This window comes from Streptomyces sp. NPDC089799, assembly GCF_040684755.1.
Lineage (GTDB): Bacteria > Actinomycetota > Actinomycetes > Streptomycetales > Streptomycetaceae > Streptomyces.
This window is the reverse complement of the sequence record NZ_JBFBGR010000043.1, coordinates 1-54,601: the sequence shown is the minus strand read 5'-3', so window position 1 is coordinate 54,601 and position 54,601 is coordinate 1. Positions and strand designations below refer to the sequence as shown.

55 protein-coding genes and 11 pseudogenes (1 of these 66 cut by a window edge) are annotated in these 54,601 nt (G+C 70.3%); 35 read left to right on the top strand and 31 right to left on the bottom strand.

Translation table 11 applies throughout. The annotated features are described in order from the left end of the window. From AB0O36_RS32590 to AB0O36_RS32575, 4 genes and pseudogenes are all read right to left on the bottom strand, one after another. Positions 1–31, bottom strand: partial view of a hypothetical protein gene (locus tag AB0O36_RS32590; RefSeq protein WP_365116479.1) — the 5' end (the start) only. Its footprint begins 377 nt before the window's first position; only the first 31 of its 408 coding nucleotides appear in the window; the start codon lies at positions 29–31; its stop codon lies off the left edge, out of view. Then, a pseudogene (locus AB0O36_RS32585) lies at positions 21–433 on the bottom strand (transposase); the annotation flags it as partial. The gene AB0O36_RS32590 and the pseudogene AB0O36_RS32585, both read right to left, overlap by 11 nt. Positions 434–916: 483 nt before the next feature. After that, positions 917–1,240: an antibiotic biosynthesis monooxygenase family protein gene (locus AB0O36_RS32580; protein WP_365116477.1), complete on the bottom strand. Its 324-nt coding sequence runs from the start codon at positions 1,238–1,240 to the stop codon at positions 917–919. A gap of 2 nt (positions 1,241–1,242) precedes the next feature. Further along, positions 1,243–1,629, bottom strand: coding sequence for a VOC family protein (locus tag AB0O36_RS32575; RefSeq protein WP_365116474.1), 387 nt, complete (start codon positions 1,627–1,629; stop codon positions 1,243–1,245). Between the two features lie 62 nt (positions 1,630–1,691). Between AB0O36_RS32575 and AB0O36_RS32570 the strand changes: the two genes are divergently transcribed. After that, positions 1,692–2,675, top strand: a complete 984-nt coding sequence (locus tag AB0O36_RS32570) for a YafY family protein (protein ID WP_365116472.1) — start codon at positions 1,692–1,694, stop codon at positions 2,673–2,675. Positions 2,676–3,012: 337 nt separating this feature from the next. On the opposite strand, the gene AB0O36_RS32565 is transcribed toward AB0O36_RS32570, so the two are convergent. Further along, entirely contained in the window at positions 3,013–3,438 is a 426-nt protein-coding gene (locus tag AB0O36_RS32565; RefSeq protein ID WP_365116469.1) for a hypothetical protein, read from the bottom strand. An 82-nt stretch (positions 3,439–3,520) separates the two neighbouring features. Between AB0O36_RS32565 and AB0O36_RS32560 the strand changes: the two genes are divergently transcribed. Further along, positions 3,521–3,799, top strand: a complete 279-nt coding sequence (locus tag AB0O36_RS32560; protein WP_365116468.1) for a hypothetical protein — start codon at positions 3,521–3,523, stop codon at positions 3,797–3,799. Positions 3,800–4,109: 310 nt separating this feature from the next. Here AB0O36_RS32560 and AB0O36_RS32555 read toward each other — a convergent pair whose 3' ends face one another. Beyond that, the gene (locus AB0O36_RS32555; protein WP_365116466.1) at positions 4,110–5,048 is read right to left on the bottom strand and encodes an acetylhydrolase; all 939 of its coding nucleotides are present in this window, start codon (positions 5,046–5,048) and stop codon (positions 4,110–4,112) included. 219 nt (positions 5,049–5,267) lie between these two features. Between AB0O36_RS32555 and AB0O36_RS32550 the strand changes: the two genes are divergently transcribed. After that, entirely contained in the window at positions 5,268–6,302 is a 1,035-nt protein-coding gene (locus tag AB0O36_RS32550; protein WP_365116463.1) for a winged helix-turn-helix domain-containing protein, read from the top strand. Here the strand turns inward: AB0O36_RS32550 and AB0O36_RS32545 are convergent. Beyond that, the gene (locus AB0O36_RS32545; protein WP_365116461.1) at positions 6,236–6,862 is read right to left on the bottom strand and encodes a hypothetical protein; all 627 of its coding nucleotides are present in this window, start codon (positions 6,860–6,862) and stop codon (positions 6,236–6,238) included. The genes AB0O36_RS32550 and AB0O36_RS32545 overlap by 67 nt on opposite strands. Here AB0O36_RS32545 and AB0O36_RS32540 point away from each other — a divergent pair. Both AB0O36_RS32540 and AB0O36_RS32535 read left to right on the top strand, forming a co-directional pair. Next, the gene (locus AB0O36_RS32540; RefSeq protein WP_365116458.1) at positions 6,861–7,607 is read left to right on the top strand and encodes a hypothetical protein; all 747 of its coding nucleotides are present in this window, start codon (positions 6,861–6,863) and stop codon (positions 7,605–7,607) included. The two genes, AB0O36_RS32545 and AB0O36_RS32540, sit on opposite strands and share 2 nt — an antisense overlap. A gap of 735 nt (positions 7,608–8,342) precedes the next feature. Then, on the top strand, positions 8,343–8,720 hold the full coding sequence (locus tag AB0O36_RS32535) for a hypothetical protein (RefSeq protein ID WP_365116456.1): 378 nt from the start codon (positions 8,343–8,345) through the stop codon (positions 8,718–8,720). A gap of 105 nt (positions 8,721–8,825) precedes the next feature. Here the strand turns inward: AB0O36_RS32535 and AB0O36_RS32530 are convergent, their stop codons facing one another. After that, positions 8,826–9,155, bottom strand: coding sequence for a hypothetical protein (locus tag AB0O36_RS32530; protein WP_365116454.1), 330 nt, complete (start codon positions 9,153–9,155; stop codon positions 8,826–8,828). Between the two features lie 306 nt (positions 9,156–9,461). On the opposite strand from AB0O36_RS32530, the pseudogene AB0O36_RS32525 reads away from it, so the two are divergent. Beyond that, positions 9,462–9,593 (top strand): annotated as a pseudogene (locus AB0O36_RS32525) (IS5/IS1182 family transposase); the annotation flags it as partial. On the opposite strand, the gene AB0O36_RS32520 reads toward AB0O36_RS32525, so the two are convergent. Then, complete coding sequence (locus AB0O36_RS32520) at positions 9,542–9,901, bottom strand: hypothetical protein (RefSeq protein WP_365116452.1); 360 nt, start codon at positions 9,899–9,901, stop codon at positions 9,542–9,544. The pseudogene AB0O36_RS32525 and the gene AB0O36_RS32520 overlap by 52 nt on opposite strands. Positions 9,902–10,033: 132 nt before the next feature. Then, positions 10,034–10,711 (bottom strand): tyrosine-type recombinase/integrase, encoded by a 678-nt coding sequence (locus AB0O36_RS32515; protein WP_365116449.1) that lies wholly within the window; start codon positions 10,709–10,711, stop codon positions 10,034–10,036. Between the two features lie 97 nt (positions 10,712–10,808). On the opposite strand from AB0O36_RS32515, the gene AB0O36_RS32510 reads away from it, so the two are divergent. After that, positions 10,809–11,123: a hypothetical protein gene (locus AB0O36_RS32510; protein ID WP_365116447.1), complete on the top strand. Its 315-nt coding sequence runs from the start codon at positions 10,809–10,811 to the stop codon at positions 11,121–11,123. Continuing rightward, complete coding sequence (locus AB0O36_RS32505; protein WP_365116445.1) at positions 11,120–11,257, top strand: hypothetical protein; 138 nt, start codon at positions 11,120–11,122, stop codon at positions 11,255–11,257. Before AB0O36_RS32510 ends, AB0O36_RS32505 begins: the two co-directional genes overlap by 4 nt. Here the strand turns inward: AB0O36_RS32505 and AB0O36_RS32500 are convergent. Next, entirely contained in the window at positions 11,252–11,914 is a 663-nt protein-coding gene (locus AB0O36_RS32500; protein WP_365116443.1) for a hypothetical protein, read from the bottom strand. The genes AB0O36_RS32505 and AB0O36_RS32500 overlap by 6 nt on opposite strands. Positions 11,915–12,104: 190 nt before the next feature. On the opposite strand from AB0O36_RS32500, the gene AB0O36_RS32495 reads away from it, so the two are divergent. Then, the gene (locus AB0O36_RS32495; protein WP_365116440.1) at positions 12,105–12,866 is read left to right on the top strand and encodes a hypothetical protein; all 762 of its coding nucleotides are present in this window, start codon (positions 12,105–12,107) and stop codon (positions 12,864–12,866) included. 405 nt (positions 12,867–13,271) lie between these two features. Here the strand turns inward: AB0O36_RS32495 and AB0O36_RS32490 are convergent, their stop codons facing one another. Then, on the bottom strand, positions 13,272–13,403 hold the full coding sequence (locus AB0O36_RS32490; protein ID WP_365116511.1) for an AraC family transcriptional regulator: 132 nt from the start codon (positions 13,401–13,403) through the stop codon (positions 13,272–13,274). On the opposite strand from AB0O36_RS32490, the gene AB0O36_RS32485 reads away from it, so the two are divergent. After that, positions 13,368–13,775, top strand: coding sequence for a phosphodiester glycosidase family protein (locus AB0O36_RS32485; RefSeq protein ID WP_365116509.1), 408 nt, complete (start codon positions 13,368–13,370; stop codon positions 13,773–13,775). The genes AB0O36_RS32490 and AB0O36_RS32485 overlap by 36 nt on opposite strands. Here the strand turns inward: AB0O36_RS32485 and AB0O36_RS32480 are convergent. Then, positions 13,720–14,538 (bottom strand): hypothetical protein, encoded by an 819-nt coding sequence (locus AB0O36_RS32480; protein ID WP_365116438.1) that lies wholly within the window; start codon positions 14,536–14,538, stop codon positions 13,720–13,722. The genes AB0O36_RS32485 and AB0O36_RS32480 overlap by 56 nt on opposite strands. 539 nt (positions 14,539–15,077) lie before the next feature. Between AB0O36_RS32480 and AB0O36_RS32475 the strand changes: the two are divergent. Beyond that, positions 15,078–15,236, top strand: a pseudogene (locus AB0O36_RS32475) (ISL3 family transposase); the annotation flags it as partial. A 16-nt stretch (positions 15,237–15,252) separates the two neighbouring features. Here the strand turns inward: AB0O36_RS32475 and AB0O36_RS32470 are convergent. Then, entirely contained in the window at positions 15,253–15,528 is a 276-nt protein-coding gene (locus AB0O36_RS32470; RefSeq protein WP_365116436.1) for a hypothetical protein, read from the bottom strand. A 299-nt stretch (positions 15,529–15,827) separates the two neighbouring features. Between AB0O36_RS32470 and AB0O36_RS32465 the strand changes: the two are divergent. Further along, positions 15,828–17,057: pseudogene (locus AB0O36_RS32465) on the top strand (IS256 family transposase). A 35-nt stretch (positions 17,058–17,092) separates the two neighbouring features. Here AB0O36_RS32465 and AB0O36_RS32460 read toward each other — a convergent pair. The 4 genes and pseudogenes from AB0O36_RS32460 to AB0O36_RS32445 form a co-directional block, all read right to left on the bottom strand. Beyond that, positions 17,093–17,659 (bottom strand): annotated as a pseudogene (locus tag AB0O36_RS32460) (GNAT family N-acetyltransferase). 74 nt (positions 17,660–17,733) lie between these two features. Then, positions 17,734–18,672: a MerR family transcriptional regulator gene (locus tag AB0O36_RS32455; RefSeq protein WP_365116433.1), complete on the bottom strand. Its 939-nt coding sequence runs from the start codon at positions 18,670–18,672 to the stop codon at positions 17,734–17,736. A 95-nt stretch (positions 18,673–18,767) separates the two neighbouring features. Continuing rightward, a pseudogene (locus AB0O36_RS32450) lies at positions 18,768–19,306 on the bottom strand (IS110 family transposase); the annotation flags it as partial. Between the two features lie 66 nt (positions 19,307–19,372). Continuing rightward, positions 19,373–20,207 (bottom strand): annotated as a pseudogene (locus AB0O36_RS32445) (IS5 family transposase); the annotation flags it as partial. 103 nt (positions 20,208–20,310) lie between these two features. Here AB0O36_RS32445 and AB0O36_RS32440 point away from each other — a divergent pair. From AB0O36_RS32440 to AB0O36_RS32430, 3 genes and pseudogenes are all read left to right on the top strand, one after another. Beyond that, positions 20,311–20,496: pseudogene (locus tag AB0O36_RS32440) on the top strand (RidA family protein); the annotation flags it as partial. A 71-nt stretch (positions 20,497–20,567) separates the two neighbouring features. After that, complete coding sequence (locus AB0O36_RS32435; protein ID WP_365116430.1) at positions 20,568–21,491, top strand: 2-dehydropantoate 2-reductase; 924 nt, start codon at positions 20,568–20,570, stop codon at positions 21,489–21,491. A 272-nt stretch (positions 21,492–21,763) separates the two neighbouring features. Then, on the top strand, positions 21,764–22,249 hold the full coding sequence (locus tag AB0O36_RS32430) for a hypothetical protein (protein ID WP_365116428.1): 486 nt from the start codon (positions 21,764–21,766) through the stop codon (positions 22,247–22,249). A gap of 107 nt (positions 22,250–22,356) precedes the next feature. Here AB0O36_RS32430 and AB0O36_RS32425 read toward each other — a convergent pair whose 3' ends face one another. Both AB0O36_RS32425 and AB0O36_RS32420 read right to left on the bottom strand, forming a co-directional pair. Then, the gene (locus AB0O36_RS32425) at positions 22,357–22,791 is read right to left on the bottom strand and encodes a nuclear transport factor 2 family protein (RefSeq protein WP_365116427.1); all 435 of its coding nucleotides are present in this window, start codon (positions 22,789–22,791) and stop codon (positions 22,357–22,359) included. Between the two features lie 74 nt (positions 22,792–22,865). Further along, positions 22,866–23,603: an SDR family oxidoreductase gene (locus AB0O36_RS32420; protein ID WP_365116425.1), complete on the bottom strand. Its 738-nt coding sequence runs from the start codon at positions 23,601–23,603 to the stop codon at positions 22,866–22,868. A gap of 124 nt (positions 23,604–23,727) precedes the next feature. On the opposite strand from AB0O36_RS32420, the gene AB0O36_RS32415 reads away from it, so the two are divergent. After that, positions 23,728–24,594, top strand: coding sequence for a helix-turn-helix transcriptional regulator (locus AB0O36_RS32415; RefSeq protein ID WP_365116423.1), 867 nt, complete (start codon positions 23,728–23,730; stop codon positions 24,592–24,594). A 232-nt stretch (positions 24,595–24,826) separates the two neighbouring features. Here the strand turns inward: AB0O36_RS32415 and AB0O36_RS32410 are convergent, their stop codons facing one another. Then, entirely contained in the window at positions 24,827–25,690 is an 864-nt protein-coding gene (locus AB0O36_RS32410; RefSeq protein ID WP_365116421.1) for a LysR family transcriptional regulator, read from the bottom strand. A gap of 92 nt (positions 25,691–25,782) precedes the next feature. Here AB0O36_RS32410 and AB0O36_RS32405 point away from each other — a divergent pair, with 92 nt between their 5' ends. Continuing rightward, positions 25,783–26,520, top strand: a complete 738-nt coding sequence (locus AB0O36_RS32405) for an SDR family oxidoreductase (RefSeq protein ID WP_365116419.1) — start codon at positions 25,783–25,785, stop codon at positions 26,518–26,520. A gap of 714 nt (positions 26,521–27,234) precedes the next feature. After that, positions 27,235–27,417 (top strand): annotated as a pseudogene (locus AB0O36_RS32400) (DUF6207 family protein); the annotation flags it as partial. A 192-nt stretch (positions 27,418–27,609) separates the two neighbouring features. Here AB0O36_RS32400 and AB0O36_RS32395 read toward each other — a convergent pair. Then, entirely contained in the window at positions 27,610–27,999 is a 390-nt protein-coding gene (locus AB0O36_RS32395; RefSeq protein ID WP_365116514.1) for a hypothetical protein, read from the bottom strand. A 218-nt stretch (positions 28,000–28,217) separates the two neighbouring features. Between AB0O36_RS32395 and AB0O36_RS32390 the strand changes: the two genes are divergently transcribed. From AB0O36_RS32390 to AB0O36_RS32375, 4 genes are all read left to right on the top strand, one after another. After that, complete coding sequence (locus AB0O36_RS32390; protein ID WP_365116417.1) at positions 28,218–28,616, top strand: hypothetical protein; 399 nt, start codon at positions 28,218–28,220, stop codon at positions 28,614–28,616. A gap of 42 nt (positions 28,617–28,658) precedes the next feature. Then, positions 28,659–29,591, top strand: coding sequence for a helix-turn-helix domain-containing protein (locus tag AB0O36_RS32385; RefSeq protein ID WP_365116416.1), 933 nt, complete (start codon positions 28,659–28,661; stop codon positions 29,589–29,591). Positions 29,592–29,705: 114 nt separating this feature from the next. After that, complete coding sequence (locus AB0O36_RS32380) at positions 29,706–30,560, top strand: carbohydrate-binding protein (RefSeq protein ID WP_365116414.1); 855 nt, start codon at positions 29,706–29,708, stop codon at positions 30,558–30,560. A gap of 27 nt (positions 30,561–30,587) precedes the next feature. Further along, positions 30,588–31,244, top strand: a complete 657-nt coding sequence (locus AB0O36_RS32375; RefSeq protein WP_365116506.1) for an AraC family transcriptional regulator — start codon at positions 30,588–30,590, stop codon at positions 31,242–31,244. A 346-nt stretch (positions 31,245–31,590) separates the two neighbouring features. Here the strand turns inward: AB0O36_RS32375 and AB0O36_RS32370 are convergent. Further along, positions 31,591–31,683: pseudogene (locus AB0O36_RS32370) on the bottom strand (IS5/IS1182 family transposase); the annotation flags it as partial. 398 nt (positions 31,684–32,081) lie between these two features. Then, on the bottom strand, positions 32,082–32,288 hold the full coding sequence (locus AB0O36_RS32365) for a hypothetical protein (RefSeq protein ID WP_365116413.1): 207 nt from the start codon (positions 32,286–32,288) through the stop codon (positions 32,082–32,084). Between the two features lie 978 nt (positions 32,289–33,266). Between AB0O36_RS32365 and AB0O36_RS32360 the strand changes: the two genes are divergently transcribed. The 4 genes and pseudogenes from AB0O36_RS32360 to AB0O36_RS32345 all read left to right on the top strand — a co-directional run bounded on the left by AB0O36_RS32360 (position 33,267) and on the right by AB0O36_RS32345 (position 36,915). Next, entirely contained in the window at positions 33,267–33,641 is a 375-nt protein-coding gene (locus AB0O36_RS32360) for a hypothetical protein (RefSeq protein ID WP_365116411.1), read from the top strand. A 261-nt stretch (positions 33,642–33,902) separates the two neighbouring features. Further along, entirely contained in the window at positions 33,903–34,232 is a 330-nt protein-coding gene (locus tag AB0O36_RS32355) for a hypothetical protein (RefSeq protein ID WP_365116409.1), read from the top strand. A gap of 1,315 nt (positions 34,233–35,547) precedes the next feature. Continuing rightward, a pseudogene (locus AB0O36_RS32350) lies at positions 35,548–35,730 on the top strand (DUF1330 domain-containing protein); the annotation flags it as partial. Positions 35,731–36,072: 342 nt separating this feature from the next. Continuing rightward, a complete protein-coding gene (locus tag AB0O36_RS32345) occupies positions 36,073–36,915 on the top strand; it encodes a MerR family transcriptional regulator (protein WP_365116408.1) in 843 nt (280 codons plus the stop codon). A gap of 258 nt (positions 36,916–37,173) precedes the next feature. Here the strand turns inward: AB0O36_RS32345 and AB0O36_RS32340 are convergent, their stop codons facing one another. Together AB0O36_RS32340 and AB0O36_RS32335 are read right to left on the bottom strand one after the other, a co-directional pair. Then, positions 37,174–37,989, bottom strand: a complete 816-nt coding sequence (locus AB0O36_RS32340; RefSeq protein WP_365116405.1) for an ABC transporter permease — start codon at positions 37,987–37,989, stop codon at positions 37,174–37,176. Next, positions 37,989–38,906, bottom strand: a complete 918-nt coding sequence (locus AB0O36_RS32335) for an ATP-binding cassette domain-containing protein (protein ID WP_365116403.1) — start codon at positions 38,904–38,906, stop codon at positions 37,989–37,991. The genes AB0O36_RS32340 and AB0O36_RS32335 overlap by 1 nt, the downstream gene beginning before the upstream one ends. 263 nt (positions 38,907–39,169) lie before the next feature. On the opposite strand from AB0O36_RS32335, the gene AB0O36_RS32330 reads away from it, so the two are divergent. The 5 genes from AB0O36_RS32330 (at position 39,170) to AB0O36_RS32310 (ending at position 43,147) form a co-directional block, all read left to right on the top strand. Then, positions 39,170–40,294, top strand: a complete 1,125-nt coding sequence (locus tag AB0O36_RS32330; RefSeq protein WP_365116400.1) for a sensor histidine kinase — start codon at positions 39,170–39,172, stop codon at positions 40,292–40,294. Beyond that, positions 40,291–40,953 carry a response regulator transcription factor gene (locus tag AB0O36_RS32325; protein ID WP_365116397.1) on the top strand — a complete coding sequence of 221 codons (663 nt, stop codon included), beginning with the start codon at positions 40,291–40,293 and terminating at the stop codon, positions 40,951–40,953. The genes AB0O36_RS32330 and AB0O36_RS32325 overlap by 4 nt, the downstream gene beginning before the upstream one ends. A 348-nt stretch (positions 40,954–41,301) precedes the next feature. Beyond that, on the top strand, positions 41,302–41,721 hold the full coding sequence (locus AB0O36_RS32320) for a nuclear transport factor 2 family protein (protein WP_365116394.1): 420 nt from the start codon (positions 41,302–41,304) through the stop codon (positions 41,719–41,721). 239 nt (positions 41,722–41,960) lie between these two features. Next, the gene (locus AB0O36_RS32315) at positions 41,961–42,176 is read left to right on the top strand and encodes a hypothetical protein (RefSeq protein ID WP_365116392.1); all 216 of its coding nucleotides are present in this window, start codon (positions 41,961–41,963) and stop codon (positions 42,174–42,176) included. Between the two features lie 152 nt (positions 42,177–42,328). Further along, positions 42,329–43,147: an endonuclease/exonuclease/phosphatase family protein gene (locus tag AB0O36_RS32310; protein ID WP_365116504.1), complete on the top strand. Its 819-nt coding sequence runs from the start codon at positions 42,329–42,331 to the stop codon at positions 43,145–43,147. A 272-nt stretch (positions 43,148–43,419) separates the two neighbouring features. Here AB0O36_RS32310 and AB0O36_RS32305 read toward each other — a convergent pair whose 3' ends face one another. Together AB0O36_RS32305 and AB0O36_RS32300 are read right to left on the bottom strand one after the other, a co-directional pair. Next, the gene (locus tag AB0O36_RS32305) at positions 43,420–43,977 is read right to left on the bottom strand and encodes an EF-hand domain-containing protein (RefSeq protein ID WP_365116389.1); all 558 of its coding nucleotides are present in this window, start codon (positions 43,975–43,977) and stop codon (positions 43,420–43,422) included. Between the two features lie 348 nt (positions 43,978–44,325). Further along, positions 44,326–44,718, bottom strand: coding sequence for a hypothetical protein (locus AB0O36_RS32300; RefSeq protein ID WP_365116387.1), 393 nt, complete (start codon positions 44,716–44,718; stop codon positions 44,326–44,328). Between the two features lie 455 nt (positions 44,719–45,173). Between AB0O36_RS32300 and AB0O36_RS32295 the strand changes: the two genes are divergently transcribed. Both AB0O36_RS32295 and AB0O36_RS32290 read left to right on the top strand, forming a co-directional pair. Further along, entirely contained in the window at positions 45,174–45,560 is a 387-nt protein-coding gene (locus AB0O36_RS32295; protein WP_365116385.1) for a hypothetical protein, read from the top strand. Between the two features lie 372 nt (positions 45,561–45,932). After that, entirely contained in the window at positions 45,933–47,525 is a 1,593-nt protein-coding gene (locus AB0O36_RS32290) for an alpha/beta hydrolase (RefSeq protein WP_365116384.1), read from the top strand. Positions 47,526–47,603: 78 nt separating this feature from the next. Here AB0O36_RS32290 and AB0O36_RS32285 read toward each other — a convergent pair whose 3' ends face one another. Then, entirely contained in the window at positions 47,604–47,795 is a 192-nt protein-coding gene (locus tag AB0O36_RS32285) for a hypothetical protein (protein WP_365116501.1), read from the bottom strand. A 151-nt stretch (positions 47,796–47,946) separates the two neighbouring features. Here AB0O36_RS32285 and AB0O36_RS32280 point away from each other — a divergent pair, with 151 nt between their 5' ends. Together AB0O36_RS32280 and AB0O36_RS32275 are read left to right on the top strand one after the other, a co-directional pair. Further along, complete coding sequence (locus tag AB0O36_RS32280; protein ID WP_365116382.1) at positions 47,947–50,730, top strand: hypothetical protein; 2,784 nt, start codon at positions 47,947–47,949, stop codon at positions 50,728–50,730. A gap of 225 nt (positions 50,731–50,955) precedes the next feature. Next, positions 50,956–52,365, top strand: a complete 1,410-nt coding sequence (locus AB0O36_RS32275; protein WP_365116380.1) for a fibronectin type III domain-containing protein — start codon at positions 50,956–50,958, stop codon at positions 52,363–52,365. A 450-nt stretch (positions 52,366–52,815) separates the two neighbouring features. Here AB0O36_RS32275 and AB0O36_RS32270 read toward each other — a convergent pair whose 3' ends face one another. Next, positions 52,816–53,556, bottom strand: a complete 741-nt coding sequence (locus tag AB0O36_RS32270; RefSeq protein ID WP_365116378.1) for a class I SAM-dependent methyltransferase — start codon at positions 53,554–53,556, stop codon at positions 52,816–52,818. Positions 53,557–53,794: 238 nt separating this feature from the next. Further along, positions 53,795–54,304 (bottom strand): GNAT family N-acetyltransferase, encoded by a 510-nt coding sequence (locus tag AB0O36_RS32265; protein ID WP_365116375.1) that lies wholly within the window; start codon positions 54,302–54,304, stop codon positions 53,795–53,797. Positions 54,305–54,601 lie beyond the last annotated feature (297 nt).

Here is a 54,601-nt window from a genome sequence, read left to right as displayed (position 1 = left end):
AGCGGTCTGCGTACGGGTACTCACTGGTCACCGCCAGGAGCGTAGTCGATCAGATGTCCGGCACGGCCGGGGCGGACGGCGGCACTGCCCCCGAGAGGAAAGGCCACAGCCTCGTCGAATGGAGTGCGCGGCTGCAGGCAGTGGTGGAGCTGGCCGAGCATCCGGTTGACCAAGTTTCGCAGGGCCAGCATGTGTCAGTTCCCTCCTGCCCGGCGCCGCCCGTAGTGGGCGTCCGCGCCGGTGAACCGCCGAGGAATGTGAAGGTCCACAAGTGGTCGACGTGGTTGAGCCGGTTGTCCTTGACGAACCGGCGTCCGACGTAGCGGCGCTTGCCGGAGGCCCGCGTGATCGGGGCCGAGCAGGCGTACGCCTTCAACCCTCCAGCTGAGGCGAACCGACTCCTGTCGTCGCCGATCTTGCCGAGAATGCGGGCATCGGGCCGGTTCAGGGTCTCCGGCTTGTCCCTGCACGCCTCGGCCATCGCCGGGGAGTACGCCCTGAGCAGGGATCGCAATGGCTCCCAGCTCGCCACCTCATCAGCCGTGCGCGGCACTGCAAGGCCGCATGGGCGCACGCCGAGTCCAGAGCTCGGAGCTCGTGAGGAAGAACGCGTCACCATGCGGCAACTCATCGAACAAGGATCCCGGCCGCGGCGAGGTTGAGGCGGCAGCCCATGCCGTGGCTCGATCCGGTCCCGCATCTGGGCAAACCCCTTCCGGAAAACAACACCTCCAATCCGTTGGTATGAGAGGTTCTGGATCTCCGATGGGCCCGGGACGGCCGCCGATGGCCGAGCCACGCGACCCCACCGTGGAGACCGTATGAACGGTGACGAAGGCGTGGCGAAGGCGGTGACGAGGCGCCGCCCGTAGGGGTGGGCCCCACGACGGTCCCGTGCCTGCGGGCGGCTTGTTCGTCAGGGCTGGTCGTCGGCCGGGAGACCCACCCCACCCAGGACGGTGAGGTCCGTACGGCGGGGCGCGGTCGACAGCAGCGCGAGGACGTCTGCGGGGGCGGGGCCGTCGGCGGGCGACAAAGCGGTGAGGGCTGCTTGCGCACTGGCGTCGTCCTGCCAGACTTCGGTGACATGCACCGTGTCCGGATCGGCTGTGTCCTGGCTGATCAGATAGATCTCACAACCTGGGAAGCCGTGCAGCCTCTCCGCCACTCCCAGCAGGACAGCTGCGAGCTCGCCGCCTCTGCCTGCGTGCGCTGTCATGGTCATCAGTCTGCCGATCATGCTCAGACCAGGGTGGTGATGCAGAACGGGTGGCCTGCGGGATCCAGCAGGACCCGCCACCGATCGGGTTCCGGCTGGACCGCAGGCTCGACAGCCCCCTGGGCGAGCAGCCAGGCCTGGGCGTCATCCAGGTCATCGACCCCCAGTTCGATGTGGGCTTGCTTCTCCTGGGAGGGGTCAGGCCAGGTGGGACGTCGGTAGTCGGCCAGGCGGTTGAACCCAAGTCCGGCCGAGCCCTCCTGGCCGAGCAGGATGAAGTCGTCGGTGCAGTAGGCGATGGGCAGTCCAAGGACGGCGCCATAGAAGCGGGCCAGTTCGGCGGGGTCCGGGCAGTCGAAAGTGATGGCCGAGTAGCGGATCGCGGGTGCGGATGTCGTTCCAGTGCTCATGCGACAGACGCTACGACGGGACCAGGACAGTTTCGGTCCTGGTCATGCGGGACACTCACGATGTGATCAGTACTTCGGCCCGCCTGCTGCGACTTGTCTCACTGCTGTCCGCGCGTCCCTCGTGGACCTGCGGCGAGCTGGCCGACCAGATGGCGGTCACCGAGCGCACGGTGCGCCGGGACGTCGCCAGGCTCCGGGAACTCGGCTACGGAGTCGAGTCCGACCCCGGTCCCTGGGGCGGATACCGCCTCAGGGCCGGAAACCGGGTCCCGCCGCTGATCCTCGATGACGAAGAGGCACTCGCCGTGGCCGTAGGGTTGCGCGAGGCAGCACTCAGCGGCGTTCTCGGCGGCGACCAGGCCGCTCTGTCGGCACTGCTGAAACTGCGCCAGGTCCTTCCACCGCGGATCGCGGACCGACTTGGTCAGATGGACGCAGCCTTTGTGCACACCCCCAGGCCGGACGAGCCACAGATCGCGCCGGGCATGCTGCTGGAGCTGGCCACCGCGTGCCGACGGGGCGAGCGCACCCACCTGTCGTACCGCGACAGGGAAGGGAAAGCCACCGCCCGGGATGTCGACCCGTACCGTCTCGTGCACACGGGACGCCGCTGGTACTTCGTGGCCCGGGATGTGACGCGGGGCGAGTGGCGGACGTTCCGAGCGGACCGCGTGGCGCACCTACGGCCAACCGGACATACCGTGGAACTCCTCGACCCGCCCGACCCGGTACAGCTCGTCTCCCGGTCCATCGCAACCGGCACCTACCCGCTCCATGTGACCGTCCGCCTCCCGTTGCCCATGGACCAAGCCCTGCGGCTCGTCCCGCCGACGGTCGGCACCCACCGCCCGGACGGCCCGGACGCCGCCATCGTCGACATTGGCGGCCCCGACGCAGACGGACTCGCCAAGTACCTGCTCAGCCTCGCTACCCCACTACAGGTCCTGTCCCCGGACGAAGTACGGCAAGCACTGCTGCGCCGCACCCGGGACCTGTTCGCGGCCAACGGAGTGCCGTCATTGAATGGCGACCTCAATGACCAGTAGGCCCTCCACTCCCATGCTGCCGGCCCGCTCCAGGCACGCCTCCGTCCGCTCCCTGGAGCGGTACTCCCGTCCCGGTGTCGACGCAGTGCCAGACACTTCGCCGAACGCGACCTCGCCGTACCTCGCCGTACCTCGCCGGAAGTAACGCCCCTCGTTTGCGGACCCAGGCGCCAGGCGCTGTTGTCCATCAGCCCGACCTTCAATCTCTCACGCAGCCCCTGCTCTCCTTCCGGGCCACGGGCGATACCGCCCATGCGGGCCGCGAGCAGGTGCCAGGCTCGGGTGCTGGCCAGGAGCGCCGTCTCCCGCTCGGAGCCGTTGCAGTCCTTCGCGACGGTCACCAGTCGGCTGTTCGCCGCCCCGACGTCGAGCAACTCAAGGGCCACAGGCCGGACGGCGCACGCGGTTGGGACGCCAGGCCGTGGTGAAGGGGAAGTCGTTGTTCACCCAGAGCACTCCGGCCAGGTCCGGGGGGCATGGTCCAGCGCGGCGGACTGTTCGGATCGATCTCGACGGGCTCGTGGATGAACGAGTCGCCGAGGTCGAACTGGACGCTCAGCGTGGGAACCCCCACGACGAGGTCATCGAGCTGCTGGACTTCGAGGCTGGTGAACCGGTGCACACCGGCCGCCACGACCAGCGGGAGCCCGGCTTTGCGGGCGATCGCGCGGTATTTGGCAACCTTCCGGTCGATCCCGGCGCACACCGGCCGGGCGGAAACGACGCCGGCCCGGCCGCTCGGCGGGACAACGACCGTACCCATCCCGGAGGACCTCATGGCCTGCCCCGTCCGCGGATCGGCCCGGAGCAGGAAGGTGCAACCCTCCGTACGGAAAGCGGTCAGGTTGAGCGGGGAGAGCAGGGCCCGCCGCAGGTACTGGGCGATCCTCTTCGCGGTGCGCGGATCGGGGGCCTCGACCGGCCGCAGACAGGCGTGCACGAACGTACCGCTGCCGGCGCTCTCGGCTCTGACCTGGGATCAGGGTCTGGGCCGGTCCTGCCTGATCTGCGTGCGGCGCCTGACCCGCAGCGCGGTCCCCCGCGGGTTGATCGGCGGCCAGCAGGGCGCGCACCGGCTCGACACCGAGGTGTGGGCCTGCCCGCGCTCGGGGGTTGCCTCATGAGTCCCGCGGGCATGATCTGCGCCCGCTGCGACCAGGCGATCCGCAGCAGCCAGTACGAGACCATCACCGGGGACTCCGCATCCGGCGCCCGCCCCGACCAGTACGCCCACCAGCCCGGCGGCAGCCGGTGTGCAAGTAACGCACCCACGATGAGCGGACTGGGCACCGGCGGTGCCCAGTCCGCGCCCCTGGGGGTGAATGATGCAGGGTCAGGCGGCGGAAGATCTTGACGTCCAGGATCTGGGTGCCGACAGGCGACCGAAGCACCTGTGAGCTGGAGCGGGCGGCTCGCCGCCGCCTCGTAGTCCCGTTACGACAGATGACGGGCGAAGAAGGTCCCCACCCGGCGCCGTACCTCAGCGAGTGTCACCGCAGGGTCGCCGGTACCGACGAGCGAGGTCCGCGCCGTCGCTGTCACGAGACCGGAAGTCTGGAGTCGGGCGACGAGCGAGCCGTAGTCGGTGAACGCCCAGTGGTTCGCGTCGGGGAGCAGCACGCGGCGGCCGGGAAGGCCCGCCCAGGACGACTCGATTCGGGCGGCGCCCTCGAATCCGTCGGTGCGGAACAGCAGCAGCGGCTGGTCGAGGCCGGCCAGCGTCACGTACAGGTCGAGATAGCCCTCCAGGTTCGCCACCGCACCGACCCTGCGGTCGTCACGGGCCGCGTACACCGCCGCCGTGCCGCCTGCGGAGTGCCCATACAATCCGATCCGGCGGGAGTCCATGACCCGAGCGAGCGGAAGGTCGCTGAGCCGGTCCAGGACGAGCCGGAGGTCCGCGATCCGGGTGTCCACCATCGTGCGGAAAGTTGCCGGGTCCGGTGGCCCGAACAGGACGGTCGTCCGCAGCCCGGCAGGCAGTTCCACCTGGGAAGCATCACCGGGGTGGTCGACGAGGACGACCACTCGGCCGTGGCTCGCCAGGTCCTCGGCGAGGGTTGTGCCGAGCGTGCGGGAGTCACCGCCGCCCGGTGAATACACCAGCACCGGCCGCCGCCCGGGAAGCGGCGGCGCGCCCACATGCCCGTGGGTGAGGACCGAACTCCAGTCCACCATGCCCGGCCGCGGCAGTCCGGGATGGATGTGGGGCGCGAGGCCGGCGAACTCCCTGGCCTCGACCGGGGTGAGCTGAGGGGCCCGGGAGAACCCGTGTACCGATCGGGCCGGGTACAGGACGGTCAGCACCAGCTCCCGCACACCGCCCACCCACGGGTCGGTCCGTGACGGGTCCGTCAAATGGACCGTCCGCATGCCTACGGGGTACGGGCCGGCGGGCGCGGGCAGCCGGAGGGCCGGGCCTCCACCGGATGCGGACGCAGCCGTGGGCAGCAGGGCAGCGGCACTCCCGAATAGGGTGCCCTTCAAAAGAGTGCGTCGCGAAGTCATACGAACATCCTTGGTACGGAGCCGTCACGACGCGAAGGTTCAGGCCCTGGCCGAAAGGCTGGCCAAGGACGAGGAGCTGTGCGAGTGCTGCGAGTCCACTTCACCGCGGAGGACTTCGCCCGTATCCGGTTCGCACCCCGCCCGGCGCCGCTCCAGGAGCTGCACGCAGCCCTGGCGACAGCCGTGACCCAGCGTGGCGGGCCACTGTTCGCGCCGTGGCGCGGCCGCATGATGCGCTCCCTCCCAGCCGCAAGCAGCCCGCTCGCCGATCTGGTTCCCGCGGGCCGCCCGCCCTCCTTCCTCGACGTCATCGGCGACACCATGGCCGACGGCTTCGAACAAATCCGAGCCACCAACCCCGGTCTCGTCCGAGCCGAACTGGAGCGGGTCTACGGAGCGGTGCCCGTTCCTCGCTGGATCCGGGGCCTGCACGCGGGCGACGAGACCGCCTGGCGCACCCTGCACCGCGCCCAGCAGGCCGCGTTCGAGACAGTCCTCGCCCCGGTCTGGTCCGTCGTGCAGGATCTGCACCATGAGGAGTTCACCCGCTACGCCCTGACGGTCGCCGAGCACGGCGTGGCCGCCACCTTGACCCGCCTGGCCCCGGGCAGCCGGCTCCACGAGGGCGTGTGGGAATGGCCCGGCGCAGCGCCGGACCGCGACGTCCGCCTCGACGGGCGCGGCCTGGTTCTGCTACCCACCTTCCACCACCCGGCGGGCCCACTTCTCCAGGACGCCCCGGGCCATCCCGCGGTCCTGACGTACCCAGCCGGTCCCGGGTGCCCGCCCACCGCGGGGGGCCCGGTCGTCTCCGCCGAGGCCCTTGCCGCGATCCTGGGGCGTACACGGCTGGACGCCCTACGCCTCCTCGCCGAACCTCACACCACGACATCCCTGGCCCGCGCCCTCCACGTCAGCAACGCAACGGCTTCGTCCCACGCGGCCGCGCTGAGATCGGCAGGCATGGCGACGACGACCCGCGCAGGCCGCTCGGTCACCCACCAGCGCACGGCCCTCGGCACGCTGGTTGCGGGCGCTGGCCTCGACCCGCCTCATGCTTCGGGATCGCGCCCTCCATCCGCCTCGGCCTGGGCCAGGCGGTCGGCGAAGAGGGCGTAGGCCACGTGCTCCTGCGGGGTCCCGTACACCGCGAGCCAGCCCTTCGCCCAGTCCGACTTCGGGCCGATCTCCTGCCCATACGGATGCGAATGCGACCAGAGCTCGTGCTTCCCCGACCTGCACCGGCCCTGCCCGTCCTCAACCAGTGGGCCGTCCGTGCGGTTGTCGGTCTTGACCCCGTTGACGTGGTGGACGGTCTCCGTCGCCGGCAAGGGCCTGCCCAGGAGCTCCTGCACGAAATGCCGGTGCTCCAGCACGCTCCTGCCCTCGACCCTGATCACCCTGAACCCGCTGCCGTTGACGTACCCGCTGCCGGCAGGCGCGTACTTCTTCTTCCCGCCCAGAGGCTGCCCCAGGGCGAGCCGCCCGTAGTGGGCAGCGCACAGGTTCTTCGACCGCGCCCGGTCCGAGCAGCCCGAAGCATGGCACCAGCCCGTCTGCTTAGGTTTGTTGATTTCGCTGGGTTGACTGCCATGGCCTACGCCGTTGTGCTGCAGCCTGGCCGTCGAGCGGGGGTGCGCACTGACATGGCAGGGCCTGGTCGGCCAGAGTCCTGACATGGTGCAGAACCTCATTGCCGTGTTCAGCCTGCTCATCGGTCTGGCAGGTCTGACGCTGAGCTACATGGGTCACCGGCAAAAGGTCCGGCAGGAGACCCAGGAGACCGCTCTGTTCGTGGAGCAGCTCCAGGGCCTCCAGCGCGAGCGGGGCCAAGACCAGGAGCAGCGCAAGCTGCAAGAGAGAGTGCAGCGAGAACGGGAGCGGCGCCAGGCATCCATGATCAAGACCCGCCTCGAACTGCGCCCCTCCTCTCTGCATGACGGCTGGGTGGTCCCAGAGATCGTGGTCGAGAACCGGTCCGACCAGCTGCTCCGGGACGTGCGCGTGGCCTTCCTCCACGAAGTGATCGGCGAAGCGACAACCCTCGACACCGGTCAGCACGCCTTCCAGCTCCCGCCCGCCCAGGCCGCAAAGCCGTCCCACAAACTCAGATTCGTCACGGTCGATTTCACCGACATCGCCGGGATCCGCTGGCGCCGCGACGGCGACGCCGGCCTGCGACGCGCCCAGCCAGGCACCGACAGCCCGGACAGTCGCGGTGCATGGGGAGACCCGGAAGACCTCTACGTCACCGCGGCGAGGGACGTCATCATGGGCGCGCCAGCGAGCCCCCCACCGCCCCCGCCGAGCGGCGCCTCTCAAACGGAGCCGGTCGGACGGCATCTCCGGTTCCTCCAGCCAGCAATCGTGCTGGTCTCCGTCACGCTCATCGCAGGAGCCCTCTGGTGGCTCCTGAGCCGTTAGCAACCCCCCGCCGACTCCACTCGTGCACAGACCTGCGGTCCGCCGCAGTCTTGGGCCGACAGGACCAGTGCCGCCTGTCCCGTGCGCGTGCCCGACCAGGGTGCGGTCTCGTGAGCAACGGAGCCCTGGCCCAGGCCGTCAAGAGCATCAGGATCGTGTCCCCGCAACAGGGGCGGCACGCCCGAGCAGCCATCCTCAGCTGGTCAAACAAGCCCGACTCAGACGACGCCAGCCTCTACATCAAGCCCTACGCCAGCCCCGGCTGGAGCGTGAAGGGACATTCGGCGGCAGAGCTCGCTCCCAACGCGGCAGCGGCTTTGACCGCGCAACGGGAGTACAGCAATCCGAAGATGGGCAACGCCCAGCTCTCGTTGCACCACTCCGGGCAGAGCCATGTCTACGTCGGCCCTCATGCCGACCCCGCGTCCCGGCTCCAGCCGGTACAGGGTGCCCCCCTCGACGATCCAGCCGGCGGCCACGTCGCGACGATCACCTGGGCGACCCTGAACGGTCTGCCTACCCCCAATGTCCCGCCGGTGTCCGCCGGGCCGGACATCGACATCGTCGTGACGGCTTCCCAGGAGGCCGCGCGAATGTCCCTGGCCCTGTACTCCGGGACCGATGAGGACGCGATGTGGAAACGGTACCCGTTCCTCAAAGACGGGCCGCTGCTGCGAATGGAGCACGTAGGGATGTCTGCCCCGCTCCTCCTCGGCTTCCACGGCCGGGCGGCCCGTGGGCCGCAACAGGACGGGCCCGGCGTGGCCGTGCTCGGAGGATGGGGGCCCCACCACCGGCGACATCCTGCGGGCGGCGCTCGACCACGCCCTGGCCGCAGCCCTCGAGCGTGCACGTCGCGAGCACACCAGGCTCCGCGCCGCGGTCGCCCAGGCCCGTCGAGACATCGCCCTCGCGGAGGAGCGCAAGCAGCAGGCCGAGGACGACCTGCGCCGCGCGACCGAGGCTGGCAACACCGAGGACATCGCCAAGGCAGCCAACGCCATCGCGCACTGGAACTCCATGGCCGTCATGCTCCGCCTCGAAGCCGAACGCGTCACCGCCAAGGCGGACGCCGTACGGGAGCTGATCAGCCAGCTGAAGGCGCGAAGCTGACCGGTGGGGGCCCGGGGGAATCACTGGGCCCCGGCACTCGACTGCGCGCAACGCCAGCCGTTCCGCCATCGAAATCGAAATGGCTGGCGTTGCAGCGCACTCCCCCTAGCCGAAGAACACCGAATGCGGAACCGTGGCTCCGCCGTACGCGCCTCCTGAGTTGGGAGCCAGAGTGTCCTGAGGGATGGTGCAGCCTTCGTCCCGGTAGAGAGTGGCCACGGTGTCGGTGAAGTTGTCGACGACTCCCCCGCCCCCTGGCATGACGATGCACTCGTCATCCGCAGGGTTCTCCATCACCTCCCGGAAGCCAGTGTCCGCCCGGTTGTACGCGAACGTGCCGGACGCGGCCTGAGCGCTGGTTGACAGTCCTGTCACCAGCACGGCCGTAGAAGCGGTCACCACCGCCAACCGCGGTAGCCAATTCCACTTGCGCATGAGAGACCTCTGTTCTGATAGCAGACGATTTCTGACATCAGGACAGCAGCCATACGCGCGGATACGGCGCTTCCAGACCGTCTGCTCACCCGATCGGGCGCGGGCGGGTACCGCCGGAGCCGTGCGGCCCGAGACTGGGCGCATGTCCGTGAAGCTGGTCGTCTACCCGCCCGACGACGGCCGTGGGGACCAGCGGAGCAGCCAGTAACGCTAAGCCTGTCTCCGCAGGTGGCGGCGCCCCAACCACGTCTCTCAGAACGGCTTCGCAGAACTCGCCGGTTCTGAGAGGGCTTCTGCGAGAAGCAGCGGAACACCGTCGAGCGGTGCATCAACAAGCTGAAGCAGTGGCGCGGCCTCGCCACCCGCTACGACAAGACCGCCACCATCTACCTCGCCGGACTCCACCTCGCCGCCATCTTCATCTGGTCCGCAAGGTGATCCGAAGCAAACGGCCTAGCCGTGGCCGGAGGGGCCGATGCGGTCGTGCAGCCTGGGACCCACCCCTGGTTGCAGTGGGAGAGTTTGCCGCTCCAGCTGTGATGCGTGAGTCGGAGCGGCCGCACTTCGCCCAAGTCGGCCACCGTCGCAGGCTCGGGCCCTGACCAGTCCAGTTCAAGGACCGCAGCGCACTTTGCCTCGGCGTCGATGCCGGTGACCTGCGAGGCGGTCCAGGCCCCGAGCGCTTCGGCGTACACGGCGACGACGTCGCCGGCGGCGAGCAGCCTCGGTGGTTGGTCTGGTCTCATGCCCGGATGCTAGCTGGCTGCAACGCAGACCCTGTGTCCGAGGTACAGTCTCGGCGCCATGCGGCGGTTAAGGCCAGCCACGTCGGTCAGGAGCGAGCCAAGATCGAGCCTTCAGGTTGACGAGCTTCAGGCTCACCCGGGCTGGCGGGTGGTCGGGATGCCGAGGGCGACGGGCGACCGTTGGGCGGCTCGTGCGGCGTCGGCCTGTTTGGTGCGGACGAAGGTCAGGGTCATGTCGATGCCTTCGATCTCGCCGAGCCACTTCTCCTCCTCGGCGCGTTTGCGGCGCCGGACCAGGTTCTTCTCGATCTCCGCGAGCCTGGGCAGCATCTTCGAGTTGACCTGCAGCATGGGGCATCGGATGCAGGCGTGTTCGTGTTGGCAGGGGGATCCGTAGGGCCGGCCGCAGTTCCCGAGTTCGACCTTGCGCTTGTCGAAGTGCTCCTCGAACTCCTCCCACTCCTCCGGCGTGACATCGAAGTATTCGTCCTCTGGGCGCTGGCTTCGTCGGTGGTTCAGGAACTCCTGGTAGTGCTGGACGATGTCTTCGGCGAAGACCGCGACGTAGCCCTGGGTGGTCTGCAGGTTCAGGTGTCCCAACAGGGCGGCGCCGACGTGGATGGGCAGGCCGCCGTTGACGATGTCGGTGGCGAAGAGCCTGCGGAAGTCGTGCGGGGTGAACTTCGTGTCGGCGAACACGGGATTCGTCTGGGCGATCTCGTTGCAGCTCCGCCTCAGCATGCCCGCGATGGTGCGTGATGCAAGAACGTCGTGGGCTGTTCCCCTCTGGCGCTGGAACAAGAAGGGCATGGGGTCCGACCAGAGTCGTTCCTGCGGGTCGTAGCGGCTGACGGAGTGGGATGGCCCGCCGGTTTCGGGTCTGGCGGCGGACGACCTGAGCGATGGCGTGGAAGAGATCGGGAGACATCGGGATGACGCGTTCCCTTTCGCCCTTGGACGGAGCGATCACCAGCAGGGCGATGACCTCTCCGTTGGGCCTCTGATACTGGCGGATGCTGAGGTGCGTGAGCTCGGTCAGCTCCTCGATTCGGATCCCGCTGTGCCGGAGGATCTCGACCGCGGCCCACTCCCAGAAGGCGACCTCTTCGACCTGGTCCAGGTGGATCGTCTTGCCCGATTCCTGGTCGACGATCCGGATCGTCGGCCCTGCCTCGGTTTTGATCCGACGGCGGTCTTCGGGGGAGTCGCTGCGGGTGTGTGACGGCCGCGGTGGACGAACGCCGTGCCGAGCGGGACGAGGCGGGCGGCTTCCATGAGACTGCTCAGGTGCTCATGCCGGGATTCGACATGTTCGACGAGGACGGGCAGGAGCGGCTGGCGGACCCGGGGTCATAGACCTCCGCACTCAGGGCAAGGGACCAGCTCTCCCGTCAACTGGCCAGCACCTTCTGGGCCACCATCGAACAGATCAACCCGCAACAGGCGGCGCGGCCGAGCCCGTCGGAATTGAACGAGTTCGCCGTCCGGAGCTCGGTGAGCCAGGGCCCGGCGCTGTGCCTGCGACTCCGGCACTGGGTTGATCAGCGGACCGCGGTTGTAGTGCCGGTGGTAGGTGTAGAAGCCGCTCACCACGGTCAGGCAGTGGTTGATCGTAAAAGGCGCGTATCCGGCCTTGAGGTAGGGCTTGCCGGTGCGCAGGTTGACCGCGCCCGCCTGCACTGAGTCAGGCTTCCGTCGGCAGCGCTGCGGGTTCGGCGCGGTGCGGAGCCATCCGACGAGTGTGGAGGTCTCCGCCTCAGTCGCGCGGTCCCAGTCGATACCCAGGAACCACCGCAGCCGGTGCCAGCGGAGCAGGACGTGAGCGTAGCTCTTTGCGGTCGCCGGACGGTTGTCGTCCAGGATCAAGCCTCGAAGGTACGGAGCAACGTGCGCAACGACGGCGCCGTCAGCGTCCACGACGGCATACCAGGGGATGGTGTCCAGCGCGATGACCGAACCGACACGGGGCACATCAGCCCGGCCTTCGATCAGCTGGTGGCGCAGGTCTAACAACAGGAGCTTCCTTTGTGGACGGTCACGTAACTCCCCAGGGCTACGATCACGTAATTCCCCAGGCTGTCATCCCGACGTTCCGGAGTAGTGTCCGAAGGTCGACCTGCCTGACAGCAACACGAACTACCGACTCGAGCAGGGCCAAGCGAATTCACATGACAGCTGTGGCTGACTCCTCGACCATTGGCCGATGACCACACAACCGGACCTTCTCAGCCTGAGCATCGTGTGCCCACCGCCCGACAAGGGCGGCGTGGAGGTCCGCCCGATCGTCAATGGCCGGGATCTTCTGGCCGAGATGGTCCCCGGTGGCGTGGGCGGCTCCCAGTACCTGGGAGTAGGCCCCCGGTATCTGTTGGACCGGAACGGGCCGTTGCATGCCACCGCGACACCGCACGAGGTTCGTCTCGCTTGGTCCGGGTGTGGCGCGGAGGAGTGCTGCGGGGCCCTGTATATGACGGTCACGCGTGACGGGGATCATGTTGTCTGGGCGGGCTGGCGCGACCTGGCCAATCAGGACGTCGCCCTGCCGGAGCTTCGGTTCGCCTCAGCTCAGTACGAGGCCGAAGTCCGGCGAGCCGGAGAGGACCGCAGCTGGGAGTGGCCGGCAGGAGCGGTCGCGCGGCTGCTTGAGGCGGGGCTGAGGGGACGCGGGGACTGGCTCCTCCGGTGGGAGTGCGAGTTGCAAGACGTATGGGCCTCCCGCAAGCAACCCGACCGAATCCACGTCATCCTGATGCACCCGCCTAACGGGCCCGATACGGATCTGCCCTGGATCCAGTTCCGGATGACTCTCCCGATCTCCGCGGACGATCCTTCGGACCAGGCCGAGCGCCTTGAAGCGCGGTTGACCGCAGGCGATCCCCGTGCCACCGCCGAGGTCTGGGGCGGTTCGCACGATGCCGAGCGACTGGGCTACCCATGGCCGCCGGTCGACCTGCCGTTCATGTAAACAGCAGGAAGACGCGGGCTCGGGCCGCGCCGTTGGGCATCCACTCGCATCCACCATCCCCATGGGGAAGCGTGACCGTGCGGGTGGGGAATTGCGTGACGCCGATCATGTAGATCGTGGGGAAATGCGTGAACGTCGACATCCTTCAGGACATGGATGAGCTCGCTCCGGAATCGGAGTCACTGGTGCAGTTAACAGGCCAGACCACCACGCGCTACGGAGCCGGCGGGAGCCCGCTGTGTACGCCATGCCGGGCCGCGCGGCAGGCGCAGTACGGAGGCTGAGCATCATGTCCGTCCTGCCTCCCGACGTCCCCCGGCTGCAGACCCTGTCACATACCTGCGCGGTGAACTCGCCCGGGCGGAGGCGGCCTTGGCCGCTGCGGAGGAGCGCGAGGCGCGCGGCTCAGGCGGCGGGCTGCGTCCGGGCGGCCCGCCGGTAGCGGCGGGGAGCGATGCCCAGTTCCCGGGAGAAGGCGCGCGAGAAGGTGAACTCGGAGGCATAGCCGACGGCTACGCCGATGTCGTCGAACGCCACCCCCGCACCCTCGCAAGGGTCACCGCCACCGGTGAACTCCTCCTGGTCACCATCGACGGACGTAACCCCCTCACCAGCATCGGCTTCACCCTCCAGGAAGCCGCCGACGTCATGAAATGGCTCGGCGCCAAGGACGCACTCAGCCTCGGGGCCGGCGGCGACACCACCCTCGTCGCCAACGACACCCTCTACAACCACCCCACGGACAGGTGGACCGCAAGCAACTCCACCGAGCGCAAAGTCAGTAACGCCGTGGTGGTCGCACGGCGGTCGAACTCCGGGTGCACGTCCGCCCCGCCCACCGGGTCCGAGACAATCAACCTACAATTATCGACCATTTCCCGAATGACGAGCCAAATTCGATGCGTTTGAGGTCGCCGGAGAGATCAATTCTCCCTGATGCGGCTGCTGTCGGGGGTCCAGCTCTGTACAAGAAGAGCTGATAGCCACCACCCACAGGTACAATTTTGTACCATTCTCCGACCTGCGAGAGGAACTTCACGGGGGTGTGCAGGCCGGTATCCGCGTCAAGCTTCCCGGTCGCACCGCCTCGCGTACCTTGGTTGTGAAAGAACAGCCAGTTACCGGCAAGGGCCTGCATGGCCCACCAATGCCCGAAATGGCCATTCGGAAAAATGTGGAGGTCGGTGTAGTTGCCAAGCCAATCTACACAGCCCGAACGCGCCTGCGCAGGGCTCCCGTCATTGTTGTCATTGTAGAAGAACAGTAGGCCGTTATCGAGAGGGACAATCTGTTCCCACGTCTCGAAATGCCCAGCGGGGTAGTCCTTCTGGGTGGCGTAGGTGCCAGCCGCGTCAATCACTCCGGTTCTACCAGCTCTTGTGGATCTATTGTAAAAGAAGAGCTGCCCGTGTCCGACTGGCACTACCTGCCATCCCTTCCCGGGTTGCCCGGTCGGGAGGTCGGCGATGTGGGTATAGCCGCCTGCCGCATCAAGTTTCCCCCAAGCAGCCTTCCCGGTTTCGCCGTTATAGAAGAAGAGCGTGCCGCAGCCAAGGGTTACGATCTGCTTCCAATCCCCAAATTGCCCCAAGTCCCTGAGGTGGGTGTAACTTCCGGCCGCGTCGAGTTTCCCGGATGCAGCCAGCCGCGTATCTGCGTTGTAGAAGAACATGATGCTGTCCGTCCGTAAAGCGAACTTCAAAAGATCGGAGAGTGGCGTCTGTTTTTCGCGCGTACACGCTCCGCGAAACCTGAATTGCGGGAGGAACGCCGAGGTTGGGAGCACTAGATCAGATCGATCAGTCCGGTGCGCCGGCGATTTTGGGCGACGAGACGACCGAAGCCCGCTCGGTGCACGCTCGGCCATAACCCCAGCGTGCACTCACCCTGGTAACGATGCACGTCGACGTTCCATTCGGCGGCCAACCCCTGAACCCCCCTCATGCGACCCTCGGTCCCGCCATGGGGACGGAACCCGGGGGCCGTGCGGGTGGCAACACCCTGGCGTGCTCGCGAGTCGCACGCACGTTCCCCTCGGCATTCGCGGCGTTCATCGTGGCCGCGAAGACCGGAACGTTCTCGAATCACCCCCGAACAACAGGGAAGCATCCAGGCCCTCTCCCAAAGGGGGTCCAGTACGGAGCCATCACCACTCCACACTGGACCCCTTTGCATGCCCCCTGGTACAGGCTGCACGCCGCCTCCACGCTCGCCGCCGGCATCGACCGCGACCGCCTCGCCGTCATCGCCAGCCTGACCCTGCCCTGGAACTCGGGCGTCGTCGAAGGCCACGTCAACCGGATCACGATGCTCAAACGCCAGATGTTCGGCCGGGCCGGCTTTCATCTTCTCCGGAAGCGCGTCCTGTCTACTCGTGATGTATGGGTCAGACGGCGTCATCAACGAGCCCGAAGCCTTCCGGGAACCCTTCCAGGAACTCCCGCCGCGCGGGGTCGGACTCGGCTTCGGCCATCGTCCTGAGCAGGCCAATCAGTTCGCTCCGCTGGTCGCTCGACAGCTGGCTGACCAGGTGGGCGACACCCTCCAGGACCTTGGCGGCGTCGTCCGGATCCATCTGCTCGTCTTCACTGGCCTCGATGAACCACAGGACATCGACCAAGGCCTCGGCCAAGGCGTGGGTCAGAGACGAGTAAACGGGCATCAACGCGGTCTCCTGGCAGGTCGCGGCAGCAGAGTCCCGCCATCCCATCACACGCCACTGACACATCACACTCAGTCAGCCCTCCAATGAGCCAGAACCGCTTCTCGTGAACAAAGCCAGCCGCGGGCAGCTCACAGCAGGCTCCGAGCGAACGGGCACCGATGCTCTTCCGCCGCTGACTGCATGGCTCCGCAGCGTGGACACTTCTGGAGGCTGTCGAAGCCGGTTGCGCAGGCGAGGCAGAAGTCCACTGGGCGGTCCAGGTCAGCCGCCGTGGAGACTCCGCGGACGAGCAGGCCGTGTGGGCACAGCGGGCAGCGCGAGACGGGTCGTCGCTGCTGGACGAGAGCGTCCGGGAGGGCGCCCGCAGGATGCTGGCCGCCGCGCTGGAAGCCGAGGTCAACGCATACATCGCCGAGTTGGCCGACCAGCGGGACGAGAACGGGCGGCGGCTGGTAGTGCGCAACGGCTATCACCAGCCGAGGAAGGTCACCACCGCGGCCGGGACCGTGGAGGTGAATCCCGCGGGTGAACGACAAGCGCACCGACCTCGATGCGGGCGAACGCAGGCGGTTCTCCCCGGCGATCCTGCCGCCTTGGGTCCGGAAGTCCCCGAAGATCAGCGAGGTGCTGCCACTGCTCTACCTGCATGGCTTGTCGTCTGGGGACTTCGTGCCCGCGCTGGAGCAGTTCCTCGGCAGTTCGGCCGGGCTGTCGCCGGCCACCGTCCCACGGCTGACCAGTGGCAGGCCGACCACGCCGCCTTCATGGACCGCGATCTATCGGCCACGGACTACGTGTACGTGTGGGCCGACGGCATTCACCTGCGCATACGCCTGGAGGAGGCCAAGGCTGCCGTGCTGGTGGTGATGGGCGTGCGGGCGGATGGCACCAAGGAGTTGATCGCGGTGGCCGATGGTTATCGCGAGTCGACGGAGGCGTGGGCGGGTCTGCTACGCGACTGTGCCCGACGCGGGATGCCCGCCCCGGTGCCGGCCGTCTGGGACGGCGCGCTCGCCTTCTGGAAGGCCCTGACCGAGGTGTTCCCCTGACACCCGCGAACAAAGATGCCGGGTTCACAAAACCGCGAATGTTCTCGATTCCCTGCCGAAGTCGGCCCAGCCCGCGGCCAAGCGCGCCATCCAGGACATCCACAACGCCGAGAACAAGGAGCAGGCCCGCAAAGCCGTCGCCATATTCGCCGAGCAGTACAATGCGAAATACCCCAAGGCGGTCAAGAAGATCGCGGACGATGAGGACGAGCTGCCGGCGTTCTACGACTTCCCCGCCGAGCACTGGATCCACCTGCGGACCACGAATCCCGTCGAGTCGACGTTCGCCACCGTGCGGCTGCGGACCAAGGTGACGAAGGGTGCCGGCAGCCGGGCTGGCGATGATTTCAGGCTGGTCGAGTCCGCCGAGGCCCGCTGGCGGGCCGTGAACGCACCCCACCTCGTCGCTCTGGTCCGTGCCGGGTCCGCTTCGCACGCGGCCACCTCGTCGAACGCCCCGAGACCCTCGCGGCGTGAGCAGCCTCAGCCGATCCGCAAATGCCGGGAGGATCTCAGGCACTCGTGCGCCGTATATGCAGGTGGCCATCGCGGGGGAAGGAGGGCGGCGCCGCGGGCAGGATGCTGTCGAAGTCGTAGCGGCTCTTCTGCGCAACCTGGCACGATGCCAGGTTGTCCACCTGGTGCAGGAGTTCGAGACGCTCCAGCCCGTCGGCTTCCAAGGTGTCGAAGGCCCAGCTGGTGAGTGCCTCCAAAGCGCGGGAGGCCACTCCCCGCCCTCAAGCGTGCGCCGCGGTCCAGTAGCCCACCTCGGCCGCCGGTTTGCCGGATGTGACTTCCTTGAGGACCACGTTGCCCACCAACTGTTCACGAACTGAACCGGGTCGTGCCTCAAGGACGGCGAAGCCGAACCGGTCCCCCGCTGCCCAGCCCTGCTGCTGGGTCTGCACCCAGCGCGTCCCGTCGGCATCGTTGTCCACGACAGAGCTCGCCCACTGGCGCAAATCGGGATCCCGGCTCACTTCGACCAATGCGGCAACGTCCTCCATGCGCCAGGGGCGAAGAACGAGAGCGGGAGAGACCGGCGACGCGGCCACCTGAAGTACGACCGGGGCACTCACCAACCGATCATATGCGGCGGCGTTTTCACCCGACGCCAGCCGCGTCCGCCCCATGCCGCCTTGCGACCGCACCGTTATTGCTGTGTCCGGACGCGCAGAGCCTGGACGGACCAGTCGAGCACTGGAGCCAGACTCTCCGGGGCCGGCCAGCCGTTGACCACTGCGAGCAGCTGGAGGTATCGCTCCCTGCGGGGGTCGTTCACGCTCTCCAGCCGAGTCGCCAGCCGGCGGCGAAGCTCGACGTCGTCGGGGCGGCCGAGGAGGTGCGCGTAGTGCGCCGTGAACGCCGCGACGATCGGATCGGCCTGGGGCGAGGCCGGGTCGATGCCGGCGGTCAGGGCCGGGCCGGCCTGGTCACGGACGGCTGCGGCGATGTCGCGGCGCGGGCCCATCGTGTCGCTTCGGGCCTGCTCGGCTGCCTGGTCCTCGGCCATCCGCCGGACGACGGCGCGGAAACCCGGGTCCAGGGACATTTCGGCCAGCTCCACCCACGCCTGGACCTGCTCCGCCTCCGGATTGTCGGGCAGCTCGGGGGTCATCGAGCGCATGACCCCCGCGAATGCGGGGGCGGCGTAAAGACCGCCGAAGACGGCGTCGAGGAAATCGCCGATCAGATGTCTGCGTTCGTCCTCGGAAAGCTGGGCCAGCCGGTGCATGAGTTCCGTCTCCTCAGGGGTGGACCCGCGCTCGGCCACCGCCGTCAGCACCGCGCGCCGCAGGCCGAGGACGCGGATCTGCACTGCCAGTGCTTCGGCGTGCGCCGCGGCGACCTCGGGAAGCGAGAGCTCGCGGTCCACGACCTTGCGGATCGTGGGAAGGTCCAGTCCCAGCTCGCGCAGGGTCCGCACGAGGTCCAGGCGTGCGACGGCGTCGATGTTGTAGAGGCGGTAGCCGGCCGGGCTGCGGTCTGTCGGCGCCACGATTCCGCGATCGGAGTAGAACCGAATGGTCTTGACCGTGAGACCGGTCCGCCGAGCCAGTTCGCCGATCGAGTAGAGCGTGTCGCCGTCCATGTACCCCACCTTCGTGTCTCCCCCTACGGGAGACTCAAGTCCCTTCGCCTACCTGCAGGCAACCACTCCTCATCCACACGTCTTGACAATTCCTCCTGCCGCGGGGCTTCCCCGCGGAAGGCCTGCTGGATTCGTTCAGCGTCCGTCTCGATGCCTCGGCGGCGGCCGGCCCGTCGGAGCATGGGGATCAGCTTCCACATCTGCAGCTTGACAGCCAGGGCAGGTGTAGGCGCAACGGCGAGGATCCTGCGGGCATCAGGGCGGGCCAGGGTCCCCGGCTTGTCCCTGAACGCCTCGATCATCGCCGGAAGTGCTCCCTCAGCAGCGAGCGCAGCTGATTGGGGACCTGCTGCCGGTTCCGGACCGCGTCCTGCTGTGCGCGGACCGGGACAGCGACCGCCTGGGCCAAGTCGGTGTCGGCGGGCAGCGGCCGGTGCACCGGCGCGTCGGTACGGATGATGTCCGCCAGGACCAGGTAACCGTGTCCCGCGAGCAGGTCGAGCAGGTCGAGCAGCAGCCGGTAGTCATCCGGGTCGTCGTTGATCCGGCACTTGGCCAGCAGCTTGCCGGTGTCATCGACGAGAGCGCCCTCGTGGTGCCCCTCCGTCCAGTCGATCCCGCAGAACACGTCCATGGAACCGGCCCCTTCTCCGGTGCTGTTCTCGAAGGCGAGCACGCGGAGCCGCACGGCGCACCAGGCCCGGTCTGACAAATGATCAGTTGGTGGGTTCGCGGAGCCAGAGGATCAGGGAGGCCAGTACGATGCCGGCGCGGTAGCGGACGGCGAGTTTGTCGAACCGGGTGGCGATCGCGCGGAACTGCGTCAGACGGGCGAGGCATCGCTCGACCACGTTCCGGTCGCGGTGGACGACCTGGTCGAAGGCAGGGGGTCGCCCCCCGCGGGTGCCGCGCCGCTTGCGGTTGGCGATCTGGTCGCGGCGCTGGGGAATTGTGGTGGCGATGCCCCGGCGCCACAGCAGTCGGCCGATCTCCCTGCTGGAGTAGGCCTTGCCGCCCAGGACCCGGTTCGGCGTGGTGCGGGGCCGACCGGTGGCGGAACGCGGGACGCGGATCCCGTCGAGGACCTGGCCGAACGCGGTGGCGTCATGCGTGTTGCCGGGTGTGAGCACGATCGACAGGGGCAGGCCCCGGTCATCCCGGATCTTCCAGTTCGTCCCCGTCTCGGTCCCCATTTTGCGGGCGCCGGCAGCATGCTGGTGAGTGCGGTTGACCGTGGAGTCGACCGAGACGGTCCACTTCACGCGGCCCGCCGCCGCGTCGCGGACCTGGATGTGTTCGAGCGGCGGACCCAAATCCCTTCCGACTCCCGTCGGCAGAACCGCTCGTACGCCGCCGGCCAGGGCCCGTATCGCTCGGGCACGTCACGCCATGGAGCCCCTGGTCCGCAGACGCCACAGCACGCCGTTGACCACCTGGCGGTGGTCCCGCCAAGTACGGCCACGCCCGTCCATCTGCGGCAACAGGGGCGCTATCAGCTCCCACGCCGCGTCCGTCAATTCACCTCGACCCGCCACAAGATCGCAGCCGGCGCCCATCGCCGTCGGGAACGAAGAAGGCGTTGCTGCTGAACCAGGCCGCCGACGGCCAGCACGCGGCCGGCGCGCGCGCCTGCACGACGTCGTCAAACTGACGGTCTATCTGACCGACCTGGCCGACCTGGACGCCTTCCGCCGGATCCGTGACGAGCACCTGGATCCTGCCCGGCCGCCCGCCTGCTCCCTCGTGCAGGTCGCCGGACTGCTCCACCCCGCCTTCCGCATCGAGATCGACGCCCTCGCCAGGATCGACCCGGCCACGGCCTGACCAGCAGTACGCGCCCCACTGAGGGCGGCAACCCGCCCGGGTGCCGACCCGCCACCGAGAGGAACCCGGCCATGCCCCTGTCCGTGCAGCCCCCCGCCGCATCCGTCCCGGACGCCGGCCGCAAGACCGTCGCCGTCCTCGGCCCCGGCCGAGTAGGCGGCCTGCTCGCCGCACTGCTGGCGGGCGCCGGGCACCGTGTGATCTGCCTCGCCCGCGAAGGGAGTGCCGGCCCGCTGCGCGAGGGCGGCATCCGTGTCCGCAGCCGTCAGTTCGGGACGCTCACCACGGAGGTGGAGGCGGACACCGTGCTGCGCGAACCCGTCGACCTGTGCCTGGTGACCGTCAAGAACACCGTCCTCGACGCGGCTCTCCACCGCGTCCCGCCCCACCTGCTCGCCGACGGTGCGCTGGTGCCCCTGCTCAACGGCGCCGAGCACCTCGACGTCCTGCGCGCCCGGTACGGCGACGAGGCAGTGGTCCCGGCCGTGATCCGGGTCGAGTCCACCCGCACCGCGCCGGGCGTCATCGAACACGGCAGCCCCTTCGTCGAGATCGACCTCGCCGGACCACCGGAACGGCCGGCCCCGCTCGCCGACCTGCTCACCGCCGCGGGCCCGGTCACCCGCCTCGTCCCGGACGAGAGCGAGGTGATGTGGGGGAAACTCGCCTTCCTGGCCCCCTTCGCTCTACTCACCACCCGCCACGGGCAACCCATCGGGCACATCCGCTCCGCGCAGCGGGACACCCTGGCCGCGCTGGTCCGGGAGACCGTGGCGGTCGGCCGCGCCTGCGGCGGACGGACGGCCGACGAAGTCCTGGCACGCTACGACGCGTTCCCCCCGGACAGCAGGTCCTCCATGCAGCGCGACGCGGAGGCCGGGCTCCCGCTCGAACTCGACGCCGTCGGCGGAGCCCTGCTGCGCGCAGCCGAACGGCACGGCATCCGCGTACCGCTCACGACCCGCCTCGTGGCGGAACTCGCGGCCCGCGCGTAGTCGGCAGCGCGCCCTGCGGGCCGGGGCCGCAGCGTCTGGCGCGGCACCTCGCCGCGTTGCCGAAACGTCCCGACAGCGGCGTTCTCGCGGATGCCGGGGGCGGTCCGGGCGGGGAAGGACGCGGCCGACGACATCGATGGCCGGTGTCGGTCGACTCGACGATCGTGCGGGCCCACCAGCACGTCATGGAGGGCTTCCGAGGGCACCTCGGATCGGTCACCATGAAGGTCCGGCGGCGATCCGAGGGTGGGGATGAGCGAGGTGGGAACGCCATGGACGGGCAACAGAGCAGGCCGGAGCAAGTCGGACCCGCCCCGTGGCTGGCGCTGGCCTGTCTGGTCGGACTGTTTCTGGCCTACGTCGTACTGACGAACTTCACCGCAGAGTTGCGGGCAGCGCTGTGGGGCGAGCCCGGCACCGTGACCGAAGCCGACTGCCGGACGTACGACAACACCGGGGCCAATGCGGGAACGTCGACGTCCTGCTCGGGCGCCTTCACCCCCGACGACGGGGGCTCGTCGTTCAACGTCCCCGTCAAGGGCGACATCGATTCGCAACCGGTCCGCGCGTGGCTGGTGGACGGTACGTCCGGCACCGCGTACGTCTCACCAACCGTGTGGGCGGGGGTGCTCCCGGTGGGGCTGTCCCTCCTCCTGGCCGGTCTCCCGGCGGCGGTGACGGTGGAGCGCGTGCGCCGCGTCCACACACAACGCGCTGGAGAGCCGCTTCACGGATCAGACCCAGAGTCGGGTGCGTGATCAACAACGAATCTTCGCCATGTGCACCGACCCTGCCGCCTGCGCGGAAGTCGGAGAGAGCGCCGCATCCCGATCGGGGGTCTCCCGGTGGTGCCGGGAGGCGCGTATCAGCCCGATGCGAAGGCTTCTTGGGGAGCGTGGCCGTCAGTCCACCAGATCCCGAGCTCTTGCCGGACCACGAGCCAGCCCTGATCGGGGTCGCGGCGGAACTCCCAGTCGTAGGGGCCGCCCATGGAGTAGGGGGCCGAGGACCGTCCGGGGGTGGTGACGGCGACGAACCACATGTAGCCGATGCCGGTCGCCGCATCACCAGCCACGTCGAAGTGAAGGTTGAGCAGGTGGTGCTGCATGCTCGGGAAGGGCGCCTCGGCTTCCTCCACCCGGGCGCGGATCGCCTCCCTCCCTTGGATCGTGCCCCAGGGACCGAACTCCAGGACGGCGTCCTCGGCCCAGCAAGCGGCCCAGGTCGCCCAGTCCCGGCGGTCCAGGGCGCGCCAGCCGCGGGTCATCAGGGCACGGAGCGCCTCCTTGTCCTCCAGCACCCGCAGTCTGCGTGCCAGAGCGTCCGGGCCGCTGTCGGCCGTGCCGCACCGGGAGCACGGGCGCCCGGTGCGCGTCACTGGGCGCTCGCGGAAGGTCGGACCACGATCTCGTTGACGTCCACCTCCGGTGGCTGGGAGACGGCGTAGGCGATCGCGTTTGCGATGGCGTCGGCCGGTATGGCGACCGAGCGGTAGCTGCGCATGGCCTCCCGGGCGGCCGCATCCGTGATGTGGTCGGCGAGTTCGGACGCGGTCACGCCCGGGGAGACGACGGTCACCCGGACATCGCCGGCGGACTCCTTGCGCAGGCCCTCGCTGATCGCGCGGACGGCGAACTTGGTGGCGCAGTAGACGGCGGCGGTGGGCACGACCTCGTAGGCCCCCACGGAGGCGACGTTCACGATGTGCCCGCCGCCCTGGGCGCGCATCGCCGGAAGGGCTGCGGCGATCCCGTGCAGCACTCCCCGCACATTGACGTCGATCATCCGGTCCCACTCCTGGGTCCGGGCCTCCTCCAGCGGTGAGAGCGGCATGATGCCGGCGTTGTTGACCAGCACGTCCATCCGCCCGTAGAGGTCGCGGGCAGCGCGGACGAACGCCTGCACGTCGGCGGCGTCGGTTACGTCCAGCCGCCGGGCGGCGGCCGTGCCGCCCAGGGCGGCGATCTCCGCGGCGAGCGCATCGAGACGCTCGGTGCGGCGTGCTCCCAGGAGCACGCTGTGTCCGTCGGCAGCAAGGCGGCGGGCGGTCGCCTCACCGATCCCGCTGCTCGCTCCGGTGACGGCGATGACTTTCGATGTGTGGGCGCTCATGTCCGGCTCCTTGCCTCGGTAGGACACCGAGTCTGGGCCGGGGCCCGGCCGCCGCCCAGGCTGCAAGGTGCCTGGGTGCGACACACCCAGGCATGTCCGGCAGCCGGCGGCCTAGCCTGGGGCGGTGAGCGACAACCACCTGGGAGACTTCCTCCGCGCGCGCCGGGCCGCCGTCCGGCCCGGCGACGTCGGTATGACACACCACGGCATGCGCCGGGTGGCCGGGCTGCGCCGCGAGGAAGTCGCCGTGCTGGCAGGGGTGAACGCCGACTACTACACACGGCTCGAACAGGGCCGCGAACGCCGCCCCTCGGCGCAGGTGGTGGACGCACTGAGCCGCGCCCTGCTGCTGGACGCCGACACCATGGCGCATCTGCACCGGCTGGCCGGCACCGTGCCGGGCCGCCCGGTCTCGGCTTCCCCGGGCCGGGTGAGTCCCGCCCTGCGTACGCTGATCGACGGCTACCCCCACACGCCCGCGTTCGTCATCGGCCCCACTCTCGACGTCCTGGCCGCCAACGCCCTCGCCGAAGCCCTGTACTCCCCCTTCGACCGGACGGACAACCTGGCCGCGATGGTTTTCCTGGACCCGGCCAGCCGATCCTTCCACACCCGGTGGGACCAGACCGCCGAGGCCGTCGTAGGCCATCTACGCGAAGCCGACGGCCGGGAACCCGGCAACCTGAGGCTGCGTGCCCTCGCCGACGGACTGAGCGAACGCAGCGCGGACTTCGCCCGGCTGTGGAACACACACACCGTGCGCGGCAAGACCCGAGCGGCCAAGGACTTCCACCACCCGCACATCGGCGACCTGCACTTGACTTACCACGCCTTCGACGTACGCGAAGCCCCCGGCCAGCAGCTGGTCGTCTACCACGCCGACCCCGGCAGTCCGAGCGCCGAAGCCCTCCACCTGCTCGGCTCCATACACGCCACGTCGAAACGGCCCCCGGGAGCGATGAGCAAAGCGTCCAGGGACACCCACTCGTGAGGAGCCCCGGTGACTCCAGGCCGCGGCCGGGGGCACACCCCGAGGCCGACTGGGCGCAGCTGCGCACGGCCGGCAAGGGCCGCTGCTCTCCTCTCTCCGGACTCCAGGCGCAGCTGTCCTGAGCGCGCCCGGCCCCGGCCCTGATGGACGACACCTCTTCCGTCTTCGGTCCCACCGGACCTGGTGGCGTCTGAGCTGTCCCGGGTGGTGGGCGATGGGGAGCAGGAGCTGGTCATAGCCGTACGGCCGTGCGGATCAGGCCGGCCAGGGTGAGGGAGCGGCTGTGGGCGGGCCAGGCGATGTGGGTCACGACGGGAGGTGCATCGGTCAAGGGAACGGCCGTGTGCTCGGCCCACAGCCAGGAGCGGGCGGAGTCGGGGACGACCGCCACGGTGCGTCCGAGGGCGATCAGCTGGGCCAGTTGCGTCTGGTTGTGGATCTCGGGGCCCGGGCCGGGTGCGTAGGTGCCGTGGGTGGGCCAGCGGGCGAGCGGCAGATCGGGGACGTCTCTGACATCGGCCAGGGACAAGGTCTCGCGGGCGGCGAGGGGGTGCCCGGCAGGCAGGACGGCGACCTGCCCCTCGGTCGTCAGTGCCTCGCTGTCGAACCCGGCGAGGGAGTTCCACGGCGTGTGCATGAGCGCGACATCGGCACGTCCGTCGCGCAGCAGCTCTTCCTGCTCGCAGATGCCGCACGGCAGCACCTCGATCTCGGCGCTGTCGGGCTCGGCCGCGTAGGCGTCGAGAAGTTTCCGCAGCAGTTCGTGGGACGCGGCGGCCTTCACCGCGAGGACCAGCCGGTTGCGGGGGCCGCCGGGGCTGTCGGCACCGCCTGCGCGCCGGGTGCGGCGAGCGGCGGCAGCGGTCGCGTCGAGGGCCGCCCGGCCCTCGTGGAGCAGCACCTCTCCGGCGCCGGTCAGACGGACGCCACGGCGGTTGCGCTGCAGCAGGCAGACCCCGAGGCGCCGTTCGAGCTGCTGGATCGCCCGCGATAGCGGCGGCTGGGCCATGCCGAGGCGCTCGGCGGCACGCCCGAAGTGCAGTTCCTCGGCGACGGCCACGAAATACCTCAACTCGCGGGTTTCGAGGGTGTCCACGGCCGCAGCCTACGTGGTGATACCTGGCGGGTATGACAGGGCACCGGATCGGTGTTGGCCGCGCCACTCGTCCGCGAGCCAACATCATCAGCATGAGCGAAACGATGATCGCGCTGGTGACCGGCGCGAACAAGGGCATCGGGTACGAGATCGCGGCCGGGCTGGGCAGCCTCGGGTACCGCGTGGGCGTGGGGGCCCGTGACGCGGCCCGACGCGAAACCGCCGTCGGAAGACTGCGCGCCGTCGGCGTGGACGCGTTCGGGGTACCGCTGGACGTGACCGACGACCGGAGCGTCACCGATGCCGCGGAACTGGTCGAACGGCTGGCCGGGCGCCTGGACGCCCTGGTCAACAACGCCGGCATCTCAGGCGACATGGGCCCGGGGTGGGTGCAGGACCCGACCGCGCTCGACCTGGAAGTGCTCCGCACGGTCGTGGACACCAACGTCATGGGTGTCGTCCGGGTGACCAACGCGATGCTGCCACTGCTGCGGCGCTCGGCCTCGCCACGCATCGTCAACGTCTCCAGCAGCGTCGGCTCCCTGACCCGGCAGGCGGACCCCGACACCGAGATCGGCCCGATCATGGCGGCCTACGCGCCGTCGAAGTCGTTCCTCAACGCCCTCACCGTGCAGTACGCCCGGCAGTTCACCGGTACGAACATCCTGATCAACGCCGCCTGCCCGGGCCTGGTCGCCACCGACTTCACCGGCTTCCACGGGCCCCGCACCCCCGAACAGGGCGCGGCCACGGCGATCCGGCTCGCCACACTGCCCGACGGCGGCCCGACCGGTTCGTTCTTCGAGGACGACGGCGCCGTCCCCTGGTGATCACGAAACCGCCGTGGATTCCGGAGAAACCAGTGCACTGAGAATCCCGGGCCGAGCGTTCTCATCGAACCCGGCAACCCCGCAGATCAGCACAAGAGCCACAGACAAGCCCAACGCAACAGGACATCCGCGCAACGCTCCAGGTCACCGGCGCGTACCTCCACCGGGCCGGTGACAACTGGGCTGCGTCACCGGCGCTGGTGACAACAGGCTCGCGCATCCGGTGACAAGTGCCCCCGAGAGTCCCGCGGGGCCGCAGGTCGGCCGGCGACTCCGGTGACATCCATCGCTGCAATGCACACCTTCTGGGCCGACGCCTCGCCACTACACGAAGTCGAAGTCGAAGTCGGGGTCGGGGTCGGGGTCGGGGGTCGGTGCGGTCTACGTCCTCGGCGTTCTCCAGCCCGGCGGCCGCGAGGCAGACCCTGATGCCGGCCGGGCGGTGCGCGACCCTGATGGCGACACCGTCGTAGCGCACCCGGCGCCAGCCCTGCTCGTCGGACGGGTAAACGATCAGCTTGGCGCAGCCTCTTCGCGTCCCTCCCTACCGGCCCCCCGGGTGCGCGCGAACGGGTGACGCCCACCCCGGGCAGCACCTCGCGGACACCCGCACCGGCACCTCCGGCCGCGGAGTGCGTTCGGGTGTACGGGGTGCGGCCCCCGTACACCACGAGACCGTCCCACCGGACGGCAGGAGCCAGGCTCGAATCCCTCATGCGGGTGGAGCCGAGGCCGACAGCGAATCACCTCGCTTCCCCCGCCGTCGCAACGGTCATGAAGCCGATCGACGAGCAGCACATCGCGGAGCCCGGCCTGGTGGTCCTGGACATCACCGGAGGAGACGAGGACACCGTCCGGGCTGTCATGACCACCCTGGAAGAACGCTGGGCGACCTCGGGCATCACCCCCGTGGAGGTTCCGCATGCCGCACATTTCCGCTGGTCACAGCCTCTGGTGAACTCCTGCTCGAAGGAGTGGTCCGAGCACCAGGGGTTCGGCCTGAGGGGCTGGAAAGGGCAACGGCAGGTCAGCCAGGACGAACAGGCACACCCGGAAGATCTGCACCCGACTGGGTTCACGCCGAGAGCGTCAGCACTTCTCCTTCTGCGCCTGCTGGATCAGCGGCACGGCCTCGTCCAGCGTGAAGGTGACCTGCCAGATCTCGGCCGCCCGGTGCAGGGTGTCGGCGAACTCCTGGTAGCCGTGGTCCTGTTGAGCCGCGTCGGCGGCGCGGTTGGTCGCCGTGTTCAGGTACTGCTCGGCGGTCTGGTAGTAGGGGTCGGTCAGATTTTTCGGCCGGGGGCGGGCGAGTTGGTCGGTCAGCTGCTGCAGGGAGGCGCAGGCGGACTTGGCAGACTCGCGCGCCGCCACCGTGGCCTTGGAGGGCGTCGAGCTGCAGGCCGCCAGGGAGAGCGTGGACGCCAACAGCACGGGCAGGGGCAGTGACAGGCGAAGTATCAGCTGACGTCGACTGGTCATGGGTCAATCCTAGTGAGCATGACGGCCTGACCGCCCGGAAATCCGGTGGGCCCGCAGCCACCGTCCTGCCCGGCCCGCATCCGGGCCTTGTCTGCTCTGGCCTGCAACGCGGCCATCAACGACGGCACCGCTTCCGCCCACTCTCGCCCCAACGCCCGCGCACCTCGGCGGGCTCGTCACCCGCGACGGTGTTCGGGGTGGCTTGCCCCGGATCGCCTTTGCAGATCGGGTACCGGCTCATCATCCCGGTGTCGCTCTTGGCGCTCGCCGCGGCGCTCGGCCTCAGCGGGCTCGGCCTGGTGTGGGTCACCATCGCCGTGTCCTGCTTGGTCGGAATTCCCGAGATCACGGCCGTGATCGTGGACAACGTGTTCAACGAGGCGGTGCCCTCGCACCACCGGGCGAGCCTGCTGTCGGTGATCGCGTTCGTGGAGTTCGTGATCACCGGCATCGGCTGTCTCGTCCTCGGCGCGCTCATGGACGGGCTGGGCTCCGGTGCGGTCATCTCCGCCCACGCCGCCGTCCCCCTGCCGGCGTGTCTCCTGCGGCTCCCGGTGCCGTTCCGAAGGGCGCGGGTGACCACCGGGACCGAGGACGAAGCCGGCAGACGTCCGTGATTGGTCTGTACCTGCTCGGGTGGCGGGCCGGACACTGCGGGGATGGACCGGCTCCGGAACACCCGCCTCCCCGACCTGCCCCTGCACCGCCTCGACGTCCCCCTCCCCCACCTGCTGCCCTTCGCGATCGGGACCTTCGACACCATCGGCCCGCTGTCGCGCGCCTCCTTCCCCCACCGGCACACCTTCTACGAGATCGTCTACGTGACCGGCGGGAGCGGCGCGCACGTGCTGGACCTCGTCCGCCGGCCGGTGGAGCCCCCGCAGCTGTGCGTGATCACCCCCGGCCAGGTCCACCACTGGGCCGACGCGGACGGACTCACCGGGCACGTGGTGCTCTTCAACGAGGAGTTCCTGCTGACCCACGCGGACGACGCGTCCGCCCTGCGGGTGCTGGCCGCCCGGCCCGGGCACCCGGCCGGTGACCAGGCCGCGCCGATCGCCGCGCTCCTGGCCGACATGGGCGGCGAGTACCGGGACCTGCAGGCCGGCTACCAGGACGTACTGCGGGCCTGCCTGCACATCCTGATCGTCCGGGCGTCACGGATCCCGGGCACGGCCGGCACTCCGCCGGACGCGGCGACCCCGGCGCGCGACCGGGCCGCCGAACTGGCCGCAGCCTTCGGCCGACTGCTGTGCGAGCCCGGTGGGGCCGGACGGCCGGCCGGCTGGTACGCGCGGGAACTCGGCGTGTCCACGGGGCACTTCCAGACGCTCGTGCGGCGGGCCACGGGACTCTCACCCGGCAGCCTGATCCGCCGGCAGCAGACGCTGGAGGCGAAGCGGCTGCTGTCCGGCACGGCCATGACCGTACGTCAGATATCGCAGCTGACCGGTTTCTCGGATCCGGCGTACTTCTGCCGGTTCTTCAGGAGGGAGACGGGGATGTCGCCTGGCGAGTTCCGCAACCGGGCCGGTGGAAATCACCACGATCCCCGGATCGAATCCATCGCCGCGCATCCGGACGGACCGTAGGTTGGCTGGTGGCCGCGATCGGACGGGCCGCCCGGGCAGATGCCCCGGCAGGCTGCGCCCATCTCCTGTCGCGCCCCCCACCCCCCCACCACCCGCCCACGCGAGGAGGCCTCGATGCCCGCATCGCAGGAGCCCACCACCACACCCCAGCCCACGGGCGACGGACACCGGGTCAGCCGCAAGACCGTCCTGCGCGCAGCAGCCGCGCTGGGCGCCGCCCCACTGCTGATCGGGGGGCGCGTCGCGCTCGCCCGGGACCAGCCGGCTTCGGGCGCCGTCGTTCTGGCCCCGACCCCGGACTGCCACGACGGCGACGGGCCGACGGTGGAACAGATGGAGGGCCCGTACTTCAAGCCGAACTCCCCGTTGCGGGACTCCCTGATCACGAGCGGCACGCCCGGCACCCGGCTCACCGTCAGCGGGTACGTCTTCGGGCGGGGCTGCCGCCCGATCCCCGGCGTGCTGCTGGACTTCTGGCAGGCGGACGACAACGGCGCGTACGACAACAGCGGCTACGCCTTCCGCGGGCACCAGTTCAGCACGGCGCAGGGCGCGTTCAGCCTGACCACCATCGTTGCGGGGCTCTACCCCGGGCGCACCCGCCACCTCCATGTGAAGCTCCAGGCACCCGGGCGCCGGGTGGTCACCACCCAGCTGTACTTCCCTGGCGAGCCGCGCAACGGCACGGACACCCTCTTCGACAGCCGCCTGCTGATGAACCTGCGCCAGACGGGGCCCGGCCTGGAAGGCACGTTCGACTTCGTCCTGGACGTACCCCAGGACCCGACCACCCCGCCGACCACTCCCCCTCCGACGACTCCGCCCTCGGGCGCCTGGACTCCGGGCCGGGCGTACCGGGCCGGTGACGGGGTCACGTACGCGGGACTCGCGTACCGCTGCCTGCAGGCGCACACCGCCCTCGCCGGCTGGGAGCCGCCGAACGTCCCGGCGCTCTGGCAGCGCGCCTGAGGACCGCCCGGCCGGTCCGGCGGGCCTCTGCCTCCGGCAACGGGCCGGCCGGACGTCGGGCGACACGAAACGTCTTGCCTTGGATGCAGGGCTCACCCGGTTCCGGCAGGGGCCGGCGGCGGGGCCGATTCCCTGCCGGCCGTGATCCACGTTCCCGGCATGAGCGCCGACCCGGAACTGCAGGGCATCGTCCGGCTCCTGATCCCCGAGACCACCCGCACGCGGCCCGGAGCACGGGTCGTGGCCGCCCGTCTGACCGACGTCCTGTTCGTCCAGGTGATCCGCGCCTGGCTCGACCTCGCCGACGCCGACGCAGGATGCGGGCAGCGGTCCTGGCTCACCACGTTGCGCGACCCGCGGATCGGCGCCGCGCTCTCGCTGGTCCACGGGGCGCCACAAGCCCCGTGGACGGTGGAGAGCCTGGCCCGCGAGGTGGCGATGTCGCGCCCGGCGTTCGCGCGGCAGTTCAGGGAACTGGTCGGCACCGCCCCGCTCGCGTACGTGTCCCGGCTGCGCGTCGACCGCGCCGCCCGGCTGCTGCGCGAGACGGACGATCCGGTCGGCGACATCGGCGAAGCCATCGGCTACGCCTCCGAGTTCGCCTTCTCGCGCGCCTTCTCCCGGGAACGGGGCATCGCTCCCGGCTGCTACCGGCGGGCCGCCCGGGTGCAGCCCGCCGCCTGAGCCGTCGCAGGGCGCTGCGACGGCCGTTGCCGTCCTCCAGCAGTACGACCACAGGAACAGCCATGACCCGAGATCCAGCACCTCGCCCTCCGCACGGCCCCCTTCAGCGGCGGTGCGGGCTGCGGGGCGGCGGCGCGGGGGCGCGCCAGGAACCCGACCAGGACACCCTGTTCTGATCACCGCTGGCGCAGGTTCGCACCGCGCAGACCGCGAACGGTGGCTGGACCAAGAAAGACCGTTCCACTTCGCTTCGAGGTACTTGCGCCAGCCGGACGGCGGAGGCCACGGCACTCCCCACTCGGCAAGCCCCGGGCCGTCGCCACCCGCTGCGACAGGCGGGCCTGTGCTTGATCTGGCGTCTTCGCAGGTAGCGGCGGTTGCGGCGTGAGCTGTATGCCTTGTCGCCGCCGAGGTGGTCCGGCCGCGTGCGCGGCCGTCCGTCCTGCGGGCCGGGAACTCGGATGCGTTCGAGGACCTCGATCATCTGCGGTGCGTCTCCCCACTGGCCGGGCGGGGCCGGTGGGGTGGCGCGGCGGCGGCCCAGCCGTCTGGTTCCCGGACGTCGGCTGAGCGTGACGCGGCAGTGCCGGGCGCAGTGTGTCGGCGGGTCAGATGGTCAGGGCCGGGTGTGCGTGGCGCTGGTAGGAACGCCCAGCGCGGGGCTGGACCTACTCGGCAGCCCGACGAACCCGCCTCCTCGCCTACCTCGGGATGAGGCGGGCAGGGCAGAGAGAGTGAGGGGCCTGCGTGGGTCGGCTCTGCTGTGTGAAGCCGTGCGGCCTCCGGCACGTGTGTGTTCGCCGGAGGCCGCGTGGAACGGCGGTGTAGGCAGTGGAGCTACTCGTCGGCCTCGTCCCAGGCCCGCTTAACCCTGCGCGCCCTGTCCACGACCGTGCCTACAGGGTCGTTGTAGAGGTCCACTCCGAGCTTCGCAGCCTCGTAGGTCATCTTCAGCTCGCTCGCCAGAGACGGCGGGTCGAGGTCGTTCTCTTCCCGGTAGCGTTGGTTGACTTCTTCGGCCCGTTCCCAAAACAGCTCTGGCACTGGTATCTCCCAGGGTCCGCAGGAGTGCCTTGCCACGACAGTAGAACGATTCCGGCCACCGGAACAGGGCGCCCTGACCGGTCTCTCGCCGCAGGCCAACGCATGTCGCACCACCAGCACCAAGACCCATTCGGCGTCACTACCACCAGCTTCCCGGACCACCGGAAAGCACAGTGCGTCCGGCCTGGTGCCGACGCCGCCGCGGACTCGGTCAACGCCCCAGCGCCAGGCGGAGCCAGGCAGAACAAAGCGCCGCGCCAGGGCGAGCCTGTCCAGTCATCCCCGCCGGGCAGTCTCCCCAGCCGCCCGGCTGTGACCAGGGGGCCCTCGCCTCGGGGCGGCCGAGGTCGGCCGACACCCCCATCCTTTGGTCGTGCTGCGGCCGCGCCCTCGTCACGCTCTGCGCCGGAGTGCGGGCCGGCCCCGGTTTTCACTCGCTCGGGTGAAGCGAGGGCCATGGAGGGGAGAAGTGCGACAGGCGCTTCGTCTGGGTGGCGAGGACGCGTTCACGCCGACCGTGTCCCGCCGGATAGATGGAGTACCACGGAAGATGACGCCGTCCCTGGAGTGGATCGGGCATGTCCCGGCCACCGTGAGCGCGGTACACGCGCTGGTTGTTCTGGCCGGCTTGCCGCACGGCGCGCCGCATCCGCTGCCACCATCCGACCTGGCTGCGCCGGTGCTTGTACAGGCGGGCCCATGGTCTCCTGCGGACAGGCCCAGTTCGTCACGCATCGCTCCGAGGTCGTGGCCGGTGGCGTGGAGTACCGTCTCAGCGGTGGGCACCCAACGGGCAGCTGCCATACGCAGGCCGGTACCGCGGGCCCGTCTGCCCGGGGCTTCGGGCAGACGGATGAGGTCCCACCCCTTTCGGCCGATGCCGGTGGGCGTCGCGCCTGCGGTCGGCACCACGTCGGCGAGGGTGGTGCGCCTGAGCGGCCCGAGGAGGGCCGCGGTCGCCGAAGGTGGGTCTGCGCCATGTCCCGTCGCGTCTCCGTACTGCTGAGCTCAGCCGCGCTGATCGGCGCCATCGCCGCTCCCGCCGCGGCGGACCCGGTGCCGATCACCTCGCCCTATGTACAGGCAGCCGCCGACGTCAGTGCCGCCGGCGTGCTGAAGCGGGCCAAGAACATCGACTGGGTCCGCCACATCGACACCGGTCGGTACTGCGTGAACATCGGCGACCGGGTGAACGTGGCCTTCAGCGTGGTTCAAGTCGACCTGCCCAACTCCAACCGCCGCAGCTTCAGCACTCTTCCCAACCCCGTGTGCGGCACGAATGCGGTCACGGTCTACACGTATGACCTCCGGGGCAGCTACGTCGACAACCCGTTCACAGTGGTCGTGCTGTGACCGGCCGGAACGCGCTGCCTCCCCGGCACGAGTAGGGGCACTGGTTCCGGGTCGCCTCGTACGAGGGTGCCGAGGAGGCGGCGACAGGCGTGGGCGGCTCAAGCAGCCGATGCGGGAGGCGGGCAGGTTGCGGACACAGAGCGGGTTCCTTCCCCGGACCCGGCCCTGTTCGGGGAGCAGGTGTCCGCCGCACGACCCAAGCCGGTACGACATTCCGCCCGGTCGCGGGGTAGCGGAGGCCGACGGCGGTACCGTGCGTGCATGAACCTGCTCCTGGACTCCTGTGCGGAGTGCGCGCGCCTGCTCCGTACCCAGCGGGATGCGGCACGCCCGGATGCGGCCCCGGGGCCGGACAGCGGCGTTGCCCGGCCGGAGCTCGGGCTGGCCCGGCACCTGGCCAACCGGCACCCGCACCTGATCCCAGGCTGGTTCCCCGGATGCGAGCGGTGTGCCGAACTCGACGAGGAACTGCGCCGGGCGCAGGAGCAGGGCCTGCTGGGTGCCGGCGTCTACCAGATCGGCGCCGAGCATCGTGCGCTGCACCTACTGAGCCCCCACGGAGGCCGTTTCCGGGGTGGGACCCGGCTTTGACGGGCCGGCCCGGCGGAGCCTGTGTTCAGTGGGTGCGCCCGGACCCCGGCAGGTCCGCGTCCTGCTCGGGGACTTGGAGAGGCCCCGGTGACCACCCTGGGAGGGGCCAAGAGACACTCGCTTTCGCTTCTCTTCCCGGAAACGGTGACTCCGTCGTTCGAAGCTACGTGCCGCCGCGGCACGGCAAGGGGTGCCCTCACGGTGCTCCGTGACGACGCACTTCGGTCACGACTTGGAGCAAGCGATGGGCCTGTCGTCCAACGCTGTTCCACGCTGTGTCCATGGCGAGACGATCACAGCTCCGGGCGGGTACGACGGGCGGATTCCTCCTCAATGGATGCCTGACCATCCTGGGCCTGCTACTCGCTGCCGTCGTCGGCGGGGTGGTCTGGCTCAAGACAGAGCCGGCGCGTGACGAGGCCCAGGCGCGGAAGAACCTTCGGGAGAACGTCGAGGTGTTCCGCGACCAGCTGGGCGGGGCAGCGGCCGACAGCAACCTGACCGACACGGAGATCACCCGGGTCTTCCCCCCGTCGAAACCCGCCAGAGGCCTCGTTGGCGTGACGCGGCAGGGCGGGGCCGTCACCGTTGTGGCGGAAGTGTCAGGCCAGGGACCGCCCCGCGCCTTCATCTTCGTGTACGAGAAGTCGGTGGCGGGCTGTTACGCCTTCGAGGTGCCGCCTCCTGCATCCGGGGCCCCGCGGCCCTCCGTGCGGGAACTGCCGCAGGAGGCGTGTGCGGCCAAACCGGCCACACACCCCGGAACCGGTCGTCAGGATCCGACGTTCCCATGGCTCGGAGCAGTCCTTCGAAGCGTGGCGGCACCAACGACAGCGCTTGCTCAGGGATGTGAGGCACGGAAGGGGTTCGGCCGGGGTGGGTGCGGGCTGCACCGGCGCCTGGCCCACCAGTTCGACCGCCCGGAACCGACCACCAAGGACTGGATCAAGGCAGCCCGCGAGCGCGGCTGCCTGTCCCCCGCTGTCCCGGGCCGCCCGGCAGCCGGCCCCGGCCCCGGCCCCCTCCTCAGTCACCCCGCGGAGGTACGCCCCCGGTCTCCGTCGGCTTGAGCCCGACAACAGGATTGACACTCCGGCGCCGCAAGGGTCCCACCGGCAGGGAAGCGGCTGGACCGCTGCGGCCCAGGCGCTCGTGCTCTGACCGCGAACGTGATCATGGCTCCGTGTGTCCTGGATGGAGTCGGTTCCATGAGCGCTTGTGTGATCGCAGATGTGCAGGTGACTGGTGACGCCGAGGAACTGGCTGAGTACCGCTCTCGGGTTGTCGCGACGTTGGAGCCGTACGGTGCAGGTACCTTGCCCGGGGCGGCGACGTCGACGTTGTCGAGGGCGCCTGGACACCTGGGCAGATCGTGCTCGTGGAATTCCCGGACGTGGCTGCTGCGCGGGCGTGGAACAGCTCGCCCGAGTATCAAGCGATCGCGCCGCTGCGCATCCGCAACACCGACAGCAAGCGGCTGATCATCCAGGGACTGTAGGAACTTCGCGCAACCTCGCCTTCCACCTCGACGACGGCACCGGCACCTGCGCCCGCCTCGCCACCGCCGCCCGCCTACGGCGCCCGCCCTCACCGCCTGGGCTCTGGGCGCGCAGCGCATGGCCGCCCGCTCTGATGGGGCTCCCTGAGAATCCTCAACCCTGCTCGGGGCCATCGGACCTGCTCGACGGATCTCCCCACCCGTTCCGGGCCCATCCTGGGACGGGACACCGATGGCGAGGGACCGCCTGATAGCCCGTCAGGGTTCGGTGGTGTAGTTGCACATGCCGTAGCGGCATGTGGTGTCGTCGAGTGCACCACAGCACGAAAGGTCCTCTCTGCGATGCTCCCCTCCGCCATGCCTCCCCGCGAGGTCAAGATCGGCGATGCCGCCGCCTTCGCCGGAACCACCCCGCGCGCCATTCGCCACTACCACCAGATCGGCCTGCTGCCGGAGCCCGAGCGAGGCGGAGACGGACGCCGCCGCTACGGCTACGACGACATGATCCGCCTGCTGTGGATCCGCAAGATGTCCGAGGCCGGCATCAGCCTGGACGACATGCGGGCCGCCTTCGACGAAGCCCGGGATGTCGAGGACGTCCTGGGCCGACTGGAGGAGACCCTGGCCGCCCAGGAGGCCGACATCAAGCGGCAGCGCGCGGCAGTCCAACGCCTGCGGGTGGTCGGCAGCCCACTGGGCCTGCTCTCCCCGTTGGTCACGGACCGGCTCAGCCACCTTCCTTCCGGCGCACTGCGCCCCTCCGACCTGGATGCCCTGCTGGTCACGGAACGGATCTTCGGGCCGCTGGGAGCCGCACTTCAGGCCAGCGTGTTCATCGCCCTGGCGACCCATCCCGGCCTGCGGGCCGAGGCAGACCGCCTCGACGCGGCCGACGCCGCCCTCGATGACACCGTCGACCCCCACGACCCGCAGGTCGAGGAACTCGCCGCGCAACACTGCGCCCACCACAAGGCCCTGCTTGAGGCCATTGAAGCGGCCGGACTGGACGTGGCCGAGGAGAAGCTCTTCGAGATCCACGACGCCGAGGCGAGCGGTGAGGAGGACACCCAGATGAGTGCCTTCGAAGCGGTGACCAAGATGCCCTACGGCTTCTCCGCGGCCCGGACGCGGTGCATGGAACTCACGGTGCAGCTCCTTGAGGGTGACCTCTCCGCAGGCAGCTGACCGCTGGTGTGGCCGTGTATTGCCATCCGCGCCACCTCCGCCGGAAACACCGGTCGTCACGTCCAGGCGGATCCGCCGGAACCTGAGCGGGTGCCGGAGAACGCGATCGCCGCCGCGCCCGGGCTCACCGCGGACGATCCGCATCCTTCTGCGATCCGCGCATGGGGCCGGCGCTGTCCGCTGCGGTCAGGCGTTGGCACCTGAGAGACCGTCATCAGCGCTGCGACGAGCCACCGGGCCTCGCCCCCGAAGGCACGCTCACACGTCGCGGCGCCTCACGATGAGCACGGCGAGTGCGACCGCAACCAGCGGCCAGAGCGCGTACACGATCCAGGAGCCGGGGACTGTGGCGGTGTAGCCCGAGGATCCGGGACCCGGCTCCCAGTTCTGGACCAGGCGCTTCCAGGCGGCCGCCACCATCGCGTGGTTGATGTACGCCGACCAGCGATCGCTCTCCGAGAACATGGGCGGCAGCATCAGCAGGGTGAAGGCGCCGGCGACCATGGTCACGGCGCTGTGGCGGAGCAGGACGCCGAGGCCCAGACCGATCAGTGCGCAGACCGGGGCCAGCAGCGCGGATGCCACCAGCGCCCGGAAGACCCCGGGGTGCGCGAGGGGGACGCCGGCGTGCCGCCCGCTGAGGATGGCCTGGGAGACCAGGAAGGAACCGATGGAGATGACCGTGCCGACCACGGTCCACAGTGCGGCTGTGACGGCCGCTTTGGCCAGCACCACCGAGCCGCGGGCCGGGACGGCCACGGTGGTGGTGCGGATCAGGCCGCTGCTGTACTCGCTCGCCACGGTCAGCGCGCCGGTGCTGCCGGCGACGAGTATCAGGGTCCAGTAGCCGGCCGGCGGATAGGCGTCATAGGGCAGGAAATCAGCGGGGCCGGAGCGGGCGGCCTTGTCCGCGAGCGTGGCCACGGCAGAGGACCCGATGACGAACAGGGCGGTGAGTGCGGTCGTCCACAGGGTGGAGCGCAGGGACCGCATCTTGATCCACTCTGAGGCGAGCAGATCGCGGAAGCGGGCAGGTGGCCCGGCGGCCGGGGCGACGGAGGCGAGTGTGGTCATCAGGGCTGTCCTGCCTGGTATTCGACGCTGTCGGCGGTGAGTTCCATGAAGGCTGCCTCCAGTGAGGCGGTGTGGGTGGTGAGTTCGTCCAGCCGGATACGGTTCTCGAAGGCGAGCGCTCCGATCCGGTCCGCCGGGAGCCCGGTCACTGCGAGTTTCTCGGCGCCTGCCGAGCCCTCCGGCTCGACCGTGGCGCCTGCCGCGGTCAGCACGGCTGCCAGCTCGGCGGCCTGTGGTGTCCCGACCACGACGCTGCGACGGGTGCCGCGGGCCGCGAAGGTGCGTACCGACTCGGCGGCGATGAGGCGGCCCCGGCCGATGACTACCAGCTGGTCGGCGGTGTTCTCCATTTCCGACATCAGGTGGCTGGAGAGGAAGACCGTGCGTCCCTCGGCGGCCAGGCGCCGGAAGAGTCGGCGCACCCAGAGCACGCCCTCCGGGTCCATGCCGTTGATGGGCTCGTCGAACATGAGCACGGGCGGGTCGCCGAGCAGGGCGGTGGCGATCCCCAGCCGCTGCTTCATGCCGAGGGAGAATCCGCCGATGCGGCGGCCCGCCGCCTCGGCCAGCCCCACTTCCTGGAGCACCTCGTCCACACGGCGCCGCGGGATGCCGTTGCTGCGGGCCAGGGCGGACAGGTGGGCGGCGGCGCTGCGGCCGCCGTGGACCTGTCCGGCGTCGAGGAGGGCCCCGACGTGCCGCAGTCCGCGTGCGTGGTGGTGGAAGGAGACGCCACTGACCGTGGCGGAGCCGCTGGTGGGCGCGTCCAGGCCGAGGATCATCCGCAGGGTGGTGGACTTGCCGGCTCCGTTGGGGCCGAGGAATCCGGTGACCTGCCCCGGCCGCACGGTGAAGGACAGCTGGTCGACGGCCGTCTTGCTGCCGTAGCGCTTGCTGAGTTCGTTGACTTCGATCACGGCACCCACACTGCCGAGACGACCCCCGTGCGGACATGGGGCCGTGGGCGGCAATCGCGCGGCCCGGTTGGCCCGTGGGCGTACGTCCCGGGGCCAATGCCGCGCGGGCGGTGGGCCGGTTAGTCTCGCGGCGTGAACCTCATAACGATCATCCCGTTGCCTGTGCGTGTGGCGCACCGCGGCCTTGTTCCCCGGCGGGAGGCGCGCCGCCGATGACGAGAACGAAGGCCGTGGCCTGGGCGGGGGGCGCCTCCTACCTGCTCATGGAGGGTCTGCTGGTGGGGGGCGCGCCGCAGGCATCGGGCACCGTTCACGGTGTCGGGTCACTGCTGGCCGTGAGCCTGCTCATCGGCGTGGCACGACGGACGCCGTTGTTGGCTCTGGCAATGGCGCTCTTCGGATCCACCGCCGTGGTGGTGGGCACTCCGAGCTCCGTCCATGCGGACCTGTCGGTGGGATATCAGGGCCAGTTTCTGTCGTTTCTGGCGGCGGACCTCGTCCTGGGCTTCATCGTCGCCACCTGCACTCGGCGAGCCTCGATCGTCGCCGTGGCCGTATCATTCGCCGTGCAACTCCTGGTCATCGGCGTCTTCGCACACGGGGACAACCTGACCGTCAACGTCGTGATCGCCTTCTTGGCGATGGCCGCATCCTGCACGGTGGGTCTGCTGAGTCGCGAGCGTCGCGAGCACGCAGCGGCGCTGCGTGCGCAGGAGGTGGCCGAGGCGGTGACCGCCGAAAGGCTGCGGATCGCACGGGAGCTGCACGACATGGTGGCGCACAGCATCGGCATCATCGCCATCCAGGCCGGTGTGGCCGGCCGGGTCATCCAGACCCAGCCGGCGGAGGCACGCGAGGCCCTGCGCGCCATCGAGGCAACCAGCAGGGAGACCCTTTCGGGTCTTCGGCGCACGCTGGTGTCGCTCCGTCAGGCCGACCGGGGCGCGACCGCCTCGGAGCAGTCACCGCTCGCACCCGCGCCGGGGCTGGTAGACGTCGAACGGCTGGCGGCCGCCACGGCCGATGCGGGCGTACGCGTCGACGTGCGCCGCAGCGGCGAGCAGCGTCCGGTGCCGGCCGACATCGACCTTTCCGCCTACCGGATCGTGCAGGAGGCGCTGACCAACGTGGTCCGCCACGCGGGCACCGGACGTTGTCGGGTGACCCTCGACTACGGGGCCGAGGAGCTGTCTGTGGAGGTCGTCGACGACGGGCGCGGCACCACCGGGAACGGCTCGGCCCATGGCTTCGGCCTCGTGGGCATGCGGGAGCGGGTCGGCCTGCTGGGCGGTCACCTCAGCGCCGGGCCGCGCCCCGGGGGCGGCTTCCGGGTGGCGGCCAGGCTGCCGCTGCCCGCACCCGTCGGAGTTCCTGTGGAGGCCCGATGACCGCCCGGGTGGTGCTTGCCGATGACCAGCCGCTGGTGCGGTCCGGTCTGCGCGTACTCATGGCCGATCACCCCGACCTGGAAGTCGTGGGTGAGGCCTCCACCGGCGCCGAGGCGGTCCAGCTGGTCAGGGACGTCAGCCCCGACGTGGTGGTGATGGACATCCGGATGCCCGGCATGGACGGGATCGAGGCCACCCGCCTGATCACGGCCGGCCCGGCAACGACCCGGGTCCTCGTCCTGACCACCTTCGACGAAGACGATCACGTCTACGGCGCGCTCCGGGCCGGCGCGAGCGGCTTCGTGGTCAAGGACATGGCGCTGGACGACATCCTCGCGGCGATCCGAGTGGTCGCCGGCGGAGACGCACTGATCGCGCCGGGTGTGACGCGCCGTCTGATCGCGGACTTCGTCGGGCGCCCCGAAGCTGCCCTGGAGCGCGCCCCACGGCCGGTCGAGGGCATCACCGAACGGGAACGGGAGGTGCTGACCCTGGTCGGACGCGGCCGCTCGAACACCGAGATTGCGGAGGACCTCTTCATCACGGTGGCCACCGCCAAGTCGCACGTGTCACGACTGCTCACCAAACTGGGCGCCAGGGACCGGGTCCAGCTCGTGATCACCGCCTATGAGATGGGGCTCGTCACGCTGCCTCGCTGATGGCTTCCCTGAACCCCGTGGTGACGTCGGAAGCCTCCCGTCGCTCCCGTCTCGTGTTCGGGCCGCCGAAGAGCAGTCGCGACCAGGCCAGCCGCCGCGGCTGTGGACAGAGCCGGCCGGCCCGGATCTGGCCTGGCCCGCCAGCACATGACGTTCCCTCAATCCCTGCGTCGCTTCGTCTTCTGAGCAGTGAGCAGCATTGTCTTGTACAGCCCCAACTGCCGGCGCTGCCTCCGGGTCTTGCCGGGCGGGAGCATGTCCGCGTATGCCCATGCCGCACGGCGAAGGGCCCACGCCTTCGTGAAGTCGCCGGCTTGCGCGCCGGCTGCCACCGGGCATCATGTCGCCATGATCCAGAACGACCGGCACCCGCCCGAGGCGCTCCCGCAGCATCCGGACGTCACCGAGGCGATCGTCCGGGAGCGCCGCCTCCACGACCCCTCCGTCCGCCTCTCCGGCCCCCTCGCCGCAGCCCTCCTCGACCCCGACTTCATCGAGGTCGGCGCCTCCGGGCGGCGGTGGACCCGTACGGAGATGGTCGCCGCCCTGCCCACGCTCCACGGCGGCGCCGAGAACAGCATCCCCATCACCGCAGATCGCTTCGAGGGCACGGTCCTCGCCCCCGGAATCGTTCACCTCACCTACCAGACCCGCATCGAGGACCGGCGCGCCCGCCGTTCGTCGATCTGGCGCCGCGACGCCGCCGGGGAGTTCCGGCTCTACTACCACCAGGCCACACCGGTGCCTGACGGGACGGCCCGGCCGTAGGGTCCGCCCCAGGGCCTGTCGCCCAGGCCCGCCGCGAGGAGCAGTTCACCGCGCTGACTGGCCGGGAACTCCTGGTGGCCGCCCCGGGCTCTGCCCATGGCGCCGTCCCGAGAGTGGACTGGGCATCCTGGACGCCCGAGATGGGCTGTGGCGACGGCGGTACCCCGTCTGGGGCCGGCCACAGATGGCGACAGCGCTCAGCGCGTACGCACGGGAGCAGGGCCTGCTGACTGACACCTGTGGACCCCGAACTCGGGGCCGGACGGATCGGCGTGGGCCTGACGGTGATCGTCTCGGGGAAGTTGGACCGTCCCGAATTCCACGGTGCCACGCACGGCGTGCTGGGTATCGCCACAGTGCGCGACTGCGTCGCGCAGGCCGCCCTGCGCAGCAGCCGCGCAGACCTGCCGCCGAGCCAACGCGGGCGCTGTACGCCGTCGCCGACCCAGGGGTGATCCGGTTGCCGATCACGCCGTGTTGATGCCGGGTGGAGAGGGAGGGGCCGGGGAGCAGGTCGGTGGCGCGTCGACGGCACTGTGTGATGATGTGCATCCGTTCCGGGGAGGTGACGGTGCCGAGAAGAGGCACGCGGTGGGCCGCGGGCGCGATGGCCGCGCTCTGCATGGTGCTGCTCCTGGGCCCCAGCGCACCGAGCGGTGGCGCTCCCCGTGCCGGGCTGCCGGCGCCCGACTCCGCCGAGGCGGTCGTGGCGGACCGGGTCGGGACGTGGAACATCTGTAATCCGTGTGGCGGGAGCAGGCACAACTTCGGCCGGGCGACGGAGATCGCCACGTACGCACCGCAGGTCATCGGCCTGCAGGAGGCGTGCGTACGTGACGTCGAGCAGATCCGCACGTACCTGGAGGAGGTCTACGGCCTGGTCTACCGGGTCGAGTACGGGATGGTCCTGCGGAACTGGAACCGGTGCGGGGGACTGCCGTGGCGGCCGGGCGGATTCGGCCAGGCGATCCTTTCGGCGGCGCCGATGACGGACCGGGTGAGCGTCGAATACCCCGACGGCGGCTCCGAGGACCGCGGATACCTGGCCGTCACCACCCTGGTGGGCGGGCGGCCCGTCCGCGTCTTCAACACCCACCTCGCCCAGCGCAGGCAGGAAGAGGTACGTGCCGGCCAAGTGAAGGTGTTGGCCGTGGAAGTCGCCCGTCACGACCATGCGATCGTCCTCGGCGACTTCAACGCAGTGCCGCACGCGCCCGAACTCGGCCCGATGTGGGCCCTGGCCTCGGACACGGACCCGGGCTGCAGCCCCTCGACCTCCTCCGCAGATGCCTGCATGGCGACCACCGATTGGAACAGCAAGTTCGACTACGTGTTCCTGCGCGGCGTCACCCCGCGCACGCACCACGTCCGCCCCAGCCCGTACTCGGACCACCACTTGCTGTACACCGACCTGAACCGGGGCTAGGCCATTTCGTTTTCCGATCACCGGATCGTCGGAGCGGTTGCCGGGGCGAGGCGGCCGGGTGGGGGGTTCAGATCTGGTAGCGGGGGCAGTCAGGGCCGGGTGGAGCACTGGGGCGCCGGGCGTGTGCCGGTGCCGAGGAGGCAGAGGGCCTGGGCGCTCGGGCTGCCGGGGGCGGCGTGGTGGCGGTGCGGTACACCGCCGGACGCCGACCACCCGGACGCAGGCCGGGGCCGCCGGTCTGCTGTGGGTGTCCAGCCTGCCCGACGGGGGTGTCAACCCCGGGCGTCGGGCCGCCCCATCCACCAGTTGCCCGGGGCAGTGGGGTCGGTGCTGGACCAGTACTCGACAACGGCGGACTCGAATTCGGCCGGGTCGAGGGCGCCGTCGCCGTCGCGGTCCAGGTGGGCGAACGCCGCGTCCAGGTCCGCTTGGCCGATCGCCGGGAAGTGGCTGCGCTGGAAGGCGTCGAACTCGGTCCGGCTGACCTGGCCGTCGCCGTCGACGTCGGCGATGGCGAAGAACGCCTGGGCGAGCGCGCCGACGGTGGTGGCCGCGGCTTTCGGGTCGGCGGCCAGGGTGAGGGTGCTGGTGACGAATTCCTGCTTGGTCATGCGACCATCCGACCCGCCGACGTGCGGGGCGTGCAGGTCGCGCCAGACTGCGACGTATGCGTCGATCATGCGGATGTGCTCGGCCGAGCCGCGGGCGTACCCGAGCTGGTCGGCGGCCCGATCGCCCATGATGACGTGGTCGGCCTCGGTCAGGGCCCCGTCGCCGTCGGCGTCCAGCAGATCGAAGCCGTGGCTGATCTTCTCGCGCAGGATGTCCATGGCGCTGAACGTAGCGCAGGACCCGCAGGCCCGGGCGCCTGTCGAAGCGCTGCCCCACGAACGAGCGACACCGAAGGACAGCTTCGGTACAGCGCCCCCACCGCAGCAATGTGTCCCGGCCCCGGCCGGCCGCCCCCGGTTCGACCGGACCGGGCTTCCCAGGAACGGCCCCGGCGCGGAGATCTCGGCAGCCCGAAGTCCTCCCTGGACCTGGGGTCCGCACACCGGCGTTCATGACGGATCCGGCAGCGGGGGCGAGCGCCGCGCGCCGGCTCCCTCAGGCAGGTCGGGTGGTGACGCCGCCGGTCGCGGAGGCGGCTGACGCCTGGACGTACGAGCTGCCGTCGCTCACGGGGTGATCCCTGGAATCGCGGATCCCGGATTCGGGTTGGCCGTCGGGGAGGGGTCGTACCCGGGGGTGCTCGTCCCGCCCTCCTCGTCTGCGCCGGCCCAGCAGCCCCACCGCCACGCGATGTCGAACAGCGGATCCTGCGAGGCCGAGCCGATGATGCACCAGCCATCGCCCTTGCCCTCGTCGGAGAGGGTCGAGCCCTGTATCCAGCCGTCCACGAAAGAGGCCGCGATGCCGATGGCGGCGAGGGCGAGGCCGACGCGGACGAGGTATCCGGCCCAGGCCGGGGGCTCCGGCCGAGTGCGGGAGGTGAACCCGAAGTAGGACGTTCCCAGCTGTCTGCCGGGCAGACCGGGCGGGGGGACGGGCTTCGGCTCGGACTGAGTCATGGATTGCCCTCCTGGCGCGATGTGTCAGGCCGGAGATTACACAGACCGTTGAAGGGCGGGACCGGCGTGTACGCGGTGTGAGACGGCGGCGACGGAGCCCCTCCCCCGCCGGAACCGGACAGTGTGGGGAAAACGCCCCTGCGGCGGCGTATCGCCGAGCGACTGAACGGCCTTGGAACCGCCGGCAAAGCAGGTGTGTTCGCCGGTGTGGCCGTTGCGAGATGTGTCAGGCATCGCTCGCCGGCGGCGAAAGGCATGCGCCGTACGAAGACGGACGCAACCCGTACGCCTACGTCGAATGCCCGTCCTGCACGCACCGGAACGTTCGACAAGGGTTGGCGAGGACGACGATTGGCACTCCAGCCGGATCCGGATCGTCAGGAGACCGGCTGCTCACGGCGCGGTTGAGTACGTGTGCTCTGCTCCCTGGCGGGGCGGGAGCGGAGTCTTGACGCATGCGCCTCACCGAGCTGAAACCCGTTCCGTTCGTCCTGCTGTTCCTCGTGTCGCTTGCGGCATGGACCGCCTGGCTGGGCTGGGACCAGCAGCGCGACGTGCACGCCGACGGCTCGGTCAGCGGCCCGTACGAGGTCTGGCAGGTGATCGGGCTGGTGCTGACGCTGCCGGCGCCGGTCTGCTGGGCGGCGTACCGGGGCCACGTCGCGGCCGCCGTGCTCGGCACCACGGCCGGCCTGACCGCCGCAGCGGGCTACGACTGGTCGGACGACTCCAGCGGCCTCTTCGTCATCGGCGTGGGCATGGTCCTGGTCGGAAGTCTGGCTGCGACCACCGCCGTATCCGCCCTGATCGCCTCTCTGACGCGGGACCGCCGCCACCGGTGACGGACGGCCGGATGCCCGGGATGACGGCCCGCGGCGGCGGTGGGCGGTGGTGTTGCTCCTCACCGCCACCGTGGTGGCGGCCGCCGCCGGTCTCGCCGCGGCCGAGCCGCGCGACGGCGGCCTGGTGGTGGCCGCGGAGATCCGCTCCCACCCCCTGGTGCTGGGCTTCACCGTCCTGCCCCTGGCGGTGGGGGCGGTCCGGCCGGGGGTACGGAGGGCGCGCGTCCCCGCGCCGGGCCGCGGGGACCGTCGGCTGGTGGTCGAAGAGGGCTCGGCCGCGATCGACCCGGTGTCTTCGTGGGGGATAACCCCACCCCGTTCCGGGGTCTTCCCGGAGTGTGCCGGGGTGTCCGGCGCTCCTAGGGTGCGGGCATGCCGACTTCCCGACGCATCAAGGCCTTCGCGGCGTGCGTGACGGTGCTCGCCGCCACCGCGACGACGGCTGCGGCCGTCCCTGCCGCCGCCCTCCCTGCCGCCGCCGTCCCGGCCACCACCGCCTCCGCCCCGGACCCGTTGGCCCGCTTCCACGGCCAGCACGTCGACTGGCACCCCTGCGCCCTCGGCCCCGGTGACGAGCTCGGCCGGGCGCTGGATTCCGCCGGCGCCGACTGCGCCGACATCACCGTGCCGCTCGACTACGCCGCCCCCGGCGGCCGGACCATCACCGTCGCCATATCCCGCCTGAAGGCCACCGACACCGCCTACCGCGTCGGCCCGCTGCTGCTCAACGACGGCGGACCGGCCGGGCCCAGCCTCCACATGCCCCTGACCAAATCGAAGGTCATGGGAAAGGTCGCCGCCCGCTACGACCTGATCGGCATGGACCCGCGCTTCGTCGGCCGGAGCACCCCGCTCGACTGCGGCTGGGACCTCGGTTCGGCTCCCATGCGCTCCGCGGGCGCCGGCCCTGCGGCCTTCCGCCGGGAGGTCGGCGTCGCGCGCGATCTGGCCGAGCGGTGCAAGCGCGCCCACGGCGACGTACTGCCGTACGTCACCACCCGCAACACCGCCCGCGACATGGACGTCATCCGCGCCGCCCTCGGCGACAGGGCCCTCTCCTACCTGGGCTACTCCTACGGCAGCTACCTCGGCGAGGTCTACACGCAGCTCTTCCCCGGCCGTACCGACCGCATGGTGCTCGACGGCGTCGCCTCCCCGAAGTCCTACAACCAGACCCTCCTCCACGGCGCCGAGGCCGCCAACGAGGAGTCCCTGCGCGCCTGGGCGGCGTGGGCAGCCGCACGGCACGGCACCTACGGGCTGGGGGCCACGCGCGCCGAGGTCCTCGCTACCGTGCGGCACATACTCGACGCCGCCGCGCAGCACCCGCTGCGGATCGGGAAGGAGTACCTGCTGGACGAGCACGTCCTGCCCGCCGTCCTCATCGGCGGCCTCGGCAGCGACCTGGACGGGCGGCGCGCCGACCTGGCCGCGACCGTCGGCCTCCTGGCGCGCGCCGCCGACCGGCAGCCGGTCGAGCCGTCCGAAGCACTCGCCGGGCAGCTGGAGTTCCTGCTGACCGGGGCGGGCTCGGCCCCCGCGAGCCAGATGACCGCGATCATCTGCGGTGACGTGGCCGAGCGGCGCGGCATCGGCAGCTACCGGCGTGCGGTCCAGGACTCCCGTGAGCGCTTCCCCCTCGCCGGACCGCTGGCCAACAACATCACCCCCTGCGAGTTCTGGGACCGGCCGGTCGAGGCACCGACCGTGCTCGACAACGACGTGCCGGCCCTGCTCGTCTCCGCGACCGACGACCCCCGCACCCTCTACTCCGGCGCCCGGGGCATGCGCGAACAGTGGCCGAGCTCCCGGCTGCTCACCGTGGACGGCGCCCGGCAGCACGGCCTGTACGGGGAGTACGGCAACACCTGTGTCGACGAGCGGGTCAACGCCTACCTGCGCACGGGGCGGCTCCCGGCGCACGACCTGACCTGCGAGGCGCGGCCCGGGACCGGGAAGCGGTGAGCGGGGCGGTGAGCGGGGCGGTGGGCAAGGCGGTGAGCAAGGCGGTGGGCAGGGCGGTGAGCCGCTGCCGGCAGCCGCTCAGGACAGGAACTGGGCGAGCACGCTGCCGAAGACGGCCGCGAGGCTGAGAGCGGCGGCGAAGGCGGCGCCGGCGCGTACGAGCGCGGCGGGGTAGGTGGCGCCGTCGAGGCGGGCCAGCACGCCCGCGGCGGCGGCCGCCAGGAACGCGACGACGACCACCAGAGCGGCGGTGAGCAGGACGGTGGCGATGTGGTTCACGGCGATCTCCCCTGACGTGACGGGAACGGTGAGGAAAGTGGCGTGACCAAGTTCGCCGAAACGGTGGTGCCCAAGGTCCGGCCGGATGAAGCTGGACACTGTTGGACACGCAAGGGCAGGGGGGCGTGTGGGCGCGGAGCCTGTGACACCTGATGAAGCGCTCATCCGGCTGCGCGAGCGGCTGGAGCACGGGCTCGAGGAGGCGCGGCTGACCAAACTCCAGCTCGTCGCCCGGACGCACCTGAGCCGCAGCACCATCCAGGCGGCCTTCCAGAACGGCGGGGCCGTACCGAGCGGGGCGACACTCGGCGCGCTGGCAGACGCGCTGGGCCTGCCGCGCGGCGAACTGCTGGAACTGAGGCGGATGGCAGTCGGTGTGCCCGGCCCGGCGCCCGCGCCCGGGCCGGGCAGGCTGATCACCGAGTGGGATCCGCACGATCTGGAAGTCCACCCTGCGGGGGTCGTCGCAGGAATCCCCGCAGCGATCGCCGCCGGCCCCGGCTCCGGCTCCCCCGGACCGGGACGGGTGTTACCCGGCTACGTGCGGCGCGGCCACGACGTGGTCCTGGCCGATGCCGTGCAGGAGGCGAGGAAGGGCCGAAGCCGGATGGTGGTCCTGGTCGGCTCGTCCTCGACCGGCAAGACCCGGGCGTGCTGGGAAGCCGTACAACCGCTCGCCGCCGACGGATGGCGGTTGTGGCACCCCTACGATCCGACCCGGACCGAAGCGGCTCTCGCCGACCTCGAACGGGTCGCGCCCCTCACGGTGGTGTGGCTCAACGAGGCCCAGCACTACCTCGACGACCCGCAGACCGGCGAGCGCATCGCCGCCGCACTGCACACCCTCCTCACCGAGCCCGGGCGCGGACCGGTCCTGGTCCTGGGCACCTTGTGGCCCGAGTACGCCGACCAGTACGCGTACGTCCCCGGCCCCCGCGAACCCGATCCCCACAGCCGGACCCGCGAGATCCTCGCCGGACGCACCCTCACCGTCCCCGACACGTTCGACGCGCACGCGCTCCGCACCGCCGAAGGCATCGCCGAGGACGGGGATCGGCTGCTCACCGATGCCCTCGTCCGCACCCGTGCCACCGGCCGGGTCACCCAGGACCTCGCCGGCGCCCCCGAGCTGCTGCGTCGCCACGAGCACGCCGGTCCGCCCGCAAGGGCGTTGCTGGAGGCCGCGATGGACGCCCGCCGCCTCGGCGTCGGGCTCCACCTCCCGCAGGCGTTCCTCACCCGGGCGGCTTCCGACTACATCACCGATCACGACTGGGACCGGCTCGCCGACGACTGGGCGGAGGCCGCCTACGCCGATCTCGCCCGCTCGTTGTACGGCAAGCAGGCTCCTCTGCTCCGTGTCCGTCTTCGTTCGGCGGATCTCCCATCGGCTGACCGAGCGGAACCGGACCTTGCGCGTGCGGCGTCGGCCGGGCCCGTCTTCCGGCTCGCGGATTTCCTCGAACAGCACGGCCGCACCATCCGTAAGTGGGCGTGCCCGCCCGATTCGTTCTGGGCTGCCGCCGATGCTCACCTCTCTGACGGGAGCAGTCTCAACAATCTCGCCGGAGCCGCGGAGGTCCGGCACCGCCTGCAATGGGCTCACCGTCTTCGGTGCCATGCCGCCGATGCCGGGGACACCCGCGCCATGTCCGTCCTGGCGCAGGAGCGAGAGCGAGAGGGGGACCACAACGGTGCCGCCGCCCTGTACCAAAGGGCCGTCGAAGCCGGGGACACCGGTGCCCTGCCCGGCCTGGCGCGGGTGCGGGAGCAGCTGGGGGACGACGACGGTGCCGCTGTCCTGTACCGAACTGCCCTCGCGGCCGGCGACAGCAGCGTCCTGAACTCCCTGGCTCAGACGCTGGAGCACAGGGGGGACCAGGAAGACGCCGCCGTCCTCTACCGAAGGGCCGCTGAGGCCGGCAGTGCTTTCGCCATGTACAAGCTGGCGCGCATGAAGGAGGAGGCAGGGAACCGGGCAGGGGCCGAAGCCCTCTACCTCCGGGCTGCCGATGCCGGCGACAGGCACAGCCTGGAGTGTGCGGCGCTGCTGCGCGAAGGAGCCGGCGATCGAGAGGGCGCCGAGGCCCTCCTGCGGCGGGCCGTAGACGCCGGTGACATCGAGGCGTTGCACCACATCGCGCAGGGGCGGTGGCACGCCGGCGACCTGGAGGGCGCCGAAGCCCTCTACCTCCGGGCTGCGGACGCCGGCCTCACCGACGCGCTGTACCGCTTGGCGCTGATGCAGGAGATGGCCGGGGACCGGGAAGGCGCCGAAGCCTCCCTCCGGCGGGCCGCTGACGCCGGCGACACCGGGGCCGTCGTCCACCTGGCAGGGATACGGGACGAAGCAGGCGACTGGGAGGAGGCGTCGGCGCTCTACCTGCGCGCTGCCCATGCCGGCGAGCACGTTTCCCTGAAGCGCTTGGTGGGAGTGCTGTGTCAGGAAGGGGACTGGGACGGTGCACAGGCCCTCGCCCGGGAGGTGGCGGACCTCGGCCATGTCCACGCACTGTGCACCCTGGCCCGGCTGCGCTGGCACCTGGGTGATCGCGAGGGTGCCGAGGCCCTCCTCCGGCCGGTTGCCGACACCGCCTCCACCAGTGCCCTCCAGGACCACGGCGCCTTCGCGTGGGTCACCGCTGCCCTCGACCCGGGAGCGCAGGCACTCAGAGAGCTCGTACTGATGAGGGAGGAGGCCGGCGACGGGGAGGGTGCCGAGATCTTCGCCCACCGGGCAGCCGATGCGGGAGACACCCACTCCCTCGCGGGCCTGGCGGAGAAGCGTCTGGAGGCCGGAGACCGGGAAGGGGCCGAAACGATCTACCGGCAGGCGGCTGACGCCGGTCAGTCTCTTTCCACCTTCGACCGGCAGTGGCCCTACGGGCTGGATCCGGACGGCTCGCCGACGTACCCGGAAGCGTGAGCAGAGTGCGGGGGTGCGGCATCGGGCCACGCCTCCGCCCGGCTGCGGAGCGGGCGGGCGGGCTTCACCGCGGTGGTCGGCCTCCGGCGCGAGAGCCGGGTCCTCGACGCCTGACGGAACGAATGGGAAGAGGTGAGGGGGCAACCCTGACCCCGCCTCGTGAGTCACACAAGCATCACTGCAGTTCACGTGTTCCACGTTGGTCCGGAAAGGCCCCCACTACCTGTGACAACTCGCACTCGGCTGGGCGCGCTGGCCGCGACGGCCGTCCTCGCCGCGGCCGGCGGCCTGATCACCGCCACCCCGGCCTCCGCCGCCACCTGCGCCTCCACCTCCTGGACGGCCCGGTACTTCGCCAACACCTCCTTCAGCGGCACGCCGAAGCTGACCGCCTGCGACACCGCGATCGCCGAGGACTACGGCTACGGCGACCCGGTCGGCGTCACCCTGCCCAAGGACAACTTCTCCGTCCGCTGGTCCCTCACCCGGGACTTCGGTTCCGGCGGTCCCTTCCGCTTCTCCGCGGCCACCCAGGACGGCATGCGCGTCTACGTCGACGGCGTCCGCAGGATCGACCTGTGGAAGAACGTCTCCACGACCGCGCGCAAGACGGTCGACCTGAACATCCCGGCCGGCCCGCACACCATCCGTGTGGACTACGTCGCCTGGACCGGCCAAGCCCTCGCCCGGTTCACGTACGCCCCCCGCACCGAGGCCACGGTCGACACGGTCGCGCCGCTCACCCCGACCGGTGTCACCGCCGCGTACGACAGGACGACCGCGAAGACCACGCTGAGCTGGGCGGCCAACAAGGAGATGGACCTCGCCGGCTACCGCGTGTACCGCCGGCTGAGCAGCACCCAGTGGGCCAGGGTCAGCGGCAGCGCTCTGCTCACCTCCAGGTCCTTCGGCGATGCACCGCCCGCCACGGGCCAGACCTTCCTCTACGAGGTCCGGGCCGTCGACAAGGCCGGCCGTGAGTCCGCAGGCAGCACCGACGTGTCCGCCGCCACCGTGGACCGCACCGCTCCCGCGGCGCCGCGCGGGGTGACGGCCGTGTTCAAGGCGGGCACCGGCATCGTCGTCAGCTGGACCCCCTCGCCCGGCTCCGACGTCACCCGCTACCAGCTCCACCGCAACGGTCACCTGTACCAGGACCGGGTCCAGGGCAGCAGCACGTACACGGACATGACCGTCGAACACGGCTCCACGTACAGCTACACAGTGGTCGCCGTGGACGCAGCGGGCAACAAGTCCCCCGCCTCCGGGTCCGCCTCCGCCACCACCGACGGCGACCTCGTCGCCCCGGCGCCCGTCTCCGGCCTGAAGGCGACGCCGCGCCAGGACGGCGTGTTCCTGGAGTGGACGCCGAACACGGAGCCCGACCTCAAGCGGTACGAGGTCTTCAAGGCCGAGAAGTATGACGACGGCGACGGCGGCTTCGTCTGGCTCGCCCACCGCGTCGAGTACCTCGGCGAGGACGCCGTGTCGTTCCTCCACGGCAGTGAGGCAGACGGTGAGACCGTGATGTACGCCGTGATCGCCGTCGACGACTGGGGGAACCAGCTCGGCGTGGAGGACGGGACCGTGAACTGGGTCGAGGTCACCGAGCTCGGCAGCCCGGCCGCGGGCTGAGACGCACCGGAGTCGGGGACCCGGCCGATCCCGGCCGGGCGCGGCGGGGGCGGCTGCGGCTGCGGCTGCGGCTGCGGCTGCGGCTGCGGCCAGAACGGCACCGAGCAGGGCAGCGGTCGCGGCGGCGTGCTTGGCAGGACAACTGTCAATTCCGGTATCCCCGCGGCCGGGACCCGGGGAGGCCGTCCGGGTGCCCCGCACCGCCCCCGCAGGTGAAGCCGCCCGCCCCTACGGCGTGACCGGACCCGTTCACTGACGGACCGTAGGATAACGCTTGACGGCTGACCGCCGCTCGCAGCCCTCGCCCCGGTCGCCTTGCGCAGCGACCGGGTCTGGCCAACCTTCGCAACGCGAACGGCCTCGGATGCGTACTGATCTGCCGGCGACGCCTGGACTCCCGACAGGAGTTCAGGACAGGCACGGCCAACGTGGACGGCCCGGTGGCCGACCTCAGACCGGCTTGCGCCACACGGAGACGTGCTTCGCGGAGTCCTGGGTGAACGGAGACCCGTCCCAGTCCGCAACGCGACGTTCCGGCTCGAGCCCGGCGATCCGCGCCATCAGGTCGAGCTCCGCCGGCCAGGCGTACCGGTGCCGGGAGTTTTCGCGGCGGTAGTGCCCGCCGTCGCCGTCGCGGGTGAAGTGGTGCGAGACGAGCAGCTGCTCGACCAGATCGAAGGTGTCGAAGCCGAGATGCTGCCGGGAGACGTCGAACGGCACCGCGACCTGGCCGGGCGGCAGCAGCCGCAGCGGCGGCACACCCAGCTCGATGACGAACCGGCCGCCGGGCTCCAGATGCCGTGCGGCGTTGCGGAAGCACTCGACCTGTTCGTCCTGCGTGAGCAGGTTCGTGATGGTGTTGTAGACGAGATAGACCAGGGTGAACCCGCCGGGAACGATCGTGGTGGCCATGTCCCCGATGACCACCGGGAGCACGTCCTCGTCGACCTTGCGCCGCAGCACCGCCGCCATGTGCTCGGACAGTTCGATGCCCACCACCGGCACACCGCGTTCCCGGAGCGGGACTCCCACCCGTCCGGTGCCGATGGCGAACTCCAGCGCCCGGCCGTCTCCGGCGAGCTCCGCGAGGAAGGCCAGCGTTGGTTCGAGAACGGCAGCCGAGGACGCTTCGGCTTCCTCGGCGTCGTAGCGGTCGGCCGTCGCGCGGGTCCACAGTTCACTGCTCGTCACGGGTGGCCACTGTGCCGGGTGCCGAGGGGTACTGTCGATCCATTTATGTTCTCCGCGGCTCAGCAGGCACCACCCGCAGCCCGTGCCGAAGTCTCAAAGACTCTCCGACGGCACATCCGAGGACCACCGTCCATGAGCACCAGGGTGCCGGACGGGCCATTGATGGTCCCCAGCTCGAACATCGCTTCCACGCCCGCGAGTCCACGATCGGCCGGCAAGCCGTCCGCAGACGGATGGCTCAGCTGCCGGCGTGCCGGCGGGCGGAACCCGTATCCCCCACTGGCCGCCGCTCCGGGGGTGCCCAGGTGTAGCGGACGTCCGGCTCCTGCTCTTCGTTGCACCGGCCGTCCGTTCGCTCGACCGCGATGAAGCCGTGCCGTTCGTAGAAGCGGTGTGCCGGCTGGTTTACCTGGAAGGTCCACAGCGCCAAGCCGTCCGGCCGGCGTTCCTTGGCCAGGGCGATGAAGCGGTCCCCCAGTCCCCGGCCGCGCCATTCGGGATCGAGGTAGAGCTGTTGCAGCTCAGCGCCGTGGAGCACCATGACTCCCACCACGCTGTTCTGTGCGGCCGCTACCCAGGTCTCGTAGTGGGGCACGAGCACTTGTGCGAACCAGTCCCGGACATCGGTGTCTTCATGGGCGCGGCGCACCGTGGGCAGCGCGGCGGCGAAGGAGCGTAGCCATACGTCGGCTGCGGGGAGGGCATCGCTGTTTTCGGCTCGACGGAGGACGATGGTGTCGCTGGTCATGTTGCGGATCATCACCTCATGCTGTCACCCCGGATGCGGCCACGCGGATGACGGGTCCCGTTTCGGGAAGCAGATGAGAGGGCCGGGGGCAGCCGCTCGCTACCGTGGGCGGGCCACCGCTGTGAACCGCCCTCTTGGAGATCCTCCGTGCCCGTGTCCCTCGGCGAGGATGTGGTGGCGCTGCTGCGTCGCCCCAGCACCTGCCTCTCCGGCACCATCGCCGCGGACGCGAAGCCGCTGCTGCGCACCTCGCCCGTCACCGACCCGGCCGCCTTCGGCCGGACCGCGCTGATCGAG

Bases quoted from the DNA above. Each gene is read 5' to 3' on its own strand.
- AB0O36_RS32580 (WP_365116477.1), bottom strand. From the start codon at position 1,240: ATGATCGGCAGACTGATGACCATGACAGCGCACGCAGGCAGAGGCGGC.
- AB0O36_RS32575 (WP_365116474.1), bottom strand. From the start codon at position 1,629: ATGAGCACTGGAACGACATCCGCACCCGCGATCCGCTACTCGGCCATC.
- AB0O36_RS32565 (WP_365116469.1), bottom strand. From the start codon at position 3,438: ATGGGTACGGTCGTTGTCCCGCCGAGCGGCCGGGCCGGCGTCGTTTCC.
- AB0O36_RS32555 (WP_365116466.1), bottom strand. From the start codon at position 5,048: ATGCGGACGGTCCATTTGACGGACCCGTCACGGACCGACCCGTGGGTG.
- AB0O36_RS32540 (WP_365116458.1), top strand. From the start codon at position 6,861: ATGGTGCAGAACCTCATTGCCGTGTTCAGCCTGCTCATCGGTCTGGCA.
- AB0O36_RS32545 (WP_365116461.1), bottom strand. From the start codon at position 6,862: ATGTCAGGACTCTGGCCGACCAGGCCCTGCCATGTCAGTGCGCACCCC.
- AB0O36_RS32530 (WP_365116454.1), bottom strand. From the start codon at position 9,155: ATGCGCAAGTGGAATTGGCTACCGCGGTTGGCGGTGGTGACCGCTTCT.
- AB0O36_RS32520 (WP_365116452.1), bottom strand. From the start codon at position 9,901: ATGAGACCAGACCAACCACCGAGGCTGCTCGCCGCCGGCGACGTCGTC.
- AB0O36_RS32515 (WP_365116449.1), bottom strand. From the start codon at position 10,711: ATGCCCTTCTTGTTCCAGCGCCAGAGGGGAACAGCCCACGACGTTCTT.
- AB0O36_RS32495 (WP_365116440.1), top strand. From the start codon at position 12,105: ATGACCACACAACCGGACCTTCTCAGCCTGAGCATCGTGTGCCCACCG.
- AB0O36_RS32480 (WP_365116438.1), bottom strand. From the start codon at position 14,538: ATGTTCTTCTACAACGCAGATACGCGGCTGGCTGCATCCGGGAAACTC.
- AB0O36_RS32470 (WP_365116436.1), bottom strand. From the start codon at position 15,528: ATGCCCGTTTACTCGTCTCTGACCCACGCCTTGGCCGAGGCCTTGGTC.
- AB0O36_RS32455 (WP_365116433.1), bottom strand. From the start codon at position 18,672: ATGGACGGCGACACGCTCTACTCGATCGGCGAACTGGCTCGGCGGACC.
- AB0O36_RS32435 (WP_365116430.1), top strand. From the start codon at position 20,568: ATGCCCCTGTCCGTGCAGCCCCCCGCCGCATCCGTCCCGGACGCCGGC.
- AB0O36_RS32430 (WP_365116428.1), top strand. From the start codon at position 21,764: ATGGACGGGCAACAGAGCAGGCCGGAGCAAGTCGGACCCGCCCCGTGG.
- AB0O36_RS32420 (WP_365116425.1), bottom strand. From the start codon at position 23,603: ATGAGCGCCCACACATCGAAAGTCATCGCCGTCACCGGAGCGAGCAGC.
- AB0O36_RS32405 (WP_365116419.1), top strand. From the start codon at position 25,783: ATGAGCGAAACGATGATCGCGCTGGTGACCGGCGCGAACAAGGGCATC.
- AB0O36_RS32395 (WP_365116514.1), bottom strand. From the start codon at position 27,999: ATGACCAGTCGACGTCAGCTGATACTTCGCCTGTCACTGCCCCTGCCC.
- AB0O36_RS32385 (WP_365116416.1), top strand. From the start codon at position 28,659: ATGGACCGGCTCCGGAACACCCGCCTCCCCGACCTGCCCCTGCACCGC.
- AB0O36_RS32380 (WP_365116414.1), top strand. From the start codon at position 29,706: ATGCCCGCATCGCAGGAGCCCACCACCACACCCCAGCCCACGGGCGAC.
- AB0O36_RS32360 (WP_365116411.1), top strand. From the start codon at position 33,267: ATGTCCCGTCGCGTCTCCGTACTGCTGAGCTCAGCCGCGCTGATCGGC.
- AB0O36_RS32355 (WP_365116409.1), top strand. From the start codon at position 33,903: ATGAACCTGCTCCTGGACTCCTGTGCGGAGTGCGCGCGCCTGCTCCGT.
- AB0O36_RS32345 (WP_365116408.1), top strand. From the start codon at position 36,073: ATGCTCCCCTCCGCCATGCCTCCCCGCGAGGTCAAGATCGGCGATGCC.
- AB0O36_RS32340 (WP_365116405.1), bottom strand. From the start codon at position 37,989: ATGACCACACTCGCCTCCGTCGCCCCGGCCGCCGGGCCACCTGCCCGC.
- AB0O36_RS32330 (WP_365116400.1), top strand. From the start codon at position 39,170: ATGGAGGGTCTGCTGGTGGGGGGCGCGCCGCAGGCATCGGGCACCGTT.
- AB0O36_RS32325 (WP_365116397.1), top strand. From the start codon at position 40,291: ATGACCGCCCGGGTGGTGCTTGCCGATGACCAGCCGCTGGTGCGGTCC.
- AB0O36_RS32320 (WP_365116394.1), top strand. From the start codon at position 41,302: ATGATCCAGAACGACCGGCACCCGCCCGAGGCGCTCCCGCAGCATCCG.
- AB0O36_RS32310 (WP_365116504.1), top strand. From the start codon at position 42,329: ATGGCCGCGCTCTGCATGGTGCTGCTCCTGGGCCCCAGCGCACCGAGC.
- AB0O36_RS32305 (WP_365116389.1), bottom strand. From the start codon at position 43,977: ATGGACATCCTGCGCGAGAAGATCAGCCACGGCTTCGATCTGCTGGAC.
- AB0O36_RS32300 (WP_365116387.1), bottom strand. From the start codon at position 44,718: ATGACTCAGTCCGAGCCGAAGCCCGTCCCCCCGCCCGGTCTGCCCGGC.
- AB0O36_RS32295 (WP_365116385.1), top strand. From the start codon at position 45,174: ATGCGCCTCACCGAGCTGAAACCCGTTCCGTTCGTCCTGCTGTTCCTC.
- AB0O36_RS32290 (WP_365116384.1), top strand. From the start codon at position 45,933: ATGCCGACTTCCCGACGCATCAAGGCCTTCGCGGCGTGCGTGACGGTG.
- AB0O36_RS32265 (WP_365116375.1), bottom strand. From the start codon at position 54,304: ATGACCAGCGACACCATCGTCCTCCGTCGAGCCGAAAACAGCGATGCC.